We start from the raw sequence: 57671 nt of genomic DNA, 5'->3' as shown, positions 1-57671 counted from the left end.
TCGGTCAGCTCGCGCATCAGCGTGGACAGCCGCAGCACCGAGCCGTTGATCTCCAGCGCCTCGCGATACAGCAGCCGTCCCGCGTCGGTCAGCTCATAGCGCCCCGGCGCCCGGTCGATCAGCCGCCGCCCGATCCGGTCCTCCAGCCGTTTCAGCGCCGCCGACAGCGAGGGCTGCTTCAGCCGCAGGCGGTTGGCGGCCTCGGTGATCGAGGGGCTGTCGGCCAGCACCACGAAGGTGCGCAACAGGTTCCAGTCGAGCTCGCGCGCGATGCGCTCCGGCTCGGGTCGCGGGGTGGGAGCGGGGCGGGCCATAGATCGAACCTCTAGCGACAATTCTCGATATCTATTTGATCTATGATGCGCGGCGCCGCCATCGTTTTCGCCACAGACCAACGGTGGAACTGTTCCATGTCGTCCGTCGAGACCCGCGAGGCCCGCCAGCCCTGGATCCTTCTGTCCCCCGCCCTGAGCGCGGTGGCGCTGCTGCTGTTCGTGCCGCTGATCTTCATCGTGGTCTACAGCTTCTGGCTGCGCACGGCGACGGGCGCGGACGTGGCGGGGTTTCACCTCGACAACTGGTCCGAGGCGCTGAGCGACGCGTTCTACCGCGACATCCTGCTCTCGACCCTGCGGATCGCGGCGATCACCACCTTCGTCTGCGCGCTGGCGGGCTATCCGGCAGCCTATTTCATCGCGCGATCGCGCGGCAACAAGATGATCCTGCTGCTGCTGCTGATGCTGCCGTTCTGGATCAGCTACATCATCCGCACGATGAGCTGGATCAACATCCTGGGCGTCTCGGGGGCGATCAACTCCGCCCTGATGGCGGTCGGCGTGATCTCCGAGCCGATCAACATGCTCTACAACGAGACGACCGTGATCCTGGGGCTGGTGCATTTCCTGCTGCCGTTCATGATCCTCAACATCTTCGTCAGCCTCGAGGGGATCGACACCAACCTCGAGGACGCCGCGACCTCGCTGGGCGCGACCCGCTGGCAGAGCTTCCTCGAGGTGACGCTGCCGCTGTCGCTGCCGGGCCTCGCGGCCGGGGGGCTGCTGTGCTTCGTGCTGGGCGCGGGGACCTACATCACGCCGCTGGTGCTGGGCGGGCCGACGGACGCGATGTTCGCCAATCTGGTGTTCGAGGCGATCATCACCCAGCTCAACTGGCCGCTCGGCTCGGCGCTCAGCCTGATGCTGCTGGCGGTGCTGGGGCTGCTGGTGGCGATCTACAACCGCTATCTGGGCATGGCGCAGCTGATGAAGGGGCTGGGCTGATGCGCGGAGTTTCCCTCGGCTGGGCGGCCGTTTCGACATGGGCCGTGCTGGTCTACGTCTTCATGTTCCTGCCGGTCGCGGTGGTGGTGCTGCTCAGCTTCAACGCCTCGCAGTTCGGGGCCTTCCCGATGACCGGCTTCTCGTTCCGCTGGTTCGTCGAGCTCGCCGAGAACGAGGCGATTCTGCGCGCCTTCCGCACCTCGATCGTCCTCGGCCTGCTGACTGCGGCGATCTCCACCACGCTGGGGGTGCTGGCGAGCCTCGCGCTGGTCCGCTACCGGGTGCCCGGGGCCAACGCGGTCTCGACCCTGCTGATCGCGCCGATCCTGGTGCCCGAGGTGGTGCTGGCGGTCGCGCTGCTGCTGTTCCTCAACTTCCTCGGCCTGCACAAGAGCTTCGCGTTGCTGCTGTTCGGCCACGTGATCTTCACGCTGCCCTTCGTGGTGCTGGTGGTGCAGGCGCGCCTCGTCTCGATCAAGCCCGAGCTCGAGGAGGCGGCCCAGAGCCTGGGCGCCTCGCCCGTCCAGACCTTCTTCCAGGTGACCCTGCCGCTGATGGCGCCGGCGGTGGCGGCGGGCGCCCTCTTCGCCTTCACCATCAGCTTCGACGACATCACCGGGACCCTGTTCTGGAAGCCCGGCGGCGTCGAGACCGTGCCCACCCAGATCTTCGCCATGCTGCGCAACTCGATCAGTCCCGAGATCAACGCGCTGGGCACGGTGATGATCGTGATGACCGTCGGCCTGCCGCTGATCGGCGCGGCCGTCGCCAGACGCCTCGCCGCCCGCAGCGGCGGTTGAAGTCAGAATCGCCGCCCGCAGCGGCGGCTGAGACCCCATTCGCGGACCGGGCCGCCAGACGCCCGGCCGCAACATCCCGTCCGACAAGGAGACCACGATGACCCGCAGACTGGACGACACCACCCGCTACGAACGCCTGCGCGAGCGCTTCAGGAACGGCGACCTCGACCGCCGCCATTTCCTCGGCCTGCTGGGCGCCGCCGGCGCCGCCTATGGCCTGGTCACCCCCTATCGCGCGCTGGCCCAGGACGTCTCCGAAGTGCGCTTCGACGGCTGGGGGGGCGTCGTCTCCGAGGCCCTGCGCGCCAACGCCTTCGACCCGTTCACGCAGGCGACCGGCGTCACCGTGGTCGACGGCACCTTCGGCGGCGGGGACGAATACCTGAGCCGCGTGAAAGCCTCCCAGCCCGGCGAGTACAACATCGCCCACCTCTCGGGCGTCTTTGATTACGCGCGCTACCACGGCCTCGGGCTGACCTCGGAGCTCAACGAGGCCAACATCCCCAACCTGGAATACGTGATCCCCAAGCTGGTCGACGTGTTCCGCAAGGTCTCCGACGGCACGCTGTCGTGCGTGCCCTACGACTACGGAACCACGGGGCTCGCCTACAACCGCAAGCACATCTCCGACGAGGAGATGAAGGAGAAGGGCGCGAAGATCCTCATCGACGAAGCGCACAAGGGCAAGATCGGCGGCTGGTCGGACTGGCGCACGCGCATGTGGTACGCCTCGCTGCAGACCGACCAGGACCCCAACGGCGTTACCGACGAGGACGCCTGCTGGGACGCCATCCGCGCCCACCGCGACCTCGCCCTGAAATACTGGACCTCGGGCGCGGAGCTGATGAGCCTGCTCGCCGAAGAGGAGATCCACGTCACCGAGGGCTGGTCCGGCCGCATCTACGCGCTGCAGGAGCAGGGCCACGACATCGGCTACTACGACCCCCCCAACGGCTATGGCTGGCAGGAGTGCATGTTCGTGCTCAAGGGCTCGCCGATGGCCGCCTGCGAGGAGCTTCTGAACTTCATGCTGGCGCCGGAGACCGCGATCGCGGTGGCCGAGGGCCAGAACTATCCCCCCGCGCTCGACCCCCAGAAGGTCGATCTCGGCGAGAAGATCCCCAAGCTTCCCGCGTTTGATCCCTCGGGCACGCTCGACGGGCTGACCTTCGCCGATCCCGCCTACTGGAACGGCCATGAGGCCGAGTGGTCCAAGACCTTCGGCCGCGTCCAGAAGGGCTATTGATCGCCCGCGCCCCCCTTGCGAGGGGGGCGCCCCAGCCGGAGGCCCGCGCCCCATGAGGTCCCCATGAGTTCCGTCGTCCTCAAGGACATCGTGAAGCGCTTCGGCGACTTCACCGCCGTCCACAAGACCACGCTCGAGATCCCCGACGGCGCCTTCGTGACGCTGCTCGGCCCCTCTGGCTGCGGCAAGACCACCAACCTGCGGATGATCGCGGGCCTGCTGGACCCGAGCGAGGGCGAGATCCAGATCGGCGGCAAGCGGATGAACGACACGCCGATCCACAAGCGCAACCTCGGCATCGTGTTCCAGAACTACGCGCTGTTCCCCCACAAGACGGTGGCCGAGAACGTCGCCTTCGGGCTGAAATACCGCCGTGTCTCGAAGGCCGACATCGCGCGCCGGGTGACGGACGCGCTCGAGCTGGTGCAGCTGCCCCATGTCGGCGACCGCCATCCCAAGGCGCTTTCGGGCGGTCAGCAGCAGCGCATCGCGCTCGCCCGCGCCATCGTCGTCAACCCCGACGTGCTGCTGCTCGACGAGCCGCTCTCGGCGCTCGACGCCAACCTGCGCGAGGACATGCGCGTCGAGCTCAAGCGCATCCAGGACCGCATCGGGGTGACCACTGTCTTCGTCACCCACGACCAGTCCGAGGCGCTGGCGCTGTCGGACCGCATCGTGGTGATGAGCGCGGGCCACGTCGAGCAGGTCGGCACGCCCGAAGAGGTCTACAACGCCCCCGCCTCCGAGTTCGTGGCGAATTTCCTGGGCGCCTCCAACATCTTCGCAGCCCCGTGCCTCGCCGCCGGGCCCCACGGCGTCACCCTCGACGCGCCCGTCTTCGGCCCGGTCGAGGTGGCCGCCGCGCGCGCTCCGGGCGTGCGGCAGGGCCCCGCCAAGCTGGTGCTGCGCGCCGAGAAGCTGCAGCTGCTGCCCGCGGGCGCGGCCCCCGAGGGCATGATCTCCGCCCCCGCCACCGTCGAGACGGTGGACTACCAGGGCCAGACCGTCCGCTATTTCGTGCGCCTGGGCGAGCGCCAGATGCAGGCGATCAACATGATCGACGTCCGCCCCTTCGCACAGGGCGACACGGTCGTCGCCGCCTTCCGCCCGCGCGACTGCGCCGCGCTCGCGGGGGCCTGAGATGAGCCACCTCTTCTACCAGGGCCGCGGCCGGAAGCCGGTGCTCGAGCAGGCCCGCGGCGTCTATATCTGGGACAAGGACGGGCGGCGGTATCTCGACGGCTCCTCGGGGGCGATGGTCTGCAACATCGGCCACTCCAACCCCAACGTATTGGCCGCCATGCAGCGCCAGATGGAGAAGGCCACCTTCGGCTACCGCCTGCATTTCGAGACCGAGGCCTCCGAGACGCTGGCCTCCCGCCTCGCCGCCCTGATGCCCGAGGGGCTCTCGCGCGTGTTCTTCGTCTCCGGCGGCTCCGAGGCGGTGGAAAGCGCCATGAAACTCGCCCGCCAGCACGCGCTGGCCACGGGGCAGGGGGGGCGCTGGAAGGTGATCTCGCGCGCGCCCTCCTACCATGGCTGCACGCTGGGGGCGCTGGCGGTGACCTCCTACACGCCCCTCACCGCGCCGTTCGCGCCGATGATGCAGGCGATGCCCAAGGTCCCGGCCCCGCGCGCCTATCTCGACGGGCTCGACCCCGACGACCCCGAGACCGGGCGCCATTACGCCGACCTGCTCGACGCCGCCATCCTCGCCGAGGGGCCCGAGACGGTCGCCGCCTTCATCGTCGAGCCTGTCGGCGGCGCCTCGACCGGCGCCCTCGTCCCGCCGGCCGGCTACATGGAGCGGATCCGCGAGATCTGCGACCGCCACGGCGTGCTGCTGATCCTCGACGAGGTGATGACCGGCGCCGGGCGCACCGGCCGGTTCCTCGCCGCCGAGCACTGGGGGACCCGCCCCGACATCGTGGTGATGTCCAAGGGTCTGGGCGCCGGCTACGCGCCGCTCGGCGCGATGATCGCGCACGAGCGGCTGGTCGAGCCGGTGCTCGACGCCGGCGGCTTCGCCCATGGCTTCACCTACGCGGGCAACCCGCTCGCCTGCGCCGCGGGGCTGGGGGTGCTGGACGAGATCGCCCGCCAGAACCTCTGCGCCAATGCCGAAACGATGGGCGAGGCGCTGATCGCCCGCCTCCACGGCCTGATGCAGAAGCACGAGCTGATCGGCGACGTCCGCGGCAAGGGCCTGCTGACCGCCTTCGAGCTGATGGCCGACCGCGCGACCAAGGCCCCGCTGCCCGCGCATCTGAACGCCCACCAGCGGCTGGTCGACCTCGCCTACGAGCGCGGTCTGATCGTCTACTCCCGCCGCACCCGCGACGGGACCGAGGGCGACCACATCCTGGTCTGCCCGCCCCTGATCCTGGAGCCCGCCCATCTCGACGAGATCGTCGAGGGCCTCGACGCCGCGCTCGCCGCGCTCGCCGACGAGCTGGCCCCGGCGCTGCGAACCGGGTGAGGCGGCGCCGCCCGCCCCTCGGGCGCCCCGGACCCGATCCGGGGCCTCTCCCCGCCCGCCTCAGGCCGCGCCGGTCCTCGTTCGGCGCCTTGCGCCCGCGCCGCGCCTCCTGCAGGCCGTGTCCGGCGCGCCGGCCTCTCCTCGCCGAGGCCCGCGCCGAGCCTGAAAGCCGCCGAAAGGACCGCGACATGACCGCCATCCGCCTTGCAGAGCCCGCCGACGTCGCCCGGCTCCGGGACGCGCTCGCCAGCCTCGCGCAGACCATGGGCGACCCGTTCGCGGCGAGGGAGGCCGACCTTGCCCGCGCCCTCCACGGCCCCGCGCCCCTGTGCCGGGCGCAGGTCGCGGAGGTCGGGCCGGACGCCTTGGCGGGGGCGATCTTCTACTCGCCGATCTTCTCGACGATCCGGGGCTCGGCAGGGATCTTCGTCTCGGATCTCTGGGCCTCGGCGCAGGCGCGCGGGCAGGGGCTGGGCCCGCGGCTGCTGGCGGCGGCGCTGGCGGACGGGGAGGCGGCCTGGGGGGCGAGTTTCCTCAAGCTGCAGGTCTACGACGACAACCCCCACGCCCGCCGCTTCTACGACCGCCTCGGCTTTGCGCAGGCGCTGGGGCTCGCCGAGATGGTGCTCGAGCGCGAGGCCTGCGCCGCGCTGGTCGCGGCCCACCCCTGACGCCGGCGCGCGGCGCGAGGCCCCGGGTCAGGCCCGGGGCAGGTCGGGTTCCCGGCGGTCGTTGCGCGGCGCCTCGCCGAAGGCCGAGCGGTAGGCGCGCGCGAAGGAGGCGCCCGACGAGAACCCCGTGGCGGTCGCCACCTCCAGCACCCGCAGGTCGGTCTGGCGCAGCAGTTCTCGCGCCCGCTCGAGGCGCAGGCGCAGGTGGGCCGCGGCGGGGGACTCGCCCAGCCGCTCGCGGAACAGGCGTTCGAGCTGGCGGACCGAGAGCGCGGCGGCCTCGGCGATCTCGGCGGGCGAGAGGGGGCGGTCCAGTTCGCGCTGCATCAGCTCCAGCGCCGCGGTCAGGCGGCGGTCGGGGCGCCCGCGCATCGCCGGGAAGCGGCCCTTCTGGCGGACCGAGCGGGCGCGCATCCCGTCCTGGATGAACTGGCGCGCCACCGCCACCGCCAGGTCTTGGCCGTGGCGGGCCGCGATCATGTCCAGCATCATGTCCATCGCCGCCGTGCCGCCCGCGCAGGTGATCCGGCGGCCGTCGAGCTCATAGAGGTCCTGGCTGACCTCGATGTCGGGGAAGGTCTCACGGAAGGCCGGCGCGGCCTCCCAGTGCAGGGTGACGCGGGCGTCGTCCAGCAGGCCGGCGCGGGCCAGCAGCCAGGCGCCGGTGTCGAGCGCCCCCATCGCGGCCCCGCGCCGCGCCATCCGGCGCAGGCCGGCCAGCAGCGGCGGGGCGGCGTGGTCGTCGGGCTCGAACCCCGCCACCACGAACAGGGTCGGCAGCTCGCGCGCCGCCTCCAGCGGCCCGTCGGCCATCACCGTCAGGCCGGAGGAGGAGACCACCGCCTCCCCGTCCGGCGAGACCACGGTCCACGCATAAAGCGCCTCGCCCGCCAGCCGGTTGGCGACCCGCAGCGGCTCGGTCGCCGACATGAAGGCCATCATCGAGAACTGCGGGATCAGCAGGAAGCCGATCCGCTCGGTCTCGGCGGGCGGACGCGAGGCGGGGTCCGGGCCCTCGGCGGCGGGGGCGTAGGGCGCGCGGCCCCGCGTCCCCTCGCCGGGGGCGGGCCCGTCGGCGGGCGCGCGCGCCGCCGACGGGGTCAGGGGGCCGCGGCCCCCGGTCAGGCGACCCACCACCGCTCGATGCACTTCCAGCCGTCCAGCGCGTTGGCGGTCGAAACCTCCTCGCCGGTGGCGATGCGGGTGTTCCGCGCGTCGACGTAGTTGGCGTAGAGCGGGATGATCGTGCCGCCGTCCGTGGCCACGATGCGCTGCATCTCGCCGTACATCTCGGCGCGCTTGTCCTGGTCGAGCTCGGCGCGCGCCTCCAGCAGCAGGCTGTCGAACCGCGCGTTCTTCCAGTGGGCGTCGTTCCACTGGCTGTCCGAGGCGTAGACCTGGGAGAACATCCAGTCCTCGGTCGGACGCCCGGCCCAGTAGCAGGCGCAGAACGGCTTCTTGAGCCACACGTTCGACCAGTAGCCGTCGTCCGGCTCGCGGATCACGTTGAGGTCGATGCCCGCGGCCGAGGCGCTTTCCTGGAACAGGGTGGCCGCGTCCACCGCGCCGGCGAAGGCGGCGTCGGCCGCCGAGAGATCCACCGCCAGCCGGTCGTGCCCGGCCTTCTTGAGCAGGGCCTTGGCCTTCTCGGGGTCGTAGGTCGGGACCGCCAGCTCCGGGTCGAAGAAGCGGTTGGCCGGCGTGATCGGGCTGTCGCGCCCGACCGAGCCGTGGCCCTGCAGGATCGTCTGCAGCATCGCCTCGCGGTCGAGGCCCAGCTTCAGCGCCTGGCGCACGTTGACGTCGTCGAAGGGGGCCGTGTCGCACCACATCGGGAAGGTGTAGTGCTGGGTGCCCGGCGTCTCCATCACCTCGATCTCGGGCGCGCGGCCAAGCAGGGACATCGACTTGATGTCGACCGAGGAGATCGCGTCGACCTCGCCGGTGACCAGCGCGTTCATGCGGGCGGCGGGGTCGCGGATCGAGATCAGTTCGACCCGGTCGAAGTGCGCGCGGCCGTCCTTCCAGTAGTCCGGGTTGCGCTCGAGCACCATGCGCACGCCGGGATCGTGGCTGACGAAGGTGTAGCCGCCGGTGCCGTTGGGGGTCTGCCAGTCGATGCGGCCCTCGTCCTGCTTGCCGATCACCAGGTGATAGTCGGTCAGGATGAAGGGGAAGTCGGCGTTGCCCTGGTGCAGCTCGAACACCACGGTCTGCGCGTCGGGGGTCCGGACGTCGGCGATCGGCGCCACGATGCCCTTGGCCGAGGAGGTCGTGGCCTCGCCCCGGTGGTGGTTGATCGAGGCGGCCACGTCGGCGGCCTCCAGCGTCTGGCCGCCGTGGAACCTGATTCCGTCGCGCAGGCGGAAGGTCCAGGTCTTGGCGTCGGCCGAGGGCTCGAAGCTTTCGGCCAGCTCGCCGATCACCTCGCCGGAGGGGGCGACCTCGGTGAGGTTGTTGTAGACCGCGCCCCACAGGCCGATGTTGATGATCCCCGAGGTGCCCCAGGTCGCCGGATCGTGGCTGTCGGAGGTGTTGCCGGTGGCGACCAGGCGGAACTCGCCGCCCTTCTTGGGCTCGGCGGCGCGGGCGCGGGGGGCTGCGGCCATCGCGAAGACGGCGGCGCCGCCGGCCAGCACGGCGCGGCGGCTGGGCGCAATGCCCTGGCGGGGAAGGATCAGTCGGGACATGGTCTCACCTCTCTGTTTTTTGGTCTGGGCGCGCGCGCCCTGCCTTGGTCTGGGCGCGCGCCCTGCGAGGCGCGCGGCCGGGGTTCGGCGTCCCGCCGGCGCGGGGATCGCGGTTCGGGCGCCCGCCAAGGGAGGCCCGGGGTCTCGGTTCCGGCGCGCGCGGAGGCGGGCGCCGGGAGATCCACTCAGGCGCCTGCGGAGGCGGGCGCCGGGGCGAAGCGGCCCTCGGCCATGCGGGTGATCGCATCGCAGATCGCGGCGAAGCTGGCGGCGGTGCGTTTCGACATGTGGCGGGCGCGCAGGTAGCCGTGGACCAGCTCCGGCTCGTCGCGCCATTCGGCGGGCACGCCGGCCTCGGTCAGGCGGCGGACCCAGGCGGGGCCGTCGTCGCGGATCGGGTCGATATGGGCGGTGACCACGAAGGCCGGCGGCAGGCCCGTCAGGTCGGCGGCGCGCAGGGGCGCCATGTCGGGGTCGTTGCGCTGCGCCTCGCTCAGGGTCCCGCCGGTGCGGATGCCGGCGTAGGTCTCGCCCTCCTTGGCCTTCAGCAGCGGCGCGTCGGCCATCTCGATGTAGGAGCCCGCGGTCCGGTCGCCGCCGAGCCCGGGGTAGATCAGCACCTGTCCGATGAACTGCGGCCCGCCGGCGGCCTTGCGGCGCAGCACCATGGCCCCGGTCAGGTTGCCGCCGGCGCTGTCGCCGGCCATGATCACCTTCCGCCCGCCCTGCGCCACGTGCAGGAAGGCGGCCTCGACGTCGTCGCCCTGGGCGGGATGCTGATGCTCGGGCGCCAGGCGGTAGTCGACCGCCGCCACCTCCAGCCCGGTCTGCTCGGCGATGCCGGCGCAGGCGTCGTCGTGGCTCTCGAGCCCTCCCAGAACGAAGCCGCCGCCGTGGGCGTAGAGGACCATCGGCCCCGCGCGGTCCACCCCCTGCGGGAGATAGCGGCGGCACTTGATCGCGCGCGAGGGGTTGAGCGCCGTCACCTCGAAGTCCTCGACCGCGACGCTCTCCGGGCGGGGGGCGCGGAACGCTTCGGCCATGCGGTCGTAGAGGCGGCGGTTCTCCTCCAGCGACATCGCGTAGGCGTCGGCGGGATACCACGACAGGGTCTGCTCGATGAACTCCACGACCTCGGGGTCGGCGGGCATGGGATGCGAGTGGCTCATGGGGGCGGCTCCTCAGGCTGCGGCGGCGGCGCGCGAGGCCAGCAGGCGGTTCAGCCAGGCGGGGTCCATCTCGGGCGCGGATTCCATCAGGGTTCGGACATAGGGGTCGGTGGGCCGGTCGAGCACGTCGTCCTTCAGGCCCGAGGCGATCACCTTGCCGTCCTTCATCACCACCACGTCGTCGGCCAGCGCGCGCACCGTGGCGATGTCGTGGGTGATGAACATCATCGTCAGCCCCCGCTCCCGCTGCAGGCGGTCGAGCAGGCGCAGGATCTCCTCGGCGACCACCTGGTCCAGCGCCGAGGTGACCTCGTCGCAGATCAGGAACTCGGGCTCGGCGGCGAGCGCCCGGGCGATGGCGACGCGCTGCTTCTGCCCGCCCGAAAGCTCGCCGGGATAGCGGTCGAGGTAGGCGGCGGGATCCATGTCGATCTCGCGCATCAGCTGGTGCAGGCGCTCCTCGCGGGCGCGGCCGCGCAGGCCCATCAGCCGGGTCAGCGCCCGGCCCAGCGCGTCGCGCACCTTCACCTTGGGGTTCAGCGCGGTGTCGGCCATCTGGAAGATCATCTGCACGCGGCGCAGATCCTCGCGCGAGCGCTGGCGGTAGGAGGCGGGCAGCGCCTCGCCGTCCAGCCGGCATTCGCCCTCGCGCGCCGGCAGCAGGCCCGAGATCACGCGGGCCAGCGTCGACTTGCCCGAGCCGCTCTCGCCGATCACCGCCAGCGTCCGGCCGGGCTGCAGCGCCACGTCGATGCCGTGCAGCACCGGCGTGTCGCCATAGGCCGCCACCACGCCCGCCGCCTCGACATGAGGGGCGGCGCCGGCGACGGGGGCGGGCTTCAGGGCGGCGCGGAATTCGCGCACCGACCACAGGGACCGGGTGTAGTCGGCCTGGGGATTGGACATCAGGGCGGCGGTCTCGCCCTCCTCGACCACGCGGCCGTGGCGCATGACCATGATCCGGTCGGCCATCTGGGCCACCACGGCGAGGTCGTGGGTGATGTAGATCGCGGCGGTGTCGAGCTCGGCCACCGCGTCGCGGATCGCGGCCAGCACCTCGACCTGGGTGGTGACGTCGAGCGCGGTCGTCGGCTCGTCGAAGACGATCAGGTCGGGACGGGTGATCATCGCCATCGCGGTCATCGCCCGCTGAAGCTGGCCGCCGGAGACCTGGTGGGGATAGCGGCGCCCGATGCTCTCGGGCTCGGGCAGGCGCAGGCGCGTGTAGAGGGCGATGGCCTCGCGCTCGGCCTCCTCGCGCCCCATCAGGCCGTGGCGCAGGGGCGCCTCGATGGTCTGCTCCAGCAGGGTGCGGGCGGGGTTGAAGCTGGCGGCGGCCGATTGCGCCACATAGGCCACCCGCGCCCCGCGCAGGCGGCGGCGCCGGCGCTCGGGCATCTTGACCAGGTCCATGCCGTCGAAGACGACGGACCCCTCGGCCAGCCGGCAGCCGTCGCGCGCAAATCCCATCGCGGCCAGGCCCAGCGTCGACTTGCCGGCGCCGGATTCGCCGATCAGACCCAGCACCTCGCCGCGGGCGAGCGTGAGGTTCGCGTCCTCGACCAGCGTCGAGGTCTTGCCCCCCGAGCGCGCGGTGATGGTCAGGCCGCGGATCTTGAGAAGAGGCTCGCTCATCGCATCAGTCCTTCAGGCCGGAGGAGCGGTGCAGCACCCAGTCCACCACCAGGTTCACCGAGACGGTGACCAGCGCGATGGCCGCGGCCGGCAGCAGGGGGGTGACGTCGCCGTAGGTGATCAGGGTGGCGTTGTCGCGCACCATCGAGCCCCAGTCCGCCGTCGGCGGCTGGATGCCGAGGCCCAGGAACGACAGCGAGGAGACGAACAGGAACACGAAGCAGAAGCGCAGTCCGAACTCGGCCACCAGGGGGGCGGAGGCGTTGGGCAGCACCTCGCGCCACAGGATCGAGGCGATGCTCTCGCCGCGCAGGCGGGCGGCGTCGAGGTATTCCATCACGGTGATGTTCATCGCCACCGCGCGCGACAGGCGGAACACGCGCGTCGCCTCGATGGCCGCGATGATGCCGATCAGTATCCCGGTCGAGGGCCCGAAGATCGACAGCAGCAGAAGCGCCAGGATCAGCGAGGGCATGGCCATGATCACGTCCACGATCCAGGCCAGCAGCCGGTCGGCCCAGCCGCCCAGCGTGCCGGCCAGAAGCCCGGCGGCGGCGCCCGCGACGAAGGCGATGATCGTGGTGATCAGCGCCATGCCGATGGTGTTGCGCGCGCCCCAGATCAGGCGGGAAAGCATGTCGCGGCCGAGGTTGTCGGTGCCCAGCAGATGGACGTCGGACCACACCTCGAACGGGCCGGCGACGACCTCGCGCTCCCCGTAGGGGGCGGCGAAGGGGGCGAAGAGGGCGAGCAGGGCGACCGCGGTCAGCACCGCCAGCCCGAACAGCGCCGTCGGCGGCGCCGTGCGAAGAGAGGCGAGCGCGGTCATCGGGCGGTCCTCAGGCGGGGGTTGGTCAGGATCGCCAGCGCGTCGGCGATCAGGTTCAGCGATACGTAGGCGGCCGCGAAGATCAGGCAGGCCGCCTGCACCACCGGCACGTCGCGGGCCGCGACCGAGTCGACCAGCAGCTGGCCGAGGCCCGGGTAGACGAACACCGTCTCGACCACCACGACGCCCACGATCAGGAAGGCGAGGTTGACGGCCACCACGTTGATGATCGGCGCCAGCGCGTTGGGCAGGGCGTGGCGCACCACCACCCGGCCCGGCGTCAGGCCCTTCAGGCGGGCCATCTCGATGTAGGGCGAGGCGAGCACGTTGACGATCGAGGCCCGCGTCATCCGCAGCATGTGCGCCGAGGTCGCCAGCGTCAGCGCCAGCGCGGGCAGGGTGGCGCGGTAGAGCCACTCGCCCAGCCCCGCGTCGGGGGTGACGGCGGCGAGCGAGGGCAGCACCCCCCAGCTGACCGCGAAGAAGAAGATCATCACGTAGGCGACGAAGAAGTCGGGCATCGAGATTGCGGTCAGCGCCCCGATCGAGATGCCGCGATCGGCCAGCCGCCCGCGCCACAGCGCCGCCAGCAGCCCCAGCGCGATCGAGATCGGCACCGAGATCAGCGCCGCGTAGGCCGCCAGCGACAGGGTGTTGATCAGCCGCCCGCCGATCAGCTCGGCGACCGGCCGGCCCGAGGCCAGCGACTTGCCGAAATCGCCCGTCACCATGCCCCCGATCCAGTCGAGATACCGCGCCCAGGCCGGCTGATCGAGGCCCAGCTGCGTGCGCAGGGCCGCCACCGTCTCGGGCGTGCGGTTCTGGCCCAGGATCGCCTCGGCGACGTCGCCCGGCAGCAGGCCCATGGCGCCGAAGATCAGCACCGAGATCAGCAGCAGCGTCAGCAGCCCCAGCCCGATGCGCACCGCGATCATGCGGGCGAGACCGCCGCTCATGACCGGACCTCGGGAAGGCCGGCCCGTCGGGGCGGGCGCGGATGCGGGACGTGGGCGACGGCGGGCATGCGGCGGGTCTCTCCTGTGCGGCTTCGCGGGTCGTGTCGGCTCCGGTCTGCGCCGGCCGGGCGGGCGCCTTGCGGCTCCGCTCTCGACCGGCGCGGCCCGGGCGCCCGTGCGTCCCCCCCGTGCGTCCCCAGCGACGGACAGGCGGCGCGGGCCGCCGCCGCGACCCCGGGGAATCGGTCGGTCGCAGTGGCGCTTTCGGCATCATAGAGGTCGGAATTCGACTATCCATGCGCAGGGCGACGTTGGGTTTGCCTTAAGCGACAATCTTGGGGCGCGGGCCGCAACTCCGTCGTTCTGCGACAACTCTCTGTCGCGCGACGCGAGGCAGGCGTCGTCGAAAGCCGCGAGGGTGTCGTTGACGGCGCACAAGCGCCGACTTCCTTTCCCTGACCGAGAGGCGCGATGTCCATGAACCGCGACGTCTTCATCACCTGCGCCGTCACCGGCGGCGGCGACACGGCGGGCAAGAGCCCCCACGTCCCGGTGACCCCCGAGCAGATCGCCGAGGCCTCGATCGCGGCCGCCCGCGCCGGCGCCGCGGTGGCCCACATCCACGTCCGCGACCCCGAGACCGGCCAGGCCGCCCGCCGGCTGGAGCTCTATGAGGAGGTCGTGGCCCGCATCCGCGCCTCGGACGTCGACGTGATCATCAACCTCACCGCCGGCATGGGCGGCGACGTGGTCTTCGGCTCGGGCGAGACCCCGCTGCCGCTCGACCCCGCCGGCACCGACATGGTCGGCCCGACCGAGCGGCTGGAGCATGTCGCGAAGCTGCGCCCGGAAATCTGCACCCTCGACTGCGGCACGATGAACTTCGCGCTGGGCGACTATGTGATGACCAACACGCCCTCGACCCTGCGGGCGATGGCCCGCCAGGTGCAGGCGCTGGGCGTGCGGCCGGAGCTGGAGGTCTTCGACGCCGGCCACCTGGTCTTCGTCAAGGAGCTGCAGCGCGAGGGGCTGCTCGACGACCCCCTCCTGATCCAGCTGTGCATGGGCATCCCCTACGGCGCGCCCAACGATCCGCTGACCCTGATGTCGCTGGTCCACAACCTGCCGGCGGGGGCGCAGTTCTCGGCCTTCTCCATCGGGCGCGACCAGCTTCCCTATGCGGCGATGGCCGCGCTTGCGGGGGGCAACGTGCGGGTGGGGCTCGAGGACAACCTCTGGCTCGACAAGGGTGTGAAGGCGACCAACGCCCAGCTCGTCGAGCGGGCGCGGGGCGTCGTCGAGGGCATGGGCGCCCGCGTCATGGGCCCCGCCGAGGTGCGCGAGAAACTGAAGCTGGTGAAACATGACTGACCGCAAGACCGCAGCGCCCCGAACCGCAGCGCTGGTCGGCGGCGGCGTCATCGGCGCCGGCTGGGCCGCGCGCTTCCTGCTCGACGGCTGGAACGTGCGCCTGTTCGATCCCGACCCCGAAATCGCCCGCAAGACCGAGGAGGTCCTCAAGAACGCCCGCACGGCGCAGGCCGAGCTGATGAAGGGCGCCCCCCTGCCGGCCGAGGGCGAGATTGTCTACTCCGCGACCCTCGCCGAGGCCGTCGCCGGCGCCGACTTCATCCAGGAGAGCCTGCCCGAGCGCGAGGACCTCAAGATCCGGGTTCTGGCCGAGATCGACGCCGCCGCGCCGGCCGAGACGGTGATCGGCTCCTCGACCTCCGGCCTTCTGCCCTCTCGGCTTCAGCTCGGCATGGCGCGCCCCGAGCGGCTGGTCGTCGGGCACCCGTTCAACCCGGTCTACCTGCTGCCGCTGGTCGAGATCTGCGGGGGCGAGAAGACCTCGGAGGCCGCCTGCGAGACGGCGGCCGGGATCTACGCCTCGATCGGCATGAAGCCGCTTAGGGTGCGCAAGGAGATCGACGGCTTCATCGCCGACCGCCTGCTCGAGGCCCTGTGGCGCGAGGCGCTGTGGCTGGTCAACGACGGGGTCGCGACGGTCGAGGAGATCGACGATGCGGTGCGCTACGGCGCCGGCCTGCGCTGGTCGTTCATGGGCACGTTCCTGACCTACCGGCTGGCGGGGGGCGAGGACGGGATGCGCCATTTCCTCGCCCAGTTCGGCCCGGCCCTGAAGCTGCCCTGGACGAAGCTGGAGGCGCCCGAGCTGACCGAGGAGCTGATCGACGCGGTCGCCACCCAGTCCGACGACCAGGCCGGCGGGACCTCGCTGCGCGAGTTCGAGGCGCTGCGCGACTCCTGCCTCGTTTCGGTGATGTCGGGCCTTGCCGACCAGCGCTACGCCGCCGGCGAGGTGGTCGAGGCCCGGCGCGAGGCGCTGCGCGCCCGCGGCAAGGGCGAGTGATCCCGGGCGCCCCGGCCACAGGCCGGGGCGCCCCTCTTCAGACGGCCCCGCCCCGGCCACAGGCCGGGGCGCGCCCCTTCAGACGGCTGCGCCCCGGCCAGTGGTCGGGGCGCACGCCCTCAGACGGCCTTGCGGCCGCCTTCGCCGTCGTCGGGGACCAGCACCAGGTAGAGGACCGGGGCGGCGACCAGGGTGAGGACCGTGGCGAAGGCCAGGCCCCCCATGATTGTGATCGACATCGAGGCGAAGAACGGGTCGGGCAGCAGCGGCGCCATGCCCAGGATCGTGGTCACGGCGGCCAGCGCCACGGGACGCAGACGCGAGGTCGAAGCCTCGACGATCGCCTCGCGGAAGGGCAGGCCCTCGGCGCGCACCAGGTCGATCTCCTCGACCAGCACGATGCCGTTCTTGAGCAGCATCCCCGACAGCGACAGCAGCCCCAGCAGGGCGGTGAAGCTGAACGGCAGCCCCGTGCCCAGCAGCCCCATCGCCACCCCGTTCACCGCCATCGGCGCCAGCAGCCACACGATCAGCGGCTGGCGCAGGCGGCCGAACAGGAAGATCGAGATCAGCACCATCACCAGCAGCGACAACGGCAGCTGCTGGCCCAAGCTCGCCTGCGCGTCGCGGCTGTCCTCGTATTCGCCCCCCCATTCCAGCCGGTAGCCCGCGGGCAGGGCCATGGACTCGAGCGCGGGGCGCACCCGTTCGAACGCGGCGGCGGTGTTCAGGCCGGGGGCGACGCTGGCCTCGACGGTGATCGTGGGCACCCGGTCGCGGCGCTGGAGCAGGGTCTCGCGCGGGTCGAGCCGCCAGCCGTCGACCAGCTGGGCGAAGGGGATGAAGTCGCCCGCCGCCTCCGACCAGACCAGCTGGCCGGCCATGTCGGCGCCCTCCTCGAAGCCGCGGGCGCGCAGCACGATGGGGATGCGGCGGTCCCGCTCCTGATAGACGGCCACGCGCATCCCCTCGGTCGCCATCAGCGCCGCGTCGGCGAGGTCGCCGCGGCTGACCCCTGCCGCCTGCGCGCGGTCGGTGGCGTAGAGCGGCACGATCGCCGGCGCCAGCTCCCGCCAGTCGGTGCGCAGGCTTTCGAGGCCGGCGTCCTGGGCGCGCAGGACCGCGATCGCCTCCTCCGACAGGCGGCGCAGCACCTGCGGGTCGCGGCCCGAGAACCGGGCCTGGATCGGGGCGCCGCCGCCGGGTCCGAAGGCCAGACGCTCGGTGCGGAACTCGCCCTCGGGCAGGGCCTCGGCCGCGAAGGCGTCCAGCGCGCCGCGGACCCGCGGGATGCCCTCGGTCGAGGCGGTGCGGACGATCAGCTGGCCGTAGCTGGGCAGGGACTCCTCGGGCGAATAGGTCAGCATGAAGCGCGTCGCCCCCCCGCCCACGAAGGTCGAGACCGAGACCACGTCCTCGCGCGCCAGCAGCCAGTCCTCGGCGGCCGAGAGATCCTCGGCCACCTGGCGGATGTCGGCGCCCTGGGGGAGCTTGTAGTGGGCGTAGAAGAGCGGCGCGTCGGAATCGGGGAAGAACTGCTGTTCGACCTGGCCAAAGCCCCACCAGCAGACCGCCGTGATCGCGACGAGCGCGGCCAGAACCGTGCGCCGCCAGGCCAGCGCGCCGCGCAGCACCCGGCGATAGGCCGAGAACACCGCGCCGTCGTAGGCGGCCGTGTCCTCCGCCTCGCCGCGCCTGAACACCAGATGCGCCAGCAGCGGCGTGGCGGTCAGCGCCAGCACCCAGGACAGCAGCAGCGAGATGCCCACCACCGCAAACAGCGAGAACAGGAACTCGCCCGTGGAATCGGGCGACAGGCCGATGCCCGCGAAGGCCATGATGCCGATCACGGTCGCGCCCAGCAGCGGGATCTGCACGCGCCCCGCCGCCTCGTCGGCCGCCTCGCGCGAACTGCGCCCCGCCTGCATCTTCATCTGCATGCCCTCGGCCACCACGATGGCGTTGTCGACCAGCATGCCCATGGCGATGATCAGCGCGCCGAGCGAGATCCGCTCCATCTCGATTCCGGCCAGCGCCATGAAGAACAGCGTGCCGACCACGGTCAGCAGCAGGGTCGCGCCCACCACCACCGCCGCGCGCCAGCCCATGAACAGCGCCAGCACCACGATCACGATCGCCACCGAGGCCGCGAGGTTCGCAAGGAACGCCGAGGAGGAGGCGTCGACCACCTCGTGCTGCTGGTAGATCGGATGCAGCTCCACCCCGAAGGGCAGGTCGGCGCGCAGGGCGTCGAGCTTCGCCTCGACCCGGGCCCCGACCTCGACGATGTTCTCCGAGGCGAGGCCGGCGACGCCCAGCGTGAACGCCTCCCGCCCGTTGAAGCGGATGATCTGGCGGGGGGTCTCGATGCGGCCGCGGGCGACCTCTGCGATGTCGGTCAGGTGCAGCACCTCGCCGCCGACGCCCACCGTCAGCTCGGCCAGCGCCTGCACGCCGTCGGTTCCCTGGGGGACGTCCACCGTCAGGCGGCGCCGCCCGGAGGCGACGGATCCCGCCTGCGAGACCTCGGCCGTCGCCTGGATCTGGCCGACGATGGCGGCGGGCGAGACGCCCAGGTTCGACAGGATCGCCATGTCGGGCATGACGAACACCGCCTCCTCGGGCAGCCCCGCCAGCGAGACGTCCGAGACGCCCTCGACCGTGAGCAGCTCGCGCCGCAGGAACTGGGAGATCTCGTGGATCTCGGCGTCCTCGAAGCCGGGCGCGGCGACGGCGTAGAACAGGCCGTAGACGTCGCCGAACCGGTCGTTGACCCGCGGGGCGGCGGCGCCGTCGGGCAGGTCGGCGCGGGCATCGTTGACCCGGTTGCGCAGCTCGTCCCAGATCTGGGGCAGCTCCTCGCCGCGGTAGGTCGGCTTGATCTCGACCGAGATGCGCGACACGCCCGGCTTGTTGGACGAGGTCAGCAGGTCGAGCTGGGACATCTGCTGGATGGCCGATTCCAGCGGCTCGGACACCTCCAGCGCCACCTGCTCGGCCGAGGCGCCGGGATAGGCCGTGGTCACCACCGCCTGCTTGATGGTGAAGGCCGGATCCTCGAGCCGGCCCATGGTGGCGTAGCCCCAGACCCCGCCCGCCAGGCAGCCCAGCATCAGGATCCAGGTCAGCAGGGCCGCGTCGATCGAGCGTCGGGCCAGGTTCATCGCGCCGCTCTCCCGGTCGCGAGGCCGGTCCAGCGGCGCACCCGCATCCCGTCCTCGAGCTGCGAGGCGCCCGAGGCGACGATCTCGGTCCCCCGCCCGGGCCCCTCGCTCATGCGCAGCGCGCCGTCCGAGGCGACCTCGACCGTCACCGGCGCGGCGCGCACCACGCCCGCGTCGGGGTCCTGGGCGTCAGGCTCGAAGACCAGCACCTGGGGCTCGCCGGCGGCGTCGTAGCGCAGCGCTGCGGCCGGCGCTGCGGGGGGCGCGTCGGGGTCGGGCGTGCGCAGGCGCGCGCTGACCGAGACCGAAGCCCCGGGCAGCAGGAAGGCCGGCGGCGGATCGGCGAAGGCGAAGGTGACGGTGTAGGTCTGGCCGCGGTCTCCGGTCTCGGTCTTCAGCTCGCGCAGGGTCAGGCGCCAGCTTTCGGGAGCGCCGGCGATGCGGGCGCGGGCCTCGACCTCTGCGGCGCCGCCGACGCGGCGGAACAGGATCTCGGGCGCCTCGACCTCGACCTGAAGCTCGCTCATGTCATGCAGGCGAACCACCGGCTGGCCGGCGGAGACGGTGGCGTAGACCTCCGCCTGGCGACTGGCGATCAGCGCGTCGAACGGCGCGGTCAGGGTGGCGTGTTCGAGGTCGTAGAGCGCCTGCTCATGCTGCACTTCGGCGAGTTCCAGCTGGGTCGAGGTGTCGTCGATCCGGGTCTGGGGGACCACGTCCGAGCCGAGGTTCTGCAGCCGGTTCAGGTCGGTGCGCACACGGTTCAGCTCGGCGCTCGCGCGGCGTTCGGCCCGCTCGAACGGGCCGAGGTCGAGCTGGCCAAGCAGCGCGCCCCTGTCCACGCGCGCGCCCTCCTCGACCGGCAGGCGCAGCAGCTGGCCCGAGGCCTGGAAGGCCATGTCCACCGTCGCGCGGGCGGTGACGCGGCCGTAGAACACCCGCTCGACCGGCGCGGAGCGTTCGCCGAGGCGCATCAGCTTGGCCGGGCGCAGGGTTTCGGGCGCGGGGGCCGCGGCCTCCTGCGCCGCGGGGACGAGCGGCGCCAGCGCGGCGGCGGCGAGCGCGACTAGCGCCAGCGCGCGTCGCGCGAGGGTCGAGCGACGGGTCGGGCGGGGGCGCGAGCGATGGGGTGCGATCATGGGGCTGAAGCCTCGTTCAGACCAAGCTCTCCGGCGCGGCCATAGGTTGCGAGGTCGGCGAAGCGGGTCGCCAGGGGGGCGGGATCGAGGTCGGCGGGCAGCTCCAGCCACAGGCGCACGGTGGCCAGGAACGCGCCGCAGAAGAAGCGGGCGTTGACGTCCCGCTCGGGCCCCGGCGGCGCGGCGGGGTCGAGCGGGCGCAGCGGCAGCACCTGGATCGCGCCGCCGAGCAGGAAGGCCACCATCCGGCTCTCGACCGCCGCGGCGGGGCTTTCGCTGAGCAGCGAGCGCAGCCGCGGCTCGTCATGGCCGACATGGGCCAGAAACCACAGCAGGAAGTCGCGGGTGCTGGCGTGCATCCAGGCGGCCGTCGGCGGATCGGCGCGCGCGGCCGCCACCGCGTTCAACCGCGCGAGCATCCCCGCGAGCAGCGTGTCGAGCCAGGCCTCGAGCATCGCCTGGACCGAGCCGTAGTTGGCGTAGAACGTCGGCCGGGTGACCTGCGCGCGCCGGCACAGGTCGTCGATGCGAACCTCGGCGGCCGGCCCCTCGCGCAGCATCTCGCGCAGGGCGTCCTGGAGGCGGGCTCGGCTGCGGCAGCGTCTGGGGTCCATGGACGGGATATGGCCGACTGTTTTACAAATGTAAAGAATGTTGCGCTGCGGCGCAGCGTCCCGGGGCAGGGGGCGAGATAGCGCGCCCCGCCGCTCGGGCGAGCGGCGGGGCGGGGTCGATGCCGGATCCGGAAGTCGGAGGCTCAGCGCCCGCCCGGCCGGGCGGCCGGGCGGGCGGGCGGACGGGCGCGGAATCAGAAGCGGACGGTGACGCTCGCCCGGCCGGTGTGGCCGGTGTAGCCGTCGGCGAAGGCGCCCTCGTAACCGAGGCCCACGTCCACCCGCTCGCCGGCCTGCAGCGAGGCGCCCAGCCCGATCCGCCCCACCGCCTGCGACTGCGCCGCGCCGTTGACGAAGCCGGGAACCCCGGTGGCGTCGTTGGCAAAGCGCGCGGTGGCCTCGTAGCTGTCGAGGCTCGACAGGCTGACCCCGACCCGCGCCCAGGCCCGCAGGCCCAGATTGTCGCCGAGGTCGCGGCGCAGGCCGGCCTCGATCGCGGGGGTCAGCACGAAGGCGGTGGCGTCGCTGTCCTCGACCCGCAGCGAGCGCCGCCCGGCGCCGGTCTCCGTGTAGCCCTCGGCCGCCACGTGGATCAGGTCGAGATCGAGCGAGGGCCGCAGCCAGCCTCCGTCCAGCTCCTGCGTCCAGTCCGCCCGCAGCCGGGCCCCGAGGCTCAGCGCCCCGTGCTCGGCCTCGGCCCCGCCGGGCGCCAGGATCCCGGCGCCGCGGGAGGTGTCGAACTCCGACCAGCCCGCGGTGGCGGCGGCGCTCAGCGCCAGCGCCCCCATCTGCCGGGTGACCCCCGCGCCGAGGAAGCCCGAGGTCCCGTCGACCGAGGACCCGCCGCCCTGCTCGGAGAGGTTCAGCGTCTCCCAGCCCAGCGCGCCGGAGACCCGCCACCCCGGCGCGACCTGCATCGAGCCGGCAAAGCCCGCGGTCCAGGCCTGGCCATCATAGCCCGCCGCGGCGCCGTTCCCGTCCTGCGACAGGTCCCGCCCGGCGCCCAGCATCGTCAGGCAGCCCGCGCCCTCGCCGCCCCAGGAGACGGAGCGCCCCCCGGTCCCGCAGTCGAGCAGCGCGTCGAAGCGGTCGCGGGCGAGCTCGAAGGTCGCGGCCTCGCCGGCCAGCGAGGCGCCCATCGTCATCCCCGACAGCGCCGGGAGCAGCGCGCCACCGGCCGCCGCCGCCTCCAGCCGCCCGAAGAACCGGGCGAAGTCGCGCTCGCCCGACAGGAACAGCCGCTCGAGGTAGCGGGCGGCGGCGGCCTCCTGGCCCTCGACGCCGGGCTGGCGCTCGATCTCGATGCCGCTGGCGCGCAGGGTCAGGCCGCCGTTCTCGATCGTCTGCTCGAAGCGGAACAGGGCCCCCGCGACCCGGTCGAAGGCGCCCGAGATGTCGCCCTCGACCTCCATCACGCGATGCTCGGCCCCCCCGATCAGGGAGCGGGCGGCGAAGGCCATCTCGCCGTCCAGCCGCGCGTCGCCGCCCACCGAGATCAGGTCGCCCTTCGCCCGCATCGGGTTGGCGTCGACGGCCAGCACCGCCCGCGGACCCATCTCGAAATCGCCGGAGATGGCGAGCTCGGAGTGGTCGTTGGAATCGCCCGCCACCAGCAGCCCGCGGTTGAGGACGTCGGCGTCGTAGCGCTCGGCCCCCATCAGCACGCCGCCGCGATGGTTGATCAGGTCGATGCCCTGGAGCGGCGTCGGCCGAACCGCCAGCGCCACGGGGCGCCGCGCGGCGGCCGAGATCGCCCCGCGCGCCGAGGCGCCGGACTGCTCCTGACCGTCCGGGCCGAACTCCGACCCGTCTTCCTCAGTCACGAAGGCGCCTCTGACGAAGGAGATCGTTCCGTCGATGACGCCGTAGTTCTCGATCGAGACATGCGAATCGTAGAGGTCGTCGCGGCTGACATAGCGGATCGCCTCGCCCGACAGCGCGGTGACCGTGCCGCGGGAGTAGACCCGGATCGTGTTCCTCTCGCCCCCGCCGTGCATCAGGATGCCGTAGGCCGAGTCGCCCGAGCCGCCCTGCACCAGGCCGCCGACATAGGCGTCGATGAACACGTTCTCGAGGCCCCGGCCGTTGCCGCCGCCCAGGCTCTGCAGGAACACCGCGGTGCTGCTGACGCCGTTGGCCGCCACCATGGTCGTCGAGTCCATGATGAAGGTGATGCTGTTTCCCTTGCCCACGCTGCCCGTGGTGTTGAGCCCCGCAAAGCCGCCGGCCGCGCCGCCGCCGCCCAGGCCGCCGCCGCCGCCCAGCGACTGCGCGATGACGCCGTAGGCGCCGTCGCCGTGGGTGATCAGGGGCGCGTCCACGAAGACGCCGACGCGGCCGGCGTCGCCGGCGCCGTACATCCGCTCGATCGAGGTGTCGGGCAGGCCGCCGACGTGGTTGTTGACCAGCCTCAGCCCCTTCGCGAGCGAGATGTCGCCGCCGATGCCGCCGCCGCCGGCGATGGACTGGGCGACGATGCCGTGGGCGCCCTCGCCGAAGGTCATCGCGCAGGTGTCGAGCGCCTTCAGCGAGCAGCTCTCAGGCGCGCCCAGGGTGACGCTGACGTCGCCCGCCTCGGCGACTCCGACATAGCCCTGGAGCCCGCCGAGACGCAGGTCGGAGACGTTCGCCCCCCCGGTCGTGGCGAGCCCGCCGCCGCCCGAGATCGACTGGGCGACGACGCCGATGGCCCGGTCGCCGGTGGTGACCACGCGGCCGTTCATCTCGACGGTCGTCTCCCCGGACTCGTTGGCCCCGTCGCCGCCATGGCCGCCCAGTTGCAGCGCCAGGCTGCCGCTGGCTTCGCCGAGCCGCGCCACGCCGCCGCCGCCCGAGATCGACTGGGCCACGATGGCGTGGGCGTCATCTCCCTGGGTGAGGACCTGGCCCAGCGAGCTGGTCACCGTCCCGCTGGTGCTCTGGGAAATGGTTTCGGGAACGATCCGGACCGTGCCCGAGGCGCGGTCGTCGCCGCTGGTGCTGGTCGAGCCCAGGCTCAGGCGGGCGCCGCCGGCCAGGTCGGAGAAGGTCGCAAGGCCCCCGCCGCCGCCGATCGACTGCGCGAGCATCCCGTAGGCGCCCTCGCCCAGGGTGAAGATGGCGCCGCCATCCTCGCCCCGCCCGGTGTGGCGAAGCCGGACCGCGCCCGCCTTGCCGCCGCCCTGGGTCTGGCCGAGGGTCATGTACACGTCGGGCTCGCCGCCCCGGTAGGTCTTGCCGAGGTCGGCGATGCCGCCGCCGCCGGCGATGGACTGCGCCGCCAGCCCGTCGGCATGGTCGCCCGCGGTGGCGATGGCGCCGCCGAACAGCACGTCCACGGTGTCGCTCCAGCCGGTCGCGGCGCCGGTCGCGCCCAGTTGCACCGGCAGGGAGCTGTCGGCCCAGTCTGCGTCGAACGACGGGGCCGAGAGCTGGCCGCCCCCGCCCGAGATCGACTGCGCCGTAACCCCGCGCGACAGATTGCCGGCGGTCTGCACCAGCGAGGGACCGGCCGCGTCGACGCCCATCTCGAGGCCGATCGCCCCGCCGTAGGACGTGCCGCCGCCCGAAGCGCCCAGCGTGGCGCGCGACATCCAGGGCGCCGGCAGCAGGGCCAGCCCGCCGCCCCCGCCGATCGACTGGGCCAGCAGCGCCGAGGCGCCGATGCCCCGCGTCACCAGGATCGCGTCCCCGATCTCGAGGGTCACGACGCCGGGGGCTGCGATGGTCTCGCCGTTCCCGTTGGCCTGGCCGGTGGAATTGGAGCCGCCGAGGCGTGCCTCGACCACCCCCTGCGCCTGCCCGAACTTGATCGGGATCGCGTTCCCCAGGGCGCCGACGCCGCCGCCGCCCACGATGTTCTGCGCCAGCAGGCCGGTCGCGCCGGCGCCCGCGGTGCGGATCCGCGCGCCCTCGTTCATCGTGGCCGCAAGCGCGGCCGAGCCGAAGGTCCCGCCATAGTCGCCGCCCACCAGCAGCCCGTGCTGGCCGTTGTTCGCGACGGCCCGCACCGTGGTCGAGCCTACGGCCGCGATGCCGCCGCCGCCCATGATCTCCTGCAGGACCACGCCGTTGGCGCCCCAGCCGGAGGTGACGAAGTCGCCGGTCAGCGTCGCCGCGATCCCGCCGGCGGCCGCATTGGCGTCGAGCCCCTGGGCCCGCTGCCGGTCCGCCGCCCCGGCCGAGCTCGTCCCCGAGCCGCCCACGCGCACCGAGACCGAGGCCGTGGAATCCGAGGTCTGATCGTGGCTCAGCCCCGCGACGCCGCCGCCGCCCGAGATCGACTGCACGATCGCCGCCTCGGCATAGTCGCCCCAGGTGCGGATGGCGCCGCCCAGCTCGGCGGTGACGCCCAGGTTCTGGATCCCGGCCTGGGCCGTCGACTGACCCAGGTCGATGCTCATGATGTAGGAATTCGGGTCGGTGACATGGCTCACCGGCGCGGGCGGCTGACGTTTGTCCTTGTCCTCGTCGTAGGTCCAGGAGGCGCCGCCTGCGCCCCCGATCACGCCGCCGCCCCCGGCGATCGCCTGCATCACGACCCCGTCGGCGTCCGCGCCGAGCGTCTGGATGTCGCCGTCGGCCACGAAGCTCGCATCGACGGGCAGGGCGTCGGGGAAGGCGTTGGCGCCCAGGATCGAGATCTCGCGGATGAGGTTCGCGCTCTCGCCGGCGGTGGCGCGCTCGAGCAGCTCGAAGCCGGTGGCCACGCCCCCGCCCGACTGCACGCTCTGGGCCACAACCCCGCGCGAGCCTGCGCCGAGCGTGGTGATGAACGAGTCCTCGCCGAGCGTCACGTCGAACCGGTCGGCGCCGCCGCAGGCGGTCCCGACCTGGCACTGCGCGGCAGAGCCCATCACGACCTCGCCAGAGGACAGCGAGGTGGTGGTCGCCCGGTCGATCTCGGCCGGCGTCAGCGAGACCACGCCGCCCCCGCCCCCGATCGACTGCACGATGGCCCCATAGGCCCCGTCGCCGCGCGTGGTGATGTCGTCGCGCAGGATGAACACGGCCGATCCCGCCCGGCCCTGCGCCAGGGACTGGTCGCCGGCGCCCAGCGCCAGCTCGAACAGCAGGTCGAGCTTCGTGGCGGGCGGCGCATCGGGATCGTAGCGGCGCAGCGCCGAGCCGTAGGCCAGCGTCGCCAGCGTCGTGCCGCCGCCGCCGGCCACCGACTGCAGGATCGACCCGTGAGAGGCGAGCCCGTCGGTGTTGATCTTCGTGCCCGCCTCGAGCTGGGTCCGGACGGCGCCGGCGTTGCCCACGGCGCCCTGGGCGCCGTTGCGCAGCAGGCGCGCGCCCTCGACGCCGGCCGCGCCGCCGCCCCCGCCCACCGACTGCACCAGCAGGGCCGGGCTGCGGGGACCGGCGGTCAGGATAGTGAAGGCGCCCTGGGCGACCGCGGCGCCGCCGTTGCCGCCCCGGCCGCCGTCGCCGCCGGCGATGAAGTCGAGATGCGCGCCGCGGAACAGCGCGTTGAAAGCGTCGGCGAAGGGCTGCCGGTCGTCGGGGTCGAGCGTGTCGATGGCAAGCTCGGCCGCGGTCAGGGGCGCGGTTCCCACCCCGCCCATGCCGCCGCCGCCGCCGACCGACTGCACCGTCAGCCCGAAGGCCGAGCCGCCGGTGGTCTGGATCAGGCCGCCCTCGCCGTTGGCCTCGGCGCGCGCCGCGCTGGCGCCGCCGCCGCCGGGGCCGCTCGCGCCCACGCCCAGGCGCACCACGGCCGCGGCCAGGGGCTCCTCGCCGTCGCCGAGGATCTCGTCGAGGTTCAGCTCGTCGAAGGCCGGATCGTCGTTGGTAAAGGTCTCGCCATCGCCGTTGCTGGGGGCCGTGGTCTCGGCCTCGATGCCGAGGTTGGCCACCAGCCGCGAGGCGGAGCCGCCCATGCCGCCGCCGCCGCCGATGGATTGCAGCACCACGCCATGCGCCCCGAAGCCCGCGGTCGAGACCGCCGCGTCCTCGCCCAGGCGGAAGCCAACGTTCCCGCCGGCGCCGCCGTCGCCGCCCGTGCCGCCCAGGCGGAGCGACAGGTCCAGCACGCCGATGGAATCGTGGGGCACCGCGCCGCCGCCGACGCCGCCGCCGCCACCGATGGATTGCAGCACCACCCCGTCGGAATAGTCGCCATGGGTGATCACCGCGCCGTCGAGCGTGGGCATCCGCCAGGCGTCGGTCTCGGTCCCGACGACGGCGAACTCGCCGCCGTTCCCGCCCAGGCCGCCGCGGCCGCCGACGTTGACGTTCAGCGCCCAGGGGCGCTCGATCTGCTCCTTGATCTCCTTCAGCTCCAGCCCGAAGTCGAGCAGCGAGCGGTCGCCGTCCTCGTCCGTGCCGCCGCCGCCGAAACCGCCGCCCATGCCGCCGCCGCCGCCGATGGTCTGCACCAGCACGCCGTCGGCGTCGGCGCCGAAGGTCTCGATCCCGCCGTCGAGCTCCAGCGCGCCGATGTCGCCGCCGGCGCCGCCCGCGCCGCCGGTCATGCCCACGCCCACGCTCAGCCGGGGCGCCTTCACGCCGCCCAGCTTCTGGGCGATGGCGTCGGTCAGCTTCGAGGAGAACGAGACCGACGCGCTCTGCGAGGCGCCGCCGCCGCCGCCGACGGTCTGCATCATCAGCCCGCGGGAGCCTTCGGCATGGGTGCGCAGGACCGTGTCCTCGCCCAGCCGGACATGGAGGTCGCCGGCGGTCTCGGCGGCGTTGCCGCCCATGCCGCCGACGCTGATCGCGGTCTTGACGCCCGACCCCTCCCCGAACTTGTTGGTCGAGGCGCCCGCCACGCCGCCGTTGCCGCCGCCGTTGGAGACGCTCTGCGCCATGGCCGCGTTGGAGTTCAGCCCGAAGGTCTCGACCAGGGTGGTCCCGTCGAGCGTCAGGTCCACGTCGCCGCCCGCGCCGCTGCTCGCGCCCTGGCCGCCGACCGAGACCGCGACCGAGACGTTGATCTTGATCCCGCCGGCCTCCTCCTCGCCGCCCTCGCCTTCGCCGGGGACCAGCTCGAGGAGCTTGTTGAGCAGCAGGGAGCCCACGGCCAGCGAGCTGCTGTCGCCGCCGTCGCCGCCGCCCCCGCCCACCGAGTGCGCGAGGATGCCGTGGGCGCCGTCGCCCCGCGTGCTGACGCTCGTGTCGGTCAGCGAGAGGCCGACCGCCCCGCCGTCGCCGCCGGTTCCGCCGGTTCCGCCCACGCTCGCGGCGCCGGCCATCGCGATCTGGACGTCGGCCTCGGGGATCGGCAGGTCCAGCGCATAGGCCAGCGCGTCGGCCGAGCCGCCGGTTCCGCCGCCGCCGCCGATCGACTGGACGACGATGCCGTGGTTGTTGGCCACGTAGTCGCTCTCGGGGTCGGACTCGGGGTCGGAGTCCGAGTCCGAGTCCGGCCGCTCGACCCCCGTGGCGATCGACACGTCGGTCAGGTCGATCGAGATGGCGCCGCCCGCGCCGCCGTCGCCGCCCTTGCCGCCGACCCCGACCGCGGTCGCGAGGCCGAAGTTGACGTCGAGGCTGTTGGCCGCGCCGCCCGCGCCGCCGCCCCCGCCCACCGAATGGGCGATCAGGCCGCGCGCGTGGCTGCCCGAGGTGACGATGTCGGTGGCGCGCAGGGTTCCCTCGATCAGGCCCCCCGCGCCGCCGCTGTCGCCGCCGCCGGCCATGGCGACCGAGGTCAGCGCGATCAGCCCCAGGCTGGTCGAGCGCGCGTCCCCGCCCGTGCCGCCGCCGCCGCCGATGGCCTGCAGCAGCACCCCGTGCGCGTTGCCGCCCAGCGTCGAGACCAGGTGCCGGTCGCCGGCCGCGTTCGCGCCGGTGAAGAAGTTCACCCGCCCGGCGCCGCCGCCCACCCCGCCGTCGCCGCCCACGGCGGTGGCGGGCAGGACCACGTCGATGCTGAAGACGTTGCCGCCGTTGCCCCCGCCCCCGCCGATCGACTGGGCGACCAGGCCGAAGGAATAGTCGCCCGCCGTCGTCGTCACGGTTCCGTCGTTGAACGTCAGGTCGACCAGCCCGCCGGCGCCGCCCGGCCCCCCCTGGCCGCCCACGGTCACGATGCTCAGCGACGGTTCGCCGATCACGTCGCCGCCGCCGCCGCCGATCGACTGCGCCACCAGGCCCATCGAGGCCGTCTGCGCGGTGTCGATCCGCCCGCCTTCGCTGACGAAGCGGACCGTGCCGCCCTCGGCGCCCTCGCTGCCGCCGCCGCCGGAGACGGCGACGAAGCCGTTGTCCGAGGTCAGCGACCCGCCGCCCCCGGAGATCGACTGCAGCAGCATCCCGTGCGCGCCCTGCCCGGAGGTGAAGATGTCGAACCGCCCCGAGACGTCGACCCCGCCCGAGACGCCGGCCGCGCCGCCGTTGGTCGAGCCGGTGTCGATGATCGAATAATCCGCGTCGGCCGAGCCGCCGCCGCCGGCCAGCGATTGCAGCGCCACGCCCAGGGCGCGGTCGCCGCGGGTGGAGATGCGCGCGGCCTCGGCGCCCGCGCCCGGCCCCTTCAGGGTCAACAGGCCCGAGTCGCCGCCCTGGCCGGCGGAGTCGTCGTTGAAGTCGACCAGCCCGCCGGGCGCGCGCACGCCGCCCCCCGCGCCGCCCTTGGCGTAAAGGATCAGGCCGACCGCGTTCTCGCCGTCGGTCGCGATGCTCGACCCGGCGCCGAGCGAGACCTCGAGGTCGCCCGCGTCGCCGCCGTCGCCCCCGAAGGAGTTGGTCGAGTTGCCCAGCCCGCCGAGGCCGCCCTGCGCGAAGACCCCCACGCCGATGACGTTGTCGCCGGCCACGTCGACCGAGGCGTTGTCGGCCAGCGCGACCCCCGAGACCTCGAACGCCTCGCCGGACTCGCTGACGCTCGCGTCGCCGCCCTTGCCGCCGTTCTGGCCCGAGATTCCGTCCTTCGACGCGCCCGCGGCCGCGCCGTAGGTGGCCGCGAGGATCCCTGCGGACTGGCTCACGAAGGCGGGGTGCGCGTCGGCCGCGCAGTTCGCGCCGTCGACGCAGGCGCGGTCGATGGTCTGCGCCTGGGGCGCGTCGAAGTCGCCGGCCCGCAGGACGATCGCGCCGTCATGCCCGACCGTGACCTTCTTCGAGTCGCCGCCGGCGCCGCCGGGCACGCCGTTGGAGACCGAGTCGATCGAGGCGTAGCCGGCCTGGCTCGCGGCATAGATGCCCCAGGCGCCACCGTCCCGCTCGACCAGCGCGTTGACGGTGATGTCGCCCTCATTGCGGACGTCGACGAGGCCGCCGTTGCCGCCGCTGGAGGTCGGGTTCGCGCCGCGGCCGCCCATGCTCTGGGCAAAGATGCCGGCCGCCACGTCGCGCAGCGCGCGGTCGCCCGTCTCGCAACCCTCGACGGTGGCGCCGCAGACCTGGATCGAGGCGACGTTCGTCACCTGCACGACCTTGGCGTCGCCGCCGTTGCCGCCGCGGGGATCCTCGCCCGCCGTGGTGTCGCGCTGGCCGCCGTCGCCCCCGGTGCTGGAGGACAGGATGCCGATGGCGCCGACGCGCGGGCCGCCGTCGTCGGCTGCGCCGGCCCCGAGCAGGATCGCGCCGCGGTTGGCGACGCTGGCGTTGCCGCCCGCGCCGCCGTGGCCGCCGTCGCCGCCGCCGATGGTCTGGGACTTGGCGTTGATGCCCTGGCCGCCGATGCCGGCGGCGTGAATGCCGTAGATCACCCGGTCCCGGCTCCACATCCCGGGCACGGCGCCGGCGCCGCTGTTGGCCGAGAACAGCAGGTCGGTCAGCGTCAGGGCGGCGAAGTTCTCGACGGTGACCACGCCGCCCGCGCCGCTGACGCCCGCGTCGGAGCCCTCGTTGGAGCCCTGGCCGCCGCGCGCCTGCACGCCCAGGACGGCGAACTGCCCCGGCGCTGCGGGGCCGGAAAGGATCGCGCGGTTGCTCAGGGCATAGGCGCCCGCCTGGATCGCATCGCGGTCGTCGCTGCTGGGCGCCTGCGGCCCGGTGTAGAACACCTGGGCGCCGGAGACCGCCGCGCCCTCGGGAATATCGCAGCTTCGCCCGCTGCCGTCGGTGGTTGAGCCGGTCTCGCAGTTCGCGAGGCTCTGGGCCGAGGCCCCGCCGGCGGAGAGCCCGAGCGCCGCGACGCAGCAGGTGCCGAGCAGACCGGCGCGCAGCCGCGATCGCACGCCGACGGCGCGCGTTTCGATAACGATGAAGGACAAGACGTTTCCCCAAGACCAGTTGATCAGGCGACTCTCGCCCGACCCCAGCCGCCGCGCGTCCCCCCGGACCCAGCGTGACGTCAACCAGATCAAGTTCTCCCAGCAACGATTGATTCTGCAAGCGCACACAGCGGGATGGCATCTCACAAGCGCGAGACTGTTGCGCGACGCAACAGGCCTTGCCCCGGCGCGAGCTGCCGCCGGGGCCGCCGGGGCGGCGGAGGCTTGCGCGCGGCGCCTGCGCTCGGCGCGGCCTCCCGCCTGGGGGCCGGGTCGGGCGGCGGGGTTTGACGGTCGGGCCGGGCGGCGGGCCGCGGCGGGCTCTGCGGCCATGGACGGCGCGGCCCCGGGCGTGGAAGGCTCGGACCCGCGCCGTTCGCGTCCGCCGCGCCTCGATCCAGGAAGCCGCCATGCCCGCCGTCCCGCCCGCGCCCGACCCCAACCCCGGCTCCACCCCCAACCCCGGCCCCGACCTGATCGTGGAGGCGGGCCACGTCCTGCGCGGCCTCGACGCGGCGGGCGCGATGATCGTCGACGAGGGCGCCGCGATCCGCGTCGAGGCGGGCCGCGTGGCCGAGATCGGACCGCGCGCCGAGATCCTGCGCGGGCGCGAACACCTGCCGCGGGTCGGCGGCCCCGGCATGGTGGCGATGCCGGGCCTGACCAACGGCCACCACCATTTCGGCCTGACGCCGCTGATGGCCGGCGTGCCCTTCGCGCCGCTGGAGCTGTGGCTGCCCCGCTTCCGGGCCATGCGCCAGCTGCCGCTGCGGCTCGACACCCTGTTCTCGGCCATCGAGATGCTCGAGAGCGGGACCACCTGCGTGCACCACATCTTCTCGAGCCTGCCCGCGGATCGCGAGGTCTGGGACGAGACCGCCGACGCCGTGCTCGACGCCTATGAGGAGATCGGGATGCGGGCGGCGTTCTCCTGGATGATCCGCGACCGCAACGTGCTGGCCTATTCGCCCGACGCCGAGGTGCTGGGGCGGATGCCGGGCGACCTGGCGGCCTGGGCGGGCGCGGGGCTCGCGGCCTCGCGCGTGCCGGTCTCCGCGCAGATGGACTTCTTCCGCCGGCTCAAGGCGCGGCGCGAGGGCGCGCGGCCCGATCACGTGCGCGCGGCGCTGGCGCCGGCGAACCTGCACTGGCTGAGCGACGGGGCGCTGGAGGAGATCTTCGGCACGGCCGCCGAGGCCGGCGCGCCGGTGCACATGCACCTGCTCGAAACCCGCCGCCAGCGCGACTTCGCGCGCGAGCGTCTGGGCCGCGGCGCGGTCGAGCATCTGCATGCGCTGGGCCTCTTGGGGGCGAACGTGACCCTGGGCCATGGCAACTGGATGAGCGAGGCCGAGCTCGACATCGTGGCGGGCTGCGGCTGCACGATCTGCCACAACGCCTCCTCGGGACTGCGGCTGGGCTCGGGGATCGCGCCGGTGAACGCGCTGCGGGCGCGCGGGGCGCGGGTGGCGCTGGGCATCGACCAGTCGAACCTGGTCGACGACCGGGACATGAACGTGGAGATGAAGCTGGTCTGGGCGCTGCACCGCGGCGCCGGGATGTTCGGCGCGCGCCCGGACGCGGCCGCGGTCCTGCAGATGGCGAGCGAGCATGGCGCGGTCTCGGCCGGGTTCGGCGGGATCGCGGGCCGGCTGGAGCCGGGCTACGCGGCCGACGTGGCGCTGTTGGACCTCGCGCGGATCGGGCGGCCCCGGATCAGCCCGCGCACGCCGATCGCCGAGGCGGTGCTGCACCGCGGCTCTCGCGCGGCGGTCGAGACGGTGCTGGTGGGCGGGCGCGTGGTGGTGCAGGATGGCCGCGTGACCGGGATCGACCGCGAGGCGGTGATGGCGGAGATCGACGAGAGTCTCGCGCGCCCCGAAACCCGGGCCGAGGCCGCGACCTGGGCGATGGCCGAGCGGCTGGTCGCCCATCTCGAGGACGAGCACCGCTCTCGCGGGTTCGCCGACGATCCGGTTCCCTATCGCTACAACGATCTGGCGTGAGGCGGGGTTCGGGGAGGTGGCGGACGGGGGGCCTATCCGGGGGCGGCGGGACGGCTCTGTCGCGGGCTGCGCCCGCGAGGCGCCCGCCCGCCGACCCCGTCGGGGACGCGCGTCGGCGGGCGGGGCGCGGGTTTGGCGCCGAACCGACACACGACTGCAACAAGATCGCGATACCAAGCGGGTTCCTGACGAATCCCGACACCGGAGCCTCCATGAGACGCCACCTGATCGCCATCGCCGCGCTGGCGGCCGCCCCCCTCGCCGCCCCCCTCGCCGCGCAGGCCGAGTCCCTGGTCGTCTACACCTCGCAGCCCAACGAGGATGCGCAGGCCACGATCGACGCCTTCATGGCCGCTCATCCGCAGATCGAGGTCGACTGGGTCCGCGACGGCACCACCAAGATCATGGCCCGCCTGCGCGCCGAGATCGAGGCGGGCAACCCCCAGCCCGACGTGCTGTTCATCGCCGATTCCATGACCATGGAGGGGCTGAAGGCCGAGGGCCGCCTGATGGCCTACGAGGGGGCCGACGTCTCGGGCCTGGCGCCGGGGCTGTATGACGCCGAGAAGACCTGGTTCTCGACCAAGCTGATCACCTCGGGGATCGTCTACAACACCGCCTCGGAGGCAAGGCCCGAGACCTGGGGCGACCTCGTCGAGGGGCCCTGCGCGGGCAAGGTGGCGATGCCCTCGCCGCTGACCTCGGGGGCGGCGACCATCCACATGGCCGCGCTGACGGCCAACCCCGAGCTGGGCTGGGACTATTACCGCAGGCTCGCCGAGACCGGCGCGGTGGCGCAGGGCGGCAACGGGGGCGTGTTCAAGGCGGTGGCCGGCGGCGAGAAGCTGTGCGGGATCGTCGTCGACTTCCTGCCGATCCGCGAGGCGCGCAAGGGCGCCCCGGTGGCCTTCGTGTTCCCGCCCCAGGGCGTCTCGGCGGTGACCGAGCCGGCCGCGATCCTTTCGACCGCGAAGAACCCCGACGCGGCGCGCGCCTTCATCGACTTCCTGCTGTCCGCCCAGGGCCAGGAGCTGGCGGCGCAGATGGGCTACCTGCCCGCCGACGCCTCGGTCCCCGCGCCCGAGGGGTTTCCCGCGCGCGAGACGATCAAGCTGATGGACTTCGACCCCGCCACGGCGCTGGCCGAGGATGAGGCCAACAAGGCGACGTTCACCGAGATCTTCGGCGGTTGATGACGCGGCCGCGTCTTCGCGACATCGGGGGCGGCGGCCTGGGGGCCGCCGCCCTTTCGGCGCTGGTGCTCGCGATCGTCGGCGGGCCGTTCCTGCGGCTGATGGCGGCGGGGCTTTCGGGCGACCAGGGCGCCTCGCTGGCGCCGCTGGCGCAGGCGCTGGGCGACGAGACGGTGCTGCGCGCGCTGCGCCGGAGCCTGGAGACCTCGCTGCTCTCGGCCCTGCTGGCGCTGGGGCTGGGCACGCTCTATGCGCTGCTGCTGGGGCTGACCAACGTCCGCTTCAAGACGGCGTTCGTGTTCCTGATCCTGGCGCCGATGATGATCCCGCCGCATGTGACGGCGATCGCCTGGATCCAGTCGCTGGGCCCCTCGAGCGTGCTGCTGCGCACGCTGGGGATCGCGCCGCCGCTGGGCTCGACGCATCCGCTCTATTCGCCCTCGGGCATCGTGCTGCTGCTGGCGATCCAGCATGCGCCGCTGGCGATGCTGCTGGTGCGCGCGGGCCTGCGCGCCCTCCCGCGCGAGGCGCTGGAGGCCGCGCGCATCGCCGGCGCCCGGCCGGGGCGGCTGTTCCGCCGGATCCTCGCCCCGATGCTGGCGCCCCATCTGGCGGCGGCCTTCATGCTGGCCTTCGTCTCGGCCCTGGGCAACTTCGGCATTCCGGCGCTGCTGGGCATCCCCGCCGGCTACACCACCCTGCCGGTGCTGATCTACGAGCGTCTGTCGAGCTTCGGTCCGGGCGTGCTGGGCGAGGTGGCGGTGCTGTCGAGCGTGATGGCGCTGGTCGCCCTCGCCGCGGCGCTGGCCCAGCGGGCGCTGGAGCGGCGGGCGGGGGCGCAGGCCATCGGCCCGCCCTCGCGTCCGCTGGCCTTCGCGCTGGGTCCGGCGCGGCCGGTCGCCGAGGCGGGGCTGGCGCTGGTGGTGCTGGCGACGCTGGCGCTGCCGCTGGCCTCGCTGGTCTCGACGGCGCTGGTGGGAGCCTATGGCGTGACGCTGTCGCCCCAGACCGTGACGCTGGAGAATTTCGAGGAGGTGCTGTTCCGCCAGGCCGCCACGGGGCGGGCCTTTGCGAACTCCTTCCTCGCGGCGGGGGGCGCGGCGCTGGCGTTGGGGCTGTTCGCTGTGGTCTTCGGCCATGTCTCGCGCAGCCGAGGGGCGGGGCCGCTGCCGGCGCTGGCTTCGGGGATGGCGGACGTGGCCTATGCGCTGCCGGGGCTGGTGCTGTCGATCGCGCTGATCCTGGTGTTCGTGGCGCCGCTGCCGTGGATCGGGGTCAGCCTCTACGGCTCGGTGGCGGTGATCTTCTTCGCCTACCTGGTCCGCTTCCTGACCGTGGCGCTGAAGCCGGTGGCGGCGGCCTATGCGCAGCTCGACCCCAGTCTCGACGACGCCGCCCGGGTGGCCGGCGCGAGCCTGGGTCTGCGGCTGCGGCGGATCTTCCTGCCCGCGGTGCTGCCCTCGGCGGCCTCGGGGGCGATCCTGGTGTTCATGACCGCCTACAACGAGGTCACCGTCTCGGCCCTGTTGTGGTCGCGGGGGTCGGAGACCATCGGCACGGCGATCTTCAACTACGAGGACGGGGGCTACACCTCGCTCGCCGCGGCGATGTCCACGGTGACGGTGGCGGCGACCGCGGGGCTGATGATCGCGCTGACGCGCCTGGGGCGCCGGCTGCCGGCGGGCGCGATCCCCTGGCGGGATTGAGCGCGGGGCGGGACTGAACGCCGGTCCTCAGGCCTCGACCCGGTCGCGGGCGGCGGGGGCGAGGGCCGCCAGCTCCGGCGCGGGCAGGGCCCAGCCCGAGCGCAGCGCCACGCCCAGCGTCTCGCCGGCCGCCACGGGGCCGGTGGCGATGGCCTCAAGGGTCAGACCCTCGGGCGTCTCCAGCGTCAGTTCGCGCAGGCCGCCGCGGTAGGTGGCGCGCAGGACGCGGGCGGGGGCGAAGCCGGGGCCGGGGGCGCCCAGCGAGACCTCCTCGGGGCGCACGAACAGACCGCAGGGGCCTTCGGGGACCGGGCGGCCGTCAGGGGCGCCTTCGCGCAACGGAACCTCGCCCAGGCCCTCGAGGCGGGCGAGGCCGCCGCGGCGGGTCGCGGGCAGCAGGGCGCCGCGGCCCACGAAGCGGGCGACGGCGACGCTCGCGGGCCGCCAGTAAAGGTCGTCGGGCGCCGCCACCTGCGCGAAGCGGCCGTCCATCATCACCGCGATCCGGTCCGCGAGCCCCATCGCCTCGCGCTGGTCGTGGGTGATGTAGAGGGTCGTGGCGCCGCCCACCCGGTGCACGCGCAGGAACTCCTCCTCCATCGCAGCCCGCAGGTGGGGGTCGAGGTTGGCCAGCGGCTCGTCCATCAGCACCAGCCGCGCGTCCGAGGCGAGCGCGCGGGCCAGCGCCACCCGCTGGCGCTGCCCGCCCGAGAGCTCGGCGGGGCGGCGGGCGGCATGGGGCGTCAGGCCCACGGTCTCGAGGCAGCGGGCGGCCAGCGCCTCGCGCTCGGGGCGCTTGAGGCCGGCGGCCTCGGCGGGGAAGGCCACGTTCTCGGCGACCGTCATGTGGGGCCACAGCGCGTAGGACTGGAAGACGAAGCCGACGCGGCGATCCTCGGCCCGCAGGTGCACGCCGGGGCCGGACCAGGGGGTTCCGTCGCAGGCGATGCTCCCCTCGGTTGCCGTCTCGAGCCCCGCGATCAGGCGCAGCAGCGTGGACTTTCCGCAGCCCGAGGGGCCGAGGACCACGAAGAACTCGCCGTCGCGGATGGTCGCGTCGAGCCCCGCGAGGGCGCGCGAGCCGTCGTCGAACCGCTTGCCCAGGCCCTTGATCGTCAGTTCGGCCATCTCGCCTCTCCCGCTGTCGCGGGCACGCCCTAGCACAGGGCGGGGGCGGCCCGGGCGCGGGGAATGCGCGCAGCCGGGGCAGGGGGGCGGCGGCGAGGAGGGGCCCGGAGCGGGCGCCTGGCGGCCGTAGGCGAAAATCCGGGAATCGTATATTTTGTTGCGGTGCATCGAGGGCGTCCGTAGCCTCGTCTCACCGACCTTCGATCCGACGATTCGTCCCGAAAGGACGCGCCTCTTGCGCCACGCCCCCGCCCCTCGGCGCCCCGCGCTCCGCCCCTCGCGCCCGGGGGCGGCGAGGTGACCGCGAAGACGCCCGAGATGGACGCCGCCCCCGGCAAGGCCGCCCGCCCGCGGCCGCCGGCGCCGCGCCCGCTGGCTGCGGACGAGAGCCTCGCCGACCGGGCCTATCGCGCCATCGAGGACCTGATCGTGACCATGGAGCTGGCGCCGGGCGCCCGCGTCTCGGAGCCCGCGCTGGTGCAGCGGCTGGGGATCGGGCGCACCCCGGTGCGCGAGGCGCTGCAGAGGCTCGCCGCCGATCGGATCCTGGTGAACCGCCCCCGCCGCGGCATGGTGGTCTGCGAGATCGACGTGCACACCCAGCTTCGCGTGCTGGAGGCGCGCCGCGCCCTCGAAGTCGCCATGGTCCGCGCCGCCGCCCGCCGTCGGACCCCCGCGCAGGCCGAGCGCCTGACCGCCATGGCCGGCGAGTTCCGCCGGATGCGCGGCCAGGCCGACCATGTCCCCGTCCTGCGCCACGACCGGGCCTTCATCGACCTGCTGCTGGACTGCGCGGCCAACCCGTTCCTGAACGGGATCGTGCCGCTCTACGCCATCTCGCGCCGCTTCTGGCTCGCGCATCACCAGCGCACCGACCGCTTCGACCCGGCCGAGATCACCGACTTCCACATCCGCATCGGCGAGGCCGTGGCCGCCGGCGACGACCCCGCCGCCGGCCGCTTCGCCGAGGCCTTCCACGACCATATCGAGGCCTTCGCCCGCTACGTCGGCCTCGAGCTGTCCTGACCGTCCCCCACCCGGAGCCCCGCATGACCGACCCGACCGCCCCCGAGGCCCCGATCCCCGACACCCCGATCACCGTGATCCGCAACGCCGCCTGGGCGGTCGTCTGGAACGCCGAGGCGGGCCGGCACGAATACGCCCGCGGCGTCGACGTGGTCTTCCAGGGGGACCGGATCCTCTCGGCCGACGGACCCTGGACCGGGCCGGCCGACGCCGAGATCGACGGGCGCGAGCGGATGGTGATGCCGGGCTTCGTCGACGTCCACTCCCACCCCAGCTTCGAGACGATGCTCAAGGGCCTGACCGAGGAGGTCTATTCCCCAAAATTCTACATGAGCTCGCTCTACGAGTTCCTGACGCTGTTCGAGATCGACGAGGAGGGGATGCGCGCCTCCACCCAGGTGGCGCTGGCCGAGCTGCTGCAGTCGGGCGTGACCTCCCTTTGCGACATCTCGTTTGCGCATGAGGGCTGGCTGGACGGGCTGGCCGCCACCGGCATCCGCGCCTTCGCCGCGCCCATGTTCCGCAACGGGCCGTGGAAGACCGCCAACGGCCACTCGGTCTACTACGAGCTGGACGAGGCACGGGGCGAGGAGTCGATGAAGGCCGCCATGGCCTGCCTCGACGAGGCGGCGAAGCACCCCTCCGGCCGCGTCTCCGGCGTCGTCTCGCCGAGCCAGATCGACACCTGTTTCGAGGGCCTGCTGCGCGAAGCGATGCAGGAGGCGGAGGCCCGGGACCTCCCCTTCACCATCCACGCCGCCCAGGGCGTGATCGAGTTCAACGAGATGATCCGCCGCCACGGCGTCACCCCGATCCGCTGGATGGAGGACATCGGCATCCTCAACGAGCGCACGCTGATCGGCCACGGGATCTTCCTCGACAGCCATCCGCAGGTGGGGTGGACGACGTCTTCCGACGACCTGGGGCTGATCGCGGACGCGGGCGCCTCGGTCGCCCATTGTCCCACGGTGTTCGTGCGACGGGGGATCTCGCTCCAGCACTTCTCGGCCTATCAGGAGCGGGGGGTGAACATGACCATCGGCACCGACACCCACCCCCAGAACATGGTCGAGGAGCTGAAGACCGCGATCTACGTGGCCCGCACCATCTCGGGCAACGCCGCCAAACCGACCGCCGAGGCGCTGTTCCACGCCGCCACCGTCGGCGGCGCCAAGGCCCTGCGGCGCGACGACATCGGCAAGATCGAGCCGGGCGCCAAGGCCGACCTGGTGCTGGTCGACATCACCCACGCCTCGCTGCGCCCCCTGCGCGATCCGGTGCGCGCGCTGATCTTCTCGGGCGGGGAGCGGCCGATCAGGGACGTCTACGTGGACGGGCGCAAGGTGGTCGAGGACGGCCGCGCGGTCTTCATCGACTACGAGGACGCCATGGTGCGGGTCGAGGCGGCGCAGAAGCGCTCGATGGACCTCGTGCACACCCGCGACTGGGCCGGGCGCAGCGCCGACGCGGCGATGCCGCCGGTGTTCCCGATCCGTGGCCACAACCGCCCCGCCGGGCAGTGATTTTCGAAGGATATCCGCGATGAAACTGATCGGCGTCGACGTGGGCGGCACCTTCACCGACCTCGTGCTCGTGGAGACCGAGAGCGGGGAGAGCACGGTCCACAAGGTCCCCACCACCCCCCACGACCCCTCCGAAGGGGTGCTGACCGGGGTCAGCGAGCTTTGCGAGCTGGCCGGGGTTTCTCCGGCCGCCGTCGACCACGTCCTGCACGGCACCACCACCGCGACCAACGCGGTGCTGGAGCATGACGGCGCCGTCACCGGCCTGATCACCAACGAGGGGTTCCGCGACGTGCTCCACATCGGCCGCCACCAGCGGCCGCAGCATTACTCGATCCGCCAGGAGATCCCCTGGCAGGACCGCCCCCTGGTGAAACGCCGCCATCGCAAGACCGTGGGCGGGCGCATCGCGCCCCCGGGCGTGGAGCTCGCGCCGCTCGACGAGGCCGCCGTGGCGACCGCCGCCCGGGAGCTGGCGGAGGCCGGCGTCGAGGCCATCGCCATCTGCTTCCTGTTCTCCTACCTCGACCCCTCCCACGAGGCCCGCGCCAAGGCCATCGTCGAGGCCGAGGCGCCCGGCGTCTTCGTCACCACCTCCTCGACCGTCTCCCCCCAGTTCCGCGAGTTCGAGCGCTTCACCACCACCGCCATGAACGCCTTCATCGGCCCCAAGGTGCGCGACTACGTGAGCCGGCTGGAGAGCCGCCTCTCCGAGGCCGGCTTCGCGGCCGACCTGCACATCATGGGCTCGAACGGCGGCGCCGCGACCGCGCGCATGGTCTCCGAGCTGCCGGTGCTGACGCTGCTGTCGGGGCCGGCTGCGGGGATCATCGGGGGCGCCTGGGCGGGGGCGCTGTCGGGGCGGAGCAACCTGATCACCTTCGACGTGGGCGGCACCTCGGCCGACATCGGCATCGTGCGCGAGGGGGCCTTCGCCGAGGCCTCGGCCCGCGACACCTCCATCGCCGGCTTCCCGGTGCTGGCGCCGATGATCGACATCCACACCATCGGGGCGGGCGGCGGCTCGATCGCGCATGTGGACGCGGCGGGGGGCTTCAAGGTGGGGCCGCGGTCGGCCGGCGCCGTGCCGGGGCCGGCGGCCTACGGGCGGGGCGGAACGCAGCCCACCGTCACCGACGCCAACGTGGCGCTGGGCCGGCTCGATCCGCGCGCCTTCCTGGGCGGGGCGATGAGCCTCGACGTGGAGGCCTCCCGCCGGGTGGTCGGAGAGCTGGCCGAACAGCTCGGCATGAGCCTCGAAGAAACCGCCGACGGCATCCTCGCGGTGGTCAACGCCAACATGGCCAACGCCGTGCGCTCGCGCACCGTGCAGAAGGGGCTGGATCCGCGGGCGTTTTCGCTGATGGCCTTCGGGGGCGGCGGGCCGCTGCAGGCGGTGGACGTGGCTGCGATCCTCGGGATCCCGGAGGTCATCGTGCCCCCGGCGCCGGGGATCACCTCGGCCGTCGGCCTGACCGCGACGGACATGAAATACGACCTCGTGCGCACCGCCTTCGTCACGTCCGCCGACGCCGACGCGGGTGCGCTGGAGGCGCTGCTGGCCGAGATGCAGGCGGAGCTCGCCTCCCGCCTCGCCGCCGACGGCTTCGCGCCGGACGAGATGCGCTTCGAGCGGGCCGGAGACCTGCGCTACGTTGGCCAGGGCTATGAGCTGCGCTGCGCCTTCCCCGGCGCCGCCCTCGACGCGCCGGCCATGCAGGCGATCTTCGCCGACTTCACCGCGCAGCACCGCCGCGAATACGGCCGCGTCAACGACACCCCCATCGAGATCGTCAATGTCCGCGTCCGCGGCGTCGGCGCCATGCCGGTGCTGGAGAAACCCGCGCCCCCCGCGGGCGGCAGCCTCGAGGCCGCCCACCTCCATGACGCCGAGATCGCCTTCCGCACAGGCGGCGCCATGACCCGGATGACCACCCCGGTCTACCGCCGGGACCGCCTGCCGCTCGACACCGTGATCGAGGGGCCGGCGCTGATCACCCAGAAGGACACGACCTCGATGCTCCGGCCCGGCGACAGCCTCGTCGCCGACGCCGGGGGCAACCTGCTGATCCGCGTCGCGCAGAAGGGATGACGGGAATGACCTCCTCCACGACTTCCAGGGCCTCGACCATCGACCCGATCTCCGCCTCGGTCATCCAGGGCGCGCTGCAGTCCATAGCGGTCGAGATGGGCTACAAGCTGATGCGGATGTCCTATTCCTCGATCATCCGCGAATCCGAGGACTTCGGCGCCGCGCTGACCGACGCCCAAGGGCGCCAGATCGCGGAATCAATGCAGTCCACCCCCCTGCAGTCGGGCCCCATCGCCGGCTACGTGCAGAACGTGCTGGAGACGCTGGAGGCGCGCGGCGACCGGGTGAACCCCGGCGACGTGATCCTGCACAACGACCCCTACGGGGGCGCCTCGCACGGGCCGGACTTCGCCTTCCTGGTTCCGGTGTTCCGCGACGAGCAGCTGGTGGGCTTCGCCGCCACCACCGCTCATCACCTGGATGTCGGCGCGCAGACCCCGGGCTCGGCCGGCATCGTCGAGGCGATCGACGTCTACGCCGAGGGCCTGCAGTTCAAGGCCATCAAGGTCCGCGACCGGGGCGTGGACAACGCCGCCGTCTGGCAGATCCTGCGCGACAACGTCCGCGCGCCGAAGCTGGTCGTCGGCGACATGGAGGCCCAGATCGCCGCCTGCGAGATCGGGGCCGAGCGCTTCGGCGCCCTTATCGACGAGCACGGCCGGGACCGGGTCGAGGCCGCCGTCGACGCGCTGATGGACCATTCCGAGGCGATGATGCGCCAGGCCATCGCGGCCCTGCCGGACGGGGTCTACAAGGCTGAGACGAAGCTCGACGGCTTCCTCGACGACCCCGAGCGGCGCCACTACACGCTGGCGGTGACGCTGACGGTCAAGGGCGACGAGATCCACGTCGACCTCACCGGCACCTCGCCGCAATGCGACGACCGGCCGATCAACATGCCCTATGTGGGCACCACCGACATCGCGATCTGGCTGACGCTGAGATCAGTGCTGCTCGACAGCGCGGTGCACGGGATCATCCCGCAGAACTCGGGGCTGACGCGCCCCATCACCATCTTCGCGCCCAAGGGCTGCCTCGCGAACCCCTCCTTCCCCGCGCCGGTGATCGCGCGCTTCACCGGGGGCAACGGGCTCGCCGACACGGTGATGAAGGCGCTGGCGCAATGCGCGCCCCAGCAGGTCTCGGCCGGGATCGGCAACCTCAAGGTCATCGCCTTCTCGGGCCTGACCTCGGGCGAGCACTGGGTGCACATGGAGATCTTCGAGGGCGCCTATGGCGGGCGCTTCGGGATGGACGGGATGGACGCGGTCGACACGCTCTACGCCAACACCCGCAACAACCCCATCGAGGATATCGAGAGCCACCTGCCGCTCCGCGTCACCCGCTACGAGCTGAACGAGGGCGTGACCGGCCCCGGCAAATGGCGCGGCGGCTTCGGCTCGATCCGCGGGTTCGAGTTCCTGGCCGACGGGGGCGGCTCGGTGGAGGGCGAGGGGCATGAGTTCCGTCCCTGGGGGTTCCAGGGCGGCGGGCAGGGCGGCACGGCCTCGCTGACCTCCATCTCGCCCGAGGGCCGGGCGTCCTCGCTGCCCTCCAAGGTCCCCTATCGCGCGGCGAAGAAGGGAGAGACCTTCGTCGCCACCGGCCCCGCCGGCGGCGGCTACGGCAACCCGTTCGAGCGGGACCCCCAGGCGGTGCTGGACGACGTGCTCGACGGGCTGTTGAGCGCCGAGCAGGCCCGCGCCGACTACGGCGTGGTCATCGCCTCCGGCGCGCTCGACGCCGCCGCCACAGACGCCGCCCGCAAAGGAGCCGCCTGATGCCCGCCGCCCTCAACCCCCGCGCCCGCCCCATCGTGGTCGCCGCCGCCCAGATGGGCCCCATCGCGCTGAGCGAGACCCGCGCCGACTGCGTCGCCCGCCTGCTGGAGATGATGCGCGAGGCCGCCGCCCGCGGCGCCAAGCTGGTGGTCTTCCCCGAACTGGCGCTCACCACCTTCTTCCCCCGCTGGTGGTTCGAGGCCGACCAGGAGGTCGACGTCTTCTTCGAGCGCGAGATGCCCGGCCCCGAGACCCGCATCCTCTTCGAGACCGCCGCCGAACTCGGCATCGGCTTCTACCTCGGCTACGCCGAACTCGCCCAGACCGACGCCGGCCTGAAGCGCTTCAACACGGCGGTGCTGGTGAACGACCGCGGGGCCATCGTGGGCAAGTATCGCAAGGTCCACCTCCCCGGCCACGCCGACCACCGGCCCGAACGCGCCTTCCAGCATCTCGAAAAACGCTACTTCCAGCCCGGCGACCTCGGCTTTCCGGTCTGGGAGACGATGGGCGGCAATTTCGGCATGTGCATCTGCAACGACCGCCGCTGGCCGGAGACCTACCGGGTGATGGCCCTGCGCTCGGTCGAGATGGTGCTGCTGGGCTACAACACCCCCAACGACCACACCGGGCATCCCGAGATCGACGGGCTCTCGAACTTCCACAACCAGCTCGCCATGCAGGCCGGCGCCTACCAGAACGCGACCTGGGTGGTGGGGACGGCCAAGTGCGGGATCGAGGAGGGCTCGCCGATGATCGGCCAGTCGATGATCGTGGCGCCCTCGGGCGAGGTCGTCGCCATGGCCTCGACGCTGGGGGACGAGGTGGTGGTCGCGCGCTGCGACCTCGACCTCTGCCGGATCTACCGCGAGACCTTCTTCAACTTCGCCGCCCACCGCGAGCCCGCCCACTACGGCCCCATCACCGCCCAGAAGGGCCCGGTCCCGCCGACCAACGGCTGACCATCGGGACGCCAGCCCCGGGCCCCCGGTCGGGGATCGGCGCGTCGCTTGCCAGAAGCGCGCCCCGGCCCTGAGCCGGGGCCTCCTGCGACGCTGGCCGGAGGCGCTGCGGCCGGCCCCGTGGCGGACCCTGCGCCGCGATCCCCGCGCCGACGCCGGGTGGCGGCGTCGCGCAGGAGGCCCCGGGTCAGGCCCGGGGCGCCCTGCGTGTCGGGCGCCCGCGCGTTTCGCCGCCGCAGGGCGCATGTCAATGCGCCGCGCCCGCGCCCTCAGAAACAGTCCGGCCGGCGCGCCCGGATCGCCTCGGCGGCCTGCAGCGTGCCCGAGAGGTGGCGGCGCACGGCGGCCTCGGCCTCGGCCCGGTCGCCGGCCGCGACCGCCTCCAGGATCTCCCGGTGGCGCGAGAGGATGTCGAGCGGCTTGCCCGGATCGGGCAGGTTCAGCGCCCGCAGCCGGTCGATGTGGCCCGAGCGCTCGGCGATCAGGTCCCACAGCGCCGGGTGGCCGGCGGCCTCGCACAGCGCCCGGTGGAAGGCGCCGTCGAGCGCCGCGAACCCCTCCAGATCCTCGGCCGCCAACGCCGCGCCCTGCCGCTCGAGGATGCGGCGGGCGGGGGCGACGGCGGCGGCGGGGTCGGGGGCGGCCGCCAGCACCCGCGCCACCTCCAGCTCCAGCCCCAGGCGCAGGAACTGCGTCTCCCGCGCGTGGGCGAGGTCGATCTTGGCGACCAGGGTGCGCGACTGGGGGAAGGTCTCGACCAGGCCCTCGGCCTCCAGCCGCTGCAGCGCGTCGCGCACCGGGGTCTGGCTGACCCCGTAGGTCTCGGCGATCTCGGCCCGCGACAGGGGGGCGCCGGGGGCAAGCTCCAGCGACAGCACCCGGTCGCGCAGCGAATCGTAGAGCATCTGCGAGGCCGTCGGCCGCCGCGGCAGCCGACGCGCGCCGCCGCCCCGTCCCTCGCCGTCGCGCGGAAGAGGGCGGTCGTCCACAAGAGTGTTCAAGGCTTTGGCCATTCGCTCCGGGTCCTTGCGCGGTGAGCCGAGACTAATCCCGACTTGATCGCGATGCACTAATATATTAGTGCATCAGACATGGGCCGCAAAGCGCCCCCAGGGAGGAACCTCATGACGCTCGACCGTTTCGCCGGCCTGCTCGGCCGCGCCGCCCCCACCGCCTTCGCCTCCACCGCCTTCGCCTCCACCGCCTTCGCCCCCGCCGCCTTCGTCACCGCCGCCCTCGCCGCAGGTCTCGCCGGCGCCGCCCAGGCCGAGACCTACACGATCCAGACCTCGTTCAATGCGGGCGACTTCTCGACCCAGCACCTGTCCGAGACCTGGCTGCCGAAGATCGCCGAGATGACCGACGGCCGCGTGGAGATCGCCTTCACCCCCAACGGCTCGGTGGTGCCCGCCAAGGAGACGCCCGAGGCGGTGGCCTACGGCGTGCTCGACGGGGACTTCACCTCGGTCAACTACTTCTCGGGGCGCGAGCCCGCCTTCGCGCTGCTCGGCGACCTGATCTCGGGCTACGACACGCCCCGGCAGATGCTCGGCTTCTGCAAGGACGGCGTGGGCGAGGAGATGATGCAGAAGGCCGCCGACGAGCTGACCGACGGCGAGGTCAAGGTCATCGCCTGCGGTCCCTACAGCCGCGAGGCGCTGGCCGCCCGCACCCCGATCCGCACCTTCGAGGACCTGCAGGGGATGAAGATCCGCTCGCCCGAGGGTCTGGCCGCCGCCGTCTTCGCCGCCGCCGGGGCGAGCCCCGTGTCGATCCCGTTCTCGGAGGTCTACGGCGCGCTCGAGAAGGGGATCGTCGACGCCGCCGACGCCTCGGCCTACGTCAACAACGACGCGACCGGGCTGAACGACGTGGCGCCCTATCCGCTGTATCCCGGCATCCACTCGATGGCCGCGATGCAGTTCACCATGACCAGATCCAAGTGGGACGCCCTCTCGCCCGAGGACCAGACGGCGCTTCGCGACTGGTGGTACATGGCGATGGAGGACCTGACCCGCGTCGTCCACGAGGAGGACGAGAAGCTCGCCGAGCGCGACCGCCAGGGCGACAGGATCGAGGTCATCGACTGGGCCCAGGAGGACCGCGACAAGCTGCGCGAGGTCGCCCGGGCCGAGTGGGAATCCTACGCCGAGAAAAGCGAGCTCGCCGGCGAGGTCCTGCAGGCGCATCTCGACTACATGAAGTCGATCGGCCTGCTGAAGTGATCGGCCGGCGCCGGGGGCCCGCGGGTCGCCGGCGCCTGACCGACCGCGCGCCGGCCGCCGCCGTCTCCTCCCCCTTTCGGCCCAGGCGGCCGGCGCGCCCCTTTCGTCCCCGAACTCCCGGACCCGTCCCATGCGAACGTTCCTCGCGCGATACGCGCAGGCCGTCGACCGGTTCAGCGTCTTCATCGGCCTGAGCTGTTCGACGCTGCTTTTCGCCTGCATCGCCATCTCGGCCGCCGAGGTGGCGCTGCGCTACGGCTTCGACGCCCCGACCCTGTGGTCGACCGAGCTTGCCATGACGTTGTGCGCCACCGCCTGGATCCTGTCGGTGGGCTACGTCACCGAACGCCGCCGCCACATCTCGATCACCATGCTCGAGCTGCTGGTGGGCGAGCGGGTGTGGCGGATGTTCCGCCTGATGCAGATGATCGTGGCGCTCGGCGCGGTGTTCTTCCTCGCGGTGGCGCTGTGGCATCCCGCCATGAAGGCGCTGGCGCGGGCCGAGCATTCGGGCACCGCGATGAACTCGATCCAGCCCTCGTATTTCAAGGTGATGATGGTGGTGGGCTGCGTCCTTTACCTGATCCAGCTCAGCGCGAACGTGATCCGCTGGGCGCAGAACTCGGACGGGGGACGCTCGGATGGGCATTGAACTCGTCACGCTGATGATCGTGGCGGCGCTGCTGGCGCTGATGGCGCTGGGCGTGCCGCTGGGGATCACCACGCTGGCCGTGTCGCTCGCCACCGCGATCCTGTGGTTCGGGACCAGGGGCGGCTTCTTCATCGTCGCGGCCAACGTCTCGGAAGTGCTGCACAAGTACGAGCTGATCGCCGTCCCGTTCTTCGTGTTCATGGCCAACGTGCTGGAGCGATCCGGCATCGCGCAGTCGCTGTTCAACTCGATGGCCATCGCCGGCGGGCGGTTCCGCGGCTCGGTCGGGGTGCAGACCTGCATCGTGGCCGTGGTGCTGGCCGCGATGTCGGGGATCATGGGCGGCGAGATCGTGATGCTGGGCCTGATCGCGCTGCCCCAGATGCTGCGGCTGGGCTACGACCAGCGGCTGTCCATCGGGATCATCTGCGCGGCCGGGGCGCTGGCAACGCTGATCCCGCCCTCGGTGGTGCTGATCGTCTACGGGCTGGCGGCCCAGGTCTCGATCACCAAGCTGTTCATGGCCTCGGCCGTGCCGGGGCTGCTGCTGGCCTCGCTCTATATCGCCTACATCCTGATCCGGGTGCGGCTGAACCCCGCCCTCGCGCCGATCTACGACATCCCGGAAACCGCCCTCCCGTTCTGGCGCCGGATGCGCCACCTCAAGGGCGTGATCCTGCCCAGCGCGCTGATCGCGACCGTGCTCGGCGTGATCTATTCGGGCGTGGCCACCGTGACCGAGGCCGCGGCCATCGGCGCGGTGGGCGCGCTTGCGGTGGCCGCGGCGCGGGGCGAGCTGCGCCTGCGCATGGCCCGCGACGCGATGCGCCAGACGGTGCTGACGGTGGGCTCGATCATCTGGCTGGTGCTGGGCGCGGTCTCGCTGATCGGGATCTACAACCGCATCGGCGGGGGCGAGTTCCTGCGCGGGATCCTGGCGGGGCTCGACCTGCCGCCGGTGATGGTGGTGGTGGTGATGATGCTGATCGTGATGCTGCTGGGCACGTTCCTCGAGTGGATCGCGATCATCTTCATCACCGTGCCGATCTTCGCCCCGGTGGTGATCGCGCTCGGCTACGATCCGGTCTGGTTCGGAGTGCTGTTTGCGATGAACATCCAGATCTACTACCTCTCGCCGCCCTTCGGCCCGGCCTGCTTCTTCCTCAAGTCCGTGGCCCCGCCCGAGATCCAGCTGCAGACCATCTTCCGCGCGGTGCTGCCCTTCATCGGGCTGCAGGCGGTGGGTCTGTTCCTGGTCCTGTTCATCCCCGACATCGCCCTGTGGCTGCCGTCGACGTTCGAGTGAGGGACCCATGACCGACGATCTCACCCGCCAGGACGAGGACCTCTCGGCCGCCCGGTTCGAGGCCGAGGAGCGCCACGACCCCCCCGATTTCGGATATTGGCCGGAGCTCGCCGGCCTGATCCTCACCGCCTTCGTGTGCTGGCTGATCTTCGCTTTCAGGGGCTGACCGATGACCCGCAAGACTTATGAGGAGCTCCGCTCCGCCCGCTGGATGGCCCCGGACAACTTCCGCGGCTTCGGCCACCGCTCCCGCACCCTGCAGATGGGTTATGGCGAGGAGGACTGGGTGGGAAAGCCCGTGGTGGCAATCCTCAACACCTGGTCGGACATCAACCCCTGCCACCTGCACTTCAAGCAGCGGGTCGAGGACGTCAAGCGCGGCGTCTACCAGGCCGGCGGCTGGCCGATCGAGCTGCCCGCGATCTCGGTCTCCGAGAACTACGTGAAGCCGACCACCATGCTCTACCGCAACATGCTGGCGATGGAGGCCGAGGAGCTGATCCGCTCCCACCCCGTCGACGGGGTGGTGCTGATGGGGGGCTGCGACAAGTCCACGCCCGGCCTGGTGATGGGCGCGATCTCGGCCGGGCTGCCGTTCATCTACCTCCCCGCCGGGCCGATGCTGCGCGGCAACTGGCAGGGCAAGACGCTGGGCTCGGGCTCGGACGCGTTCAAGTACTGGGACGAACGCCGCGCCGGCACGATCACCGAGGAGGACTGGAAGGGGATGGAGCGGGGGATCGCGCGCTCCTACGGCCACTGCATGACCATGGGCACGGCCTCGACCATGACCGCCATCGCCGAGGCCTGCGGCCTGTGCCTGCCCGGCGCGTCGTCCATCCCCGCGCCGGACGCCAACCACATCCGCATGTCGGCCGAGTGCGGCCGGCGGGTGGTGGACATGATCTGGGAGGATCTGACCCCCGACCGGATCCTGACCGCGGAGGCGTTCGACAACGCCGTGACGGTCGCCATGGCCACCGGCTGCTCGACCAACGCGGTGGTCCACATCATCGCCATGGCGCGGCGCGCGGGCGTGCCCCTGACGCTCGACGACCTCGACGCGAAAAGCCGGATCACCCCGGTCATCGCCAACGTTCGTCCCGCGGGCAGGGAATACCTGATGGAGGATTTCTTCTACGCCGGCGGCCTTGCGGCCCTGATGGAGCGGATGCGCGACCGCCTGCACACCGACTGCCTGACCGTCACCGGCGCCACGCTGGGCGAGAACATCGCCGGCGCGCGGGTGTGGAACGACGACGTGATCCGCCCGATGGACAACCCGATCTACCACGAAGGCTCGCTCGCCGTCCTCAAGGGCAACCTCTGCCCCTCGGGCGCGGTGATCAAGCCGGTCGCCTGCGCCCCGAAGTTCCTGGTCCATGAGGGCCCGGCCTGGGTCTTCGACAGCTACCCCGAGCTGAAGGAGCGGCTCGACGACGAGGACTGGGAGATCACCCCCGACGCGGTGCTGGTGCTGCGCAACGCCGGCCCCAAGGGCGGGCCGGGGATGCCCGAGTGGGGCATGATCCCGATGCCCAAGGCGCTGCTCAAGCAGGGCCATCGCGACATGGTCCGCCTCTCGGACGCGCGGATGTCGGGGACCAGTTTCGGCGCCTGCGTCCTGCACGTAGCCCCGGAATCCTTCGTCGGCGGCCCGCTCGCGCTGCTGAAGACCGGAGACACGGTGCGCCTCGACGTGCCCGCCCGGCGGCTCGACATGCTGGTGCCCGACGAGGAGATCGCCGCCCGCCGCGCCGCCTGGACCCCGCCCGAGAAGCGCTACGGCCGCGGCTGGGGGTGGATGTTCTCCGAGCACATCCTGCAGGCCGACCAGGGCTGCGACTTCGACTATCTGCTGACCGACTTCGGCCCCCCCGTGCCCGAGCCGGAAATCCACTGAGAGGCCGACATGACCGACTACGTGCTCTCCGACGAGACCCGCGCCAAGCTCAAGCGCGTCTCCACCGCCTCGCTCGCGACCGCCCTGTTCAAGCGGGGCCTGCGCGGCCAGTTCATCCAGGGTGTGCTGCCCGTGGCCCCGAAGGACGAGGTGATGGTCGGCCAGGCCTTCACCCTGCGCTACATCCCCGCGCGCGAGGATCGCAACGCCATCACGGTGTTCAAGAACCATGACCACCCCCAGCGCGTGGCGATGGAGACCTGCCCCCCGGGCCACGTCCTGGTGATGGACAGCCGCAAGGACGCGCGCGCGGCCTCGGGCGGCTCGATCCTGATCACCCGCCTGGCGATCCGGGGCGCGGCCGGCGTGGTCACCGACGGCGGCTTCCGCGACGCCGAGGGCATCGGCAAGCTGGACATGCCCGCCTACCACGCCCGCCCCTCGGCCCCCACCAACCTGACCCTGCACGAGGCGCTGGACATCAACGTCCCCATCTCCTGCGGGGACGCCCCGGTGTTCCCGGGCGACGTGATGGTGGGCGACAAGGACGGGGTGATCGTGGTCCCCGCCCACCTCGCCGAAGACCTGGCCGACGAGTGCCTGGGCATGGAGAGCTACGAGGACTTCGTGCTCGAGCAGGTGCTGGGCGGGGCGCAGATCATCGGCCTCTACCCCCCCACGTCGGACGCCCCGCTCGAGGCCTACGCCGCCTGGCGCGCCAAGACCGGGCGCTGACCCGCTGAACGCCAGCCGGCCCCGCCCGCGAAACCGCGGACGGAGCCGGAGCGGAGCAGGGGTCCGAGAGGCCCCTCTCCGGCAGGGCCGCGCTCGCAAACGAATGTCGTCCGGCCCGAGGGTGGCCGCGCGGGCGGCGCCGGTCATCTCGTCGTCGCCGGTCCCGCCGATCGGCACGTCGCCGCCCTCGCCGCCGACCACGATGACGCCGCCCTTCTGGCCTTCGAGGATGTCCTCGCTCTCGCAACCCTCGATCTTGTCGGCGCCGGGGGCGGCGCTGCCGGAATCGGGGGGATCAGATCAGGTCGAGGCGCCGCCACTGCTCCAGCTTCTCGCGGCTGACCTCGAAGTGCATCGAGTCCTCGCGCCCGAAGCCCGCGCCCCAGATCCAGCCCTCCTTGCGGAAGAAGTCCGCCAGCAGGATCAGCCCCAGCTGGGTGCGCCCGTCGGCCAGCTCGTCGAGGACCCCGTCGATGTTGAGATCCACCGCCAGCCCGTAGGCGTGGGCCGAGGCGCTGTCCTGCGACCCCCGGATCCGCCGTACGCACAGCGATCCGGCCGAGGCGATGCGTCGGTAGAGCTCCGGCTCGAACACCTGGACGTTGGCGAAGACCTGGCGCAGCGAAACCAGCGCCGGGCGCAGCAGGCGGGCCTTGATCGGGCCCACGTCCGCAGTCTCGAGCAGGTCCTTCAGGCGCGGATTGGTGGCGGCCTGGCAGTCGTCGGTCAGGTCCTGGCGGGGCAGGCCGATGACCTCCTCGAGGAAGCCTGGCGTGGCGACCGTCAGCCCCGCGTTGGCCGCCCGGCGGTCGGCGATCAGCACCACCTGCGCGAACGCGTCCATCAGCGAGTCCGAGGCCGCGTCGTTGCCCTCGGCAAGCTCCCGGCGCGGCTCGGGGGCGGCCGCCCGGCCGGCGTCCAGCCGCGCGACCTCGCCGCGCAGCCGCTCCAGCGCCTGGCGCAGCCCCTGCGCCTCGACCTCGAGCGCCGAGAGGCGGGTCTCCGCGGCCGGCGACAACCCCGGCGCGGGCGCCGGCCAGCGGGTCTGCGCCAGGCTCCAGACCACCGGGGCCGTGGCGATCGACAGCGCGATCAGCGCGCCGGGCAGCAGCTTCATGTCGCCTCTCCCGCGCTGGCGGGGGCGGGACAGCCGGGCGCGGGACTGGCGAAGGCGGGACTGGCGGGGGCGGGGCGGGCGCGGGCGTCGGCCGGGGGCGCCTCCCGCCGGGGCCGGAGCATCGCCGCCAGCAGCGGCGCCAGCGTCGCCGCCCCGCCGCAGCGCCACAGCGCCAGCATCACGTCGACCATCGCGAGAGACTGGTGGAGCATCTCGATCTCCCGTCGCAGGAGGGGGGTGGGCGCGCCGCCGCTCGGGTCAGCGAGGCGGCGCAATGTCGAGCATGTGTGCCCGCCGCCCCGCGGAAGGTTCGCCGCGCCGCGCCGCCTCGTCTGTCGGCCCGTCCCGCCCGGGGCGCCGCCCGCACGCCCGCCCGGGGCGCCGCCGGCATGAACGAATCCCGTGCGCGACCGCCCCTCTGCGCGCGGCAGGAAATCGTTCGCACGCAAAGAAACCACCCTGCCTACAACGCTGGCTACAACGCTCGGCGCCACGGTGAGGGTCTAGTCCTGACGTCGGGCCGGATCTGCACTCCGGCGCGGATGAGCGACCTCCCCGACGGCTCGGCCGATCGGGGCGGGCGACGACGGCCAGGCGCCGCCCCCCCGGGGTCGAGGCGCCGAGCCCGCCCGGAGGCTCCGGGTCCGTCGGTCCTCCGCGCAGCGCCCCACGCCGCCACGGCCGACCCAACGGCCCGCGCCCGACTTCGCCGATGGCCGCCCCGGGCCGTCCGCCGCCGTTCCGACAGCGAGGCCGTCCCCATGTCCCCCACGTCCGACAAGATCCGCCCGCGCCGAACCGAACCTTCTTCCGATCCCGCGGCACCTATCCAGGGTGGTGCAAGTGCGAGTGGTGGAATGCGTGGATTGAAACCTGTTCGAACCCCGTCCGGAGGCGGGATGCAGCAGACCGACGAGGCGCTCCTGGCGGCCATCGCCGGCGGAGACATGGCGGCGTTCGAGATCTTTCACCGGCGCTACTTCCCGCGGGTGATGCGCTTCGCCGCCCGGATCGCCGACAGCCAGGACGCGGCCGAGGAGATCGCCAACGACGCGCTGATGACCGTGTGGCGCACCGCCGACCGGTTCGAGGGCCGCTCCAAGGTCTCGACCTGGATCTTCGGCATCGCCTACCGGATGTCGCTGAAGGCGCGCCAGAAGCTCGGCCGTCGCAGGAACGACGTGGAGCTGGACGAGGAGCTGATCGGCGGCGGCGCCGACGAGGCCGCCGCGGTGATCCTGAGGACCGACCTCGCCGGCGCGATGGGGCAGCTCAAGCCCGAGCTTCGCGCCGTGGTGGAACTGACATATTTCAACGGGTGCCTGTATACCGAGATCGCCGAGATCCTCGAGTGTCCGGTCGGCACCGTGAAGACGCGCATGATGACGGCGCGGCGTCGCCTGCGGCAGATGCTGGCGGACGACGACGGCGATGCGATGGAGATGGCCCTTGGCTGAGACAGCGGAAAGCACACCGCAGGCGCGTCACGACGAAGTCTGGGCGCTGATCCCCTGGCACGTGAACGGAACCCTTGCCGCGCCCGAGGCCGAAAGGGTCCGGCGCCACCTGGAGGTCTGCGAGGCGTGCGCGGCCGAGGTCGATCGCCAGCTTGGCGTCGCGGCCCGGGTCTGCATGCTCGACGACGCGCAGATGACCGAGGCCCGCGAGCGCAGCTGGGAAACCCTGCGCGCCCGGATCGAGTCCGAGGAGCGCGCCCGCGCCCCCGCGCGCCCCGCGCAGGGGCGCCTTGCGCAGCTCCTCTCGCGCCTGACCTCGCGAAGGGGCCTCGCGCTTGCCGGCGTGGCCTGCGCCGCGGCGCTGGCGGTGGCGGTGACCCTGCCCACGGCCGGGACCGACGACGCCTATCGCACCCTGACCTCGCCCGCCTCCCCGACCGGGTCCGAGGCCGGTCTCGCGATCCGCTTCCAGACCGCCCCCGACCTGGCCCCCCCCGAGCTCGAGCGTCTGCTGGCCGCCGAGGGCCTGACCCTGCTGGGCGGACCCTCCGAGGGCGGCGTGTTTCGCGCCGCGGCCCCCGAGGGCGCCGACCTTTCGGCGGCCGCGCAGGCGCTGATGGCCGCCCCGCAGATCCTGTTCGCGGCGCCCGAGACGCAGCCATGAGCGCCCCTGCGCGGAGGCCCCGCCCGCGCCCCCCCGCGCGGGGGCTCGGGTCATGAGCGCGCGGGGCCCCTCGGTCCTTGCAGTGCGGGCGCTGGGACTGGTCGGGGCGCTGCTGCTGGGCGCGGCCTGCGCCCCCCAGGCGCAGGAGGCCGCGCCCGGCGCCGGCGCGCCGACCTGGCGGCTGGCCGACGCCGACAGTCTCGACCGGCGCGACCACCTGATCCTGACGGTGGCGCAGGGCGATCCCGTCGCGCTCGCCGCCGTCGCGGCGCAGATCGAGCGGCGCTACGGCGTGCGTCTGGCCGCCGAATGGCCGCTGAATTCCATCTCGGTCCACTGCCTGGTGATCGATGCGAGCGGGGTTCCCGACCTCGAGGACCTGATCGACCGGATGCGCGCCGACGCGCAGATCCGCACCGTGCAGCGCATGCAGTCCTTCCAGGTGCTGGCGCTGACCTACGCCGATCCGCTGTTTCCCGCCCAGACCGCGCTTGCCCAGCTCAACGCGGCGCGCGCGCACCAGGGCTCGACCGGGGCGGGCGTGCGGGTGGGGGTGGTGGACTCGGCCATCGACGCCAGCCACTCCGACCTTTCGGCCCGGCTGGCCGAGGCCCGCGATTTCGTGAGGGCCGTCCCCGGCGTCGCGGCCGAGGCCCACGGCACCGCCGTCGCCTCGCTGATCGGGGCCGAGGCCGGCAACGCCCGCGGCATGGTCGGCGTCGCCCCCCAGGTCGAGCTGGTGGGCCTGCGCGCCTGCTGGCAGCGCCCGGACGGAGGCGGCGCGTGCTCCAGCTTCTCGCTGGCGCGCGCGCTGAACTTCGCGATCCTCAACCGCATCCGGGTGCTGAACCTCAGCCTTGGCGGCCCGCCCGACCCCCTGCTCGCGGAGCTGATCGAGACGGCGCTGGCCGAGGGCGCGGTGGTGGTGGCGGCCTGGGGCGAGCAGGCCGAGCCGGCCTTCCCCGCCTCGATGCCCGGCGTGATCGCGGCCGGCGGAACCGACGGTCGCCGCGGCCTGCCGGCGCCCGAGATCGACGTGATCAGCGCGGCGCCCGGCGAGGCCTACGACTACGTCTCGGGCTCCTCGGTCGCCACGGCCCATGTGGCGGGCGTCGCGGCCCTGCTGCTGGCGGTGCGGCCCGAGCTGACCTCGGCGCAGATCTCCCGCGCGCTCGAGGCCGCCGTGGTGACCCGCGACGGCGCCCCGATGCTCGACGCCTGCGAGGCGCTGCGGGCGGTGAACGCGCGCCACGAGAGCTGCTCGGGCTGAGCGCCGCCCCGACCGACCCATGACGGCCGCGCCCCCACCGGGCGCGGCCGGTCTTCATGGCGAGCCGCCGCCGGCCTCGGGCCCGACGGCGCGCCCCGGGCTTGACCCGGGGCCTCGGCCGCCAGCGTCGCGCCGGGCGAACAGAGGGCGGACCCGTGGCCAGCGACGCGCGCCGGACGCCCGACGGGTGGGTGTGCGTGGAGGAGCCTCCCCCGGCCCGACGCGAAGGGCGGGCCGGGGGGATCGGGCTCAGCCGCCGGCGCGCAGGTCCAGCATCTGGCGGCGGGTGAGGACGCCGGTCGCCTCGTCGGTCCGCGCCTCCTGGAAGGCCGAGATCGCGCCGCGGGTCTGCGGCCCGAAGATCCCGTCGACCAGCCCCAGGTAGTGGCCCGCGTCGCGCAGCTCCCGCTGGATGGCGCGCTTGGCGGCGCGGGAGAGCGACTGCTCCAGCAGCTCCAGCTCCTCCAGCGTCTCGGGCGGGGCGTCGGCGCCGGCTTCGGGCGCGGCGATCTGCAGGGCGACCGGGGTCTCCTCGACCGCCGGGCTGCGCAGATAGATCGGCGTGGCGGGCGAGGCCGACAGGCTCACCCCCTCGCCCGCCTGCATCCGGCGCAGCATCGCGCCGACCTCGATCACCTCGTCGCGGGTCACCGCCGCGATCACCTGCACCACCGCGTCCGAGCGCCCGTAGGGCGCCACCAGCACCGGGCTCGAGCCCGCCGCAGGCTCGGGCGCGGTCTCGAGCGGCGAGAGGCCGGCGGGCAGGTCGGCCGGCGCGCGCCCGATCGCGGCCACCACCGCGCCCCCCTGCTCGGCCTGGGCGGCGGCCCGCGCAAAGGCCTGCAGCGGGATCGCCTGGGTGAACAGGTCCGTCGCCCGGTTCAGCGCGGCCCCGGCGGGGGTCACGAACTCCCGCCCCTCGAAGGTCACCGCGGGGGCGTCGAGATAGACGAAGGCCGCGCGGCTGTCGGCCGCCTCGCCGGTGAAGCGCTTGAGGATCGAGCGCAGCTCGGCGTTGTTGGGGTCGGCCGCGCGCAGCGTCTCGGCCCCGATCACCTGCAGTTGCGCCTGGATCGCGTCGGCGCGCGCGCCGCCCTCTCCCACCGAGACGACCAGCGCCACCACGCGGTCGGATTGCGCCAGCGCGGGCAGGGCGCACAGCGCCGCCCCCACCAGCGAGAACAAGGCCCGTCTGAACATCGTCAGCTCCTTTTTCAGCCTGGCCGCCGGGCGGCCGAACCTTTCCGGCCCCAGCCGGGACACAAGAGAGCGACGCCCGCGGCAGCCAAGCGGTGGAGTCGTGAGGTTCAGGTCAGCGATCGTCCCACCGGCTGAGAGGGGTATAAGTGAAATGCGGCTCCGTTTCAAGTTCAACCTTGTAATAACGCTGGCCTGCGCCCTCGGAATTGGCGCGGCGGCGGGTCTGTCTTACTGGGTTGTTCAGAAATCGGCCAAGGAGGAGCTGGTTCAACAGATCCTTCTACTTCGCGCCAACGCGCTCGCGGTCCGCGCCTACACGGTCAACAGCATCGCCCCCCTGCTCTCAGAAGACAACGACATCCTGTTTCTTCCCCAGTCGGTCACCGCCTACGCGGCGCAGAGCGTGTTCTCGACCTTCCGCAAGGACTTCCCCGACTACGCCTACAAGGAAGCCGCGCTGAACCCGACCAATCCCGCCGACTTCGCCGACGCCTTCGAGACCACCCTGATCGAGCGCTTCCGCGCCGAGGACGG

42 protein-coding genes (2 of these 42 running past the window's edge) are annotated in these 57671 nt (G+C 72.8%); 26 read left to right on the top strand and 16 right to left on the bottom strand.

Features of this window, described 5'->3' with window-relative positions; translation table 11 throughout:
- Positions 1-314, bottom strand: the 5' end (the start) of a protein-coding gene (locus AAC134_RS06290; RefSeq protein WP_339948212.1) for a LysR family transcriptional regulator. It extends 661 nt beyond the left edge of the window; 314 of the gene's 975 nt are visible here — the first part of the coding sequence; its start codon is at positions 312-314; the stop codon falls past the left edge of the window.
- 96 nt (positions 315-410) lie between these two features.
- On the opposite strand from AAC134_RS06290, the gene AAC134_RS06285 reads away from it, so the two are divergent.
- The 6 genes from AAC134_RS06285 to AAC134_RS06260 all read left to right on the top strand — a co-directional run bounded on the left by AAC134_RS06285 (position 411) and on the right by AAC134_RS06260 (position 6476).
- Positions 411-1280, top strand: a complete 870-nt coding sequence (locus AAC134_RS06285; RefSeq protein ID WP_339948211.1) for an ABC transporter permease — start codon at positions 411-413, stop codon at positions 1278-1280.
- Positions 1280-2080, top strand: a complete 801-nt coding sequence (locus AAC134_RS06280) for an ABC transporter permease (protein WP_339948210.1) — start codon at positions 1280-1282, stop codon at positions 2078-2080. The genes AAC134_RS06285 and AAC134_RS06280 overlap by 1 nt, the downstream gene beginning before the upstream one ends.
- A gap of 97 nt (positions 2081-2177) precedes the next feature.
- Complete coding sequence (locus AAC134_RS06275; protein ID WP_339948209.1) at positions 2178-3326, top strand: extracellular solute-binding protein; 1149 nt, start codon at positions 2178-2180, stop codon at positions 3324-3326.
- A gap of 63 nt (positions 3327-3389) precedes the next feature.
- A complete protein-coding gene (locus tag AAC134_RS06270; RefSeq protein ID WP_339948208.1) occupies positions 3390-4466 on the top strand; it encodes an ABC transporter ATP-binding protein in 1077 nt (358 codons plus the stop codon).
- Between the two features lies 1 nt (position 4467).
- A complete protein-coding gene (locus AAC134_RS06265) occupies positions 4468-5805 on the top strand; it encodes an aspartate aminotransferase family protein (protein WP_339948207.1) in 1338 nt (445 codons plus the stop codon).
- Positions 5806-5993: 188 nt separating this feature from the next.
- Positions 5994-6476 (top strand): GNAT family N-acetyltransferase, encoded by a 483-nt coding sequence (locus AAC134_RS06260; RefSeq protein ID WP_339948206.1) that lies wholly within the window; start codon positions 5994-5996, stop codon positions 6474-6476.
- A 27-nt stretch (positions 6477-6503) separates the two neighbouring features.
- Here the strand turns inward: AAC134_RS06260 and AAC134_RS06255 are convergent, their stop codons facing one another.
- The 6 genes from AAC134_RS06255 to AAC134_RS06230 form a co-directional block, all read right to left on the bottom strand.
- Positions 6504-7625 carry a GlxA family transcriptional regulator gene (locus AAC134_RS06255; RefSeq protein WP_339948205.1) on the bottom strand — a complete coding sequence of 374 codons (1122 nt, stop codon included), beginning with the start codon at positions 7623-7625 and terminating at the stop codon, positions 6504-6506.
- Positions 7598-9166, bottom strand: a complete 1569-nt coding sequence (locus AAC134_RS06250) for an ABC transporter substrate-binding protein (protein WP_339948204.1) — start codon at positions 9164-9166, stop codon at positions 7598-7600. The genes AAC134_RS06255 and AAC134_RS06250 overlap by 28 nt, the downstream gene beginning before the upstream one ends.
- Before the next feature lie 185 nt (positions 9167-9351).
- Positions 9352-10335, bottom strand: a complete 984-nt coding sequence (locus AAC134_RS06245; protein WP_339948203.1) for an alpha/beta hydrolase — start codon at positions 10333-10335, stop codon at positions 9352-9354.
- A gap of 12 nt (positions 10336-10347) precedes the next feature.
- Complete coding sequence (locus AAC134_RS06240; protein ID WP_339948202.1) at positions 10348-11970, bottom strand: ABC transporter ATP-binding protein; 1623 nt, start codon at positions 11968-11970, stop codon at positions 10348-10350.
- Positions 11971-11974: 4 nt separating this feature from the next.
- Positions 11975-12799 carry an ABC transporter permease gene (locus AAC134_RS06235; protein WP_339948201.1) on the bottom strand — a complete coding sequence of 275 codons (825 nt, stop codon included), beginning with the start codon at positions 12797-12799 and terminating at the stop codon, positions 11975-11977.
- Positions 12796-13755: an ABC transporter permease gene (locus AAC134_RS06230; protein ID WP_339948200.1), complete on the bottom strand. Its 960-nt coding sequence runs from the start codon at positions 13753-13755 to the stop codon at positions 12796-12798. The genes AAC134_RS06235 and AAC134_RS06230 overlap by 4 nt, the downstream gene beginning before the upstream one ends.
- Before the next feature lie 477 nt (positions 13756-14232).
- On the opposite strand from AAC134_RS06230, the gene AAC134_RS06225 reads away from it, so the two are divergent.
- Together AAC134_RS06225 and AAC134_RS06220 are read left to right on the top strand one after the other, a co-directional pair.
- Positions 14233-15126, top strand: coding sequence for a 3-keto-5-aminohexanoate cleavage protein (locus AAC134_RS06225; protein WP_339948221.1), 894 nt, complete (start codon positions 14233-14235; stop codon positions 15124-15126).
- Positions 15119-16129, top strand: a complete 1011-nt coding sequence (locus AAC134_RS06220; protein ID WP_339948199.1) for a 3-hydroxyacyl-CoA dehydrogenase NAD-binding domain-containing protein — start codon at positions 15119-15121, stop codon at positions 16127-16129. The genes AAC134_RS06225 and AAC134_RS06220 overlap by 8 nt, the downstream gene beginning before the upstream one ends.
- A gap of 119 nt (positions 16130-16248) precedes the next feature.
- Here the strand turns inward: AAC134_RS06220 and AAC134_RS06215 are convergent, their stop codons facing one another.
- The 4 genes from AAC134_RS06215 to AAC134_RS06200 all read right to left on the bottom strand — a co-directional run bounded on the left by AAC134_RS06215 (position 16249) and on the right by AAC134_RS06200 (position 31191).
- Complete coding sequence (locus AAC134_RS06215) at positions 16249-19293, bottom strand: efflux RND transporter permease subunit (protein ID WP_339948198.1); 3045 nt, start codon at positions 19291-19293, stop codon at positions 16249-16251.
- Positions 19290-20432 carry an efflux RND transporter periplasmic adaptor subunit gene (locus AAC134_RS06210; RefSeq protein WP_339948197.1) on the bottom strand — a complete coding sequence of 381 codons (1143 nt, stop codon included), beginning with the start codon at positions 20430-20432 and terminating at the stop codon, positions 19290-19292. The genes AAC134_RS06215 and AAC134_RS06210 overlap by 4 nt, the downstream gene beginning before the upstream one ends.
- Positions 20429-21046: a TetR/AcrR family transcriptional regulator gene (locus tag AAC134_RS06205; protein ID WP_339948196.1), complete on the bottom strand. Its 618-nt coding sequence runs from the start codon at positions 21044-21046 to the stop codon at positions 20429-20431. Before AAC134_RS06205 ends, AAC134_RS06210 begins: the two co-directional genes overlap by 4 nt.
- Positions 21047-21240: 194 nt before the next feature.
- Entirely contained in the window at positions 21241-31191 is a 9951-nt protein-coding gene (locus tag AAC134_RS06200) for an autotransporter outer membrane beta-barrel domain-containing protein (protein ID WP_339948195.1), read from the bottom strand.
- 410 nt (positions 31192-31601) lie between these two features.
- On the opposite strand from AAC134_RS06200, the gene AAC134_RS06195 reads away from it, so the two are divergent.
- The 3 genes from AAC134_RS06195 (at position 31602) to AAC134_RS06185 (ending at position 36096) form a co-directional block, all read left to right on the top strand.
- Complete coding sequence (locus AAC134_RS06195) at positions 31602-33197, top strand: amidohydrolase family protein (RefSeq protein ID WP_339948194.1); 1596 nt, start codon at positions 31602-31604, stop codon at positions 33195-33197.
- A 212-nt stretch (positions 33198-33409) separates the two neighbouring features.
- A complete protein-coding gene (locus tag AAC134_RS06190) occupies positions 33410-34390 on the top strand; it encodes an ABC transporter substrate-binding protein (RefSeq protein WP_339948193.1) in 981 nt (326 codons plus the stop codon).
- Positions 34390-36096, top strand: coding sequence for an iron ABC transporter permease (locus AAC134_RS06185; protein WP_339948192.1), 1707 nt, complete (start codon positions 34390-34392; stop codon positions 36094-36096). Before AAC134_RS06190 ends, AAC134_RS06185 begins: the two co-directional genes overlap by 1 nt.
- 27 nt (positions 36097-36123) lie before the next feature.
- Here AAC134_RS06185 and AAC134_RS06180 read toward each other — a convergent pair whose 3' ends face one another.
- Positions 36124-37224, bottom strand: coding sequence for an ABC transporter ATP-binding protein (locus AAC134_RS06180; RefSeq protein WP_339948191.1), 1101 nt, complete (start codon positions 37222-37224; stop codon positions 36124-36126).
- Between the two features lie 297 nt (positions 37225-37521).
- Between AAC134_RS06180 and AAC134_RS06175 the strand changes: the two genes are divergently transcribed.
- The 5 genes from AAC134_RS06175 to AAC134_RS06155 are packed head-to-tail and all read left to right on the top strand — an operon-like array spanning position 37522 to position 44608.
- Positions 37522-38250 (top strand): GntR family transcriptional regulator, encoded by a 729-nt coding sequence (locus tag AAC134_RS06175; RefSeq protein WP_339948190.1) that lies wholly within the window; start codon positions 37522-37524, stop codon positions 38248-38250.
- Positions 38251-38273: 23 nt separating this feature from the next.
- Entirely contained in the window at positions 38274-39773 is a 1500-nt protein-coding gene (locus AAC134_RS06170) for an amidohydrolase family protein (protein ID WP_339948189.1), read from the top strand.
- Between the two features lie 19 nt (positions 39774-39792).
- Positions 39793-41865, top strand: coding sequence for a hydantoinase/oxoprolinase family protein (locus AAC134_RS06165; RefSeq protein WP_339948188.1), 2073 nt, complete (start codon positions 39793-39795; stop codon positions 41863-41865).
- Between the two features lie 5 nt (positions 41866-41870).
- Entirely contained in the window at positions 41871-43646 is a 1776-nt protein-coding gene (locus AAC134_RS06160) for a hydantoinase B/oxoprolinase family protein (RefSeq protein WP_339948187.1), read from the top strand.
- Positions 43646-44608: an N-carbamoyl-D-amino-acid hydrolase gene (locus tag AAC134_RS06155; RefSeq protein ID WP_339948186.1), complete on the top strand. Its 963-nt coding sequence runs from the start codon at positions 43646-43648 to the stop codon at positions 44606-44608. Before AAC134_RS06160 ends, AAC134_RS06155 begins: the two co-directional genes overlap by 1 nt.
- Positions 44609-44877: 269 nt before the next feature.
- Here AAC134_RS06155 and AAC134_RS06150 read toward each other — a convergent pair whose 3' ends face one another.
- Positions 44878-45513: a GntR family transcriptional regulator gene (locus AAC134_RS06150; RefSeq protein WP_339948185.1), complete on the bottom strand. Its 636-nt coding sequence runs from the start codon at positions 45511-45513 to the stop codon at positions 44878-44880.
- Positions 45514-45732: 219 nt separating this feature from the next.
- Here AAC134_RS06150 and dctP point away from each other — a divergent pair, with 219 nt between their 5' ends.
- The 6 genes from dctP (at position 45733) to AAC134_RS06120 (ending at position 51429) form a co-directional block, all read left to right on the top strand.
- The gene (gene dctP / locus AAC134_RS06145) at positions 45733-46833 is read left to right on the top strand and encodes a TRAP transporter substrate-binding protein DctP (protein WP_339948184.1); all 1101 of its coding nucleotides are present in this window, start codon (positions 45733-45735) and stop codon (positions 46831-46833) included.
- Positions 46834-46963: 130 nt separating this feature from the next.
- Complete coding sequence (locus AAC134_RS06140) at positions 46964-47485, top strand: TRAP transporter small permease (protein ID WP_339948183.1); 522 nt, start codon at positions 46964-46966, stop codon at positions 47483-47485.
- On the top strand, positions 47475-48791 hold the full coding sequence (locus AAC134_RS06135) for a TRAP transporter large permease subunit (RefSeq protein WP_339948182.1): 1317 nt from the start codon (positions 47475-47477) through the stop codon (positions 48789-48791). Before AAC134_RS06140 ends, AAC134_RS06135 begins: the two co-directional genes overlap by 11 nt.
- Before the next feature lie 7 nt (positions 48792-48798).
- A complete protein-coding gene (locus AAC134_RS06130; RefSeq protein WP_339948181.1) occupies positions 48799-48957 on the top strand; it encodes a hypothetical protein in 159 nt (52 codons plus the stop codon).
- Positions 48958-48960: 3 nt separating this feature from the next.
- Positions 48961-50694 carry an L-arabinonate dehydratase gene (gene araD / locus AAC134_RS06125; RefSeq protein WP_339948180.1) on the top strand — a complete coding sequence of 578 codons (1734 nt, stop codon included), beginning with the start codon at positions 48961-48963 and terminating at the stop codon, positions 50692-50694.
- 9 nt (positions 50695-50703) lie between these two features.
- Positions 50704-51429 (top strand): ribonuclease activity regulator RraA, encoded by a 726-nt coding sequence (locus AAC134_RS06120; RefSeq protein WP_339948179.1) that lies wholly within the window; start codon positions 50704-50706, stop codon positions 51427-51429.
- Between the two features lie 295 nt (positions 51430-51724).
- Here AAC134_RS06120 and AAC134_RS06115 read toward each other — a convergent pair whose 3' ends face one another.
- Positions 51725-52546, bottom strand: a complete 822-nt coding sequence (locus tag AAC134_RS06115; protein WP_339948178.1) for a M15 family metallopeptidase — start codon at positions 52544-52546, stop codon at positions 51725-51727.
- Positions 52543-52758: a hypothetical protein gene (locus tag AAC134_RS06110; protein WP_339948177.1), complete on the bottom strand. Its 216-nt coding sequence runs from the start codon at positions 52756-52758 to the stop codon at positions 52543-52545. Before AAC134_RS06110 ends, AAC134_RS06115 begins: the two co-directional genes overlap by 4 nt.
- A 687-nt stretch (positions 52759-53445) precedes the next feature.
- Here AAC134_RS06110 and AAC134_RS06105 point away from each other — a divergent pair.
- From AAC134_RS06105 to AAC134_RS06095, 3 genes are read left to right on the top strand one after another with little or no spacing between them, the layout of a single operon-like run.
- Positions 53446-54003: a sigma-70 family RNA polymerase sigma factor gene (locus AAC134_RS06105; protein ID WP_339948176.1), complete on the top strand. Its 558-nt coding sequence runs from the start codon at positions 53446-53448 to the stop codon at positions 54001-54003.
- Complete coding sequence (locus AAC134_RS06100; protein ID WP_339948175.1) at positions 53996-54667, top strand: zf-HC2 domain-containing protein; 672 nt, start codon at positions 53996-53998, stop codon at positions 54665-54667. Before AAC134_RS06105 ends, AAC134_RS06100 begins: the two co-directional genes overlap by 8 nt.
- Before the next feature lie 52 nt (positions 54668-54719).
- Positions 54720-55937, top strand: coding sequence for a S8 family serine peptidase (locus AAC134_RS06095; RefSeq protein ID WP_339948174.1), 1218 nt, complete (start codon positions 54720-54722; stop codon positions 55935-55937).
- Positions 55938-56186: 249 nt separating this feature from the next.
- On the opposite strand, the gene AAC134_RS06090 is transcribed toward AAC134_RS06095, so the two are convergent.
- Positions 56187-57137: a peptidoglycan-binding domain-containing protein gene (locus AAC134_RS06090; RefSeq protein WP_339948173.1), complete on the bottom strand. Its 951-nt coding sequence runs from the start codon at positions 57135-57137 to the stop codon at positions 56187-56189.
- A gap of 151 nt (positions 57138-57288) precedes the next feature.
- On the opposite strand from AAC134_RS06090, the gene AAC134_RS06085 reads away from it, so the two are divergent.
- A protein-coding gene (locus tag AAC134_RS06085; RefSeq protein ID WP_339948172.1) for a DUF3365 domain-containing protein crosses the window boundary here: on the top strand, positions 57289-57671 show its start. The gene runs 490 nt beyond the window's last position; the window shows 383 of its 873 coding nt (coding positions 1-383); the start codon lies at positions 57289-57291; the stop codon falls past the right edge of the window.

Source organism: uncultured Albimonas sp. (genome assembly GCF_963977235.1).
In the GTDB taxonomy this organism is placed as follows: domain Bacteria; phylum Pseudomonadota; class Alphaproteobacteria; order Rhodobacterales; family Rhodobacteraceae; genus Albimonas.
Note: the sequence above shows the minus strand (reverse complement) of the source record. Positions and strands in the feature narration are given on the sequence as shown.

What these genes read in the sequence shown, in the direction of transcription:
- AAC134_RS06285 (WP_339948211.1), top strand. Translation starts at nt 411, where the DNA reads ATGTCGTCCGTCGAGACCCGCGAGGCCCGCCAGCCCTGGATCCTTCTG.
- AAC134_RS06280 (WP_339948210.1), top strand. Translation starts at nt 1,280, where the DNA reads ATGCGCGGAGTTTCCCTCGGCTGGGCGGCCGTTTCGACATGGGCCGTG.
- AAC134_RS06275 (WP_339948209.1), top strand. Translation starts at nt 2,178, where the DNA reads ATGACCCGCAGACTGGACGACACCACCCGCTACGAACGCCTGCGCGAG.
- AAC134_RS06270 (WP_339948208.1), top strand. Translation starts at nt 3,390, where the DNA reads ATGAGTTCCGTCGTCCTCAAGGACATCGTGAAGCGCTTCGGCGACTTC.
- AAC134_RS06265 (WP_339948207.1), top strand. Translation starts at nt 4,468, where the DNA reads ATGAGCCACCTCTTCTACCAGGGCCGCGGCCGGAAGCCGGTGCTCGAG.
- AAC134_RS06260 (WP_339948206.1), top strand. Translation starts at nt 5,994, where the DNA reads ATGACCGCCATCCGCCTTGCAGAGCCCGCCGACGTCGCCCGGCTCCGG.
- AAC134_RS06250 (WP_339948204.1), bottom strand. Translation starts at nt 9,166, where the DNA reads ATGTCCCGACTGATCCTTCCCCGCCAGGGCATTGCGCCCAGCCGCCGC.
- AAC134_RS06245 (WP_339948203.1), bottom strand. Translation starts at nt 10,335, where the DNA reads ATGAGCCACTCGCATCCCATGCCCGCCGACCCCGAGGTCGTGGAGTTC.
- AAC134_RS06240 (WP_339948202.1), bottom strand. Translation starts at nt 11,970, where the DNA reads ATGAGCGAGCCTCTTCTCAAGATCCGCGGCCTGACCATCACCGCGCGC.
- AAC134_RS06235 (WP_339948201.1), bottom strand. Translation starts at nt 12,799, where the DNA reads ATGACCGCGCTCGCCTCTCTTCGCACGGCGCCGCCGACGGCGCTGTTC.
- AAC134_RS06230 (WP_339948200.1), bottom strand. Translation starts at nt 13,755, where the DNA reads ATGAGCGGCGGTCTCGCCCGCATGATCGCGGTGCGCATCGGGCTGGGG.
- AAC134_RS06225 (WP_339948221.1), top strand. Translation starts at nt 14,233, where the DNA reads ATGAACCGCGACGTCTTCATCACCTGCGCCGTCACCGGCGGCGGCGAC.
- AAC134_RS06220 (WP_339948199.1), top strand. Translation starts at nt 15,119, where the DNA reads ATGACTGACCGCAAGACCGCAGCGCCCCGAACCGCAGCGCTGGTCGGC.
- AAC134_RS06215 (WP_339948198.1), bottom strand. Translation starts at nt 19,293, where the DNA reads ATGAACCTGGCCCGACGCTCGATCGACGCGGCCCTGCTGACCTGGATC.
- AAC134_RS06210 (WP_339948197.1), bottom strand. Translation starts at nt 20,432, where the DNA reads ATGATCGCACCCCATCGCTCGCGCCCCCGCCCGACCCGTCGCTCGACC.
- AAC134_RS06205 (WP_339948196.1), bottom strand. Translation starts at nt 21,046, where the DNA reads ATGGACCCCAGACGCTGCCGCAGCCGAGCCCGCCTCCAGGACGCCCTG.
- AAC134_RS06195 (WP_339948194.1), top strand. Translation starts at nt 31,602, where the DNA reads ATGCCCGCCGTCCCGCCCGCGCCCGACCCCAACCCCGGCTCCACCCCC.
- AAC134_RS06190 (WP_339948193.1), top strand. Translation starts at nt 33,410, where the DNA reads ATGAGACGCCACCTGATCGCCATCGCCGCGCTGGCGGCCGCCCCCCTC.
- AAC134_RS06185 (WP_339948192.1), top strand. Translation starts at nt 34,390, where the DNA reads ATGACGCGGCCGCGTCTTCGCGACATCGGGGGCGGCGGCCTGGGGGCC.
- AAC134_RS06180 (WP_339948191.1), bottom strand. Translation starts at nt 37,224, where the DNA reads ATGGCCGAACTGACGATCAAGGGCCTGGGCAAGCGGTTCGACGACGGC.
- AAC134_RS06170 (WP_339948189.1), top strand. Translation starts at nt 38,274, where the DNA reads ATGACCGACCCGACCGCCCCCGAGGCCCCGATCCCCGACACCCCGATC.
- AAC134_RS06165 (WP_339948188.1), top strand. Translation starts at nt 39,793, where the DNA reads ATGAAACTGATCGGCGTCGACGTGGGCGGCACCTTCACCGACCTCGTG.
- AAC134_RS06160 (WP_339948187.1), top strand. Translation starts at nt 41,871, where the DNA reads ATGACCTCCTCCACGACTTCCAGGGCCTCGACCATCGACCCGATCTCC.
- AAC134_RS06155 (WP_339948186.1), top strand. Translation starts at nt 43,646, where the DNA reads ATGCCCGCCGCCCTCAACCCCCGCGCCCGCCCCATCGTGGTCGCCGCC.
- AAC134_RS06150 (WP_339948185.1), bottom strand. Translation starts at nt 45,513, where the DNA reads ATGCTCTACGATTCGCTGCGCGACCGGGTGCTGTCGCTGGAGCTTGCC.
- dctP (WP_339948184.1), top strand. Translation starts at nt 45,733, where the DNA reads ATGACGCTCGACCGTTTCGCCGGCCTGCTCGGCCGCGCCGCCCCCACC.
- AAC134_RS06140 (WP_339948183.1), top strand. Translation starts at nt 46,964, where the DNA reads ATGCGAACGTTCCTCGCGCGATACGCGCAGGCCGTCGACCGGTTCAGC.
- AAC134_RS06135 (WP_339948182.1), top strand. Translation starts at nt 47,475, where the DNA reads ATGGGCATTGAACTCGTCACGCTGATGATCGTGGCGGCGCTGCTGGCG.
- AAC134_RS06130 (WP_339948181.1), top strand. Translation starts at nt 48,799, where the DNA reads ATGACCGACGATCTCACCCGCCAGGACGAGGACCTCTCGGCCGCCCGG.
- araD (WP_339948180.1), top strand. Translation starts at nt 48,961, where the DNA reads ATGACCCGCAAGACTTATGAGGAGCTCCGCTCCGCCCGCTGGATGGCC.
- AAC134_RS06120 (WP_339948179.1), top strand. Translation starts at nt 50,704, where the DNA reads ATGACCGACTACGTGCTCTCCGACGAGACCCGCGCCAAGCTCAAGCGC.
- AAC134_RS06115 (WP_339948178.1), bottom strand. Translation starts at nt 52,546, where the DNA reads ATGAAGCTGCTGCCCGGCGCGCTGATCGCGCTGTCGATCGCCACGGCC.
- AAC134_RS06110 (WP_339948177.1), bottom strand. Translation starts at nt 52,758, where the DNA reads ATGCTCCACCAGTCTCTCGCGATGGTCGACGTGATGCTGGCGCTGTGG.
- AAC134_RS06105 (WP_339948176.1), top strand. Translation starts at nt 53,446, where the DNA reads ATGCAGCAGACCGACGAGGCGCTCCTGGCGGCCATCGCCGGCGGAGAC.
- AAC134_RS06095 (WP_339948174.1), top strand. Translation starts at nt 54,720, where the DNA reads ATGAGCGCGCGGGGCCCCTCGGTCCTTGCAGTGCGGGCGCTGGGACTG.
- AAC134_RS06090 (WP_339948173.1), bottom strand. Translation starts at nt 57,137, where the DNA reads ATGTTCAGACGGGCCTTGTTCTCGCTGGTGGGGGCGGCGCTGTGCGCC.